Origin of the sequence: Stutzerimonas chloritidismutans (genome assembly GCF_020783375.1) — a bacterium.
Taxonomy (GTDB): domain Bacteria; phylum Pseudomonadota; class Gammaproteobacteria; order Pseudomonadales; family Pseudomonadaceae; genus Stutzerimonas; species Stutzerimonas kunmingensis.
This window is the reverse complement of record NZ_CP086067.1, coordinates 4234077-4288883: the sequence shown is the minus strand read 5'-3', so window position 1 is coordinate 4288883 and position 54807 is coordinate 4234077. Positions and strand designations below refer to the sequence as shown.

Genomic DNA, 54807 nt, shown 5'->3' with positions numbered 1-54807 from the left:
CTGCGCCGCAGGTCAGGCGGCAGCGATGCCCAGAGCAGCACGAAATCACCGTGGCTGCTGTGGTTGGCGAAATAGATGCGTTGCCGGTTGAGCGGCGCGCAGCCGATCCAGAGGCTGCGCGTACCGGTTAGCAGGCGTGCAACGGAAGTGATCGCGAAGGCGAGCAGGGCGCCGAGCATGGGAGGTTCCTCGGTATCGGGCGGAAAGTCGGTGGTGCGGGCGGGTGGCGGTTCAGTCCGCTTCGGCTGGCGCCGCTGCGGTTTCCGCCAGGCCTTGTCTGACCCGGTTGCTCAGCGTGAGGATCGACAGCCCGGCGATCAGCAGCAACAAGCCGTTGATCCAGGCGGCTGGCAACAGGCCCAAGGCGACGCCGGTGGCCAGCACGCCGAAGGCGAAGGCCCTGTCGCTCTTGCCCATCGGGCCGTCGTAACGGCGTGAGGCGCCCACCATCGGACCGAGCACACCGGCGTACTCGGTCAGCGCTGCGAGCACCACCACCAGCACCACGGCAGCTGGCCAGACGCCGGTCACCAGCGCGAGCGGCAGGTAGAGCGCCGCATCGGCGGCCACATCGCAGAGTTCGTTGAGGTAGGCGCCGAGCTTCGATTGCTGGCCGAATTCTCGCGCCAGCATGCCGTCGATGGCGTTCAGTGCCATGCGCAGCAGCATCCACAGTGGGATCAGCAGGAAGATCCAGAGGTGCTCGATCAGCAGCGCGACCGCCGCTGCGACTGCCAGCGACACGACCAGCGCTGCCAGCGTGACCTGATTGGCCGTGATGCCGCTGTCATGGAGGCGCTGGACCAGTGGGCGTAGTAGTGCCTGAAAACGGGGCTTGAGCTGATAGATGGAAGGCATGCATCGATTCCTTTCGATGATCGGCGAGTCGCGCGTTTCGGCTAACGCCAGCGCGCATCCTGTGCGCCCGGCACTTTGGGGTAAAGCCCCGGCGGTCGCAAGCTGCGCTGGAAAATTTGCGAGGTGTTGAACGCTTTCGCGCGGGGTTTGTGTCTGGGATTCGATTTAGAAAGCGAAAGGCAGCGCGCTGGACGGATGCTGGCGCGCCTTCAGCAGCCGGTAAAACTCATCGGGATCTTTCACCTGCACGTCCGTCTTGCCTTCGTGACGCTGCGCCGCGATCAGTCGCGATAGCCAGAAACGCACGCAGGCCACGCGCAGCATCGGCTGCCAGAGCTCGGCTTCGGCCGGGGTGAAGCGGCGCAGTGCGGAGTAGGCCGCCAGCAAGGGTTCGCTGCGCTCGCCGTCGATCTCGCCGTTGGGGTGCGAGCACCAGTCATTCACCGCAATGGCCAGGTCGTAGAGCATCGGCCCGGAGCAGGCGTTGTAGAAGTCGATCACACCGGTCAGGTGGCTGCCTTCGAACAGCACGTTGTCGCGGAACAGATCGGCGTGCAGGTTTGCGCGCGGTAGGGCGAGGAGTTTCGGCCGCAGCTCGGCGATCTCTGCCAGGCCTTCGCGCAACAGCGGCAGCTGGTCCTCGGACAGGCTCAGCGCCAGGCTTGGCCCCTGTTCCTGCATCCAGTCCAGGCCGCGGTCGCTGGCGCGTTCGAGGATGTGCTCGCGGGTGGCCAGATGCAGCCGCGCCAGCAGTCGGCCGACCTCGGCGCAGTGGTGCGGGTTGGGCGCCATCACATGCTTGCCGGGCAGGCGCGGCTGCAGCAGCGCGGGCTTCTCCGCCAGTTCGCGCAGTGCGTCGCCCTCCTCGCTGCGCAGCGCGTAGGGCACCGGCAGGCCGGCGCGGTGCAGCACGTCGAGCAGCTCGATGAAGAACGGCAAATCCTGGGTCGGACCACGCTCGATCAGCGTCAGGACGTATTCGCCCTGTTCGAGGCTGACGAAGAAATTGCTGTTCTCGCTGCCTGCGACGATGCCCTGGAAGTCGCGCAACCGGCCGAGCCGGTACGGCGCCAGAAAGGCTTCCAGTTCATCGCGTTGCAGGGGCGTGAATACCGACATGCTGTCCTCCCGACGGTTGATGGGTTACCAGCTGAAGATCTTCCAGGAGGGGATCAGCATGTCCGGCTGATCGGAACGGACGAAGTTGCCGTCGTTGCCGTCTGCGCGCACCAGAAAGTACGGTTTGCCATGCTTGGGCGTGACTTTCACGGCATAGAGGAAGCCATTGACGCGGTATTCCTCGACGGTACGGTCGCCTTCCTGACGGATGGTTACGTCGGGCTCGCCGTCGACCGACTCCTGGGCAAAACCGGCCAGGGGAGCGCACGCCAGCAGGCTGGCCAGCATCAGGTGTTTGAGAGCGCGCATGGTAACCTTGTCCCTTTGTCGATAAGTGGTCCTTGGCATTCTAGCTCCGGGCCCGCCGAAAAGGTTGATTCCGCTCATGAGCCAAGCTCCCCTCATCCTGGTGGACGGTTCGTCCTACCTCTATCGCGCCTTCCATGCCCTGCCTCCTCTGACCACCTCAACCGGCAAGCCGACCGGCGCGGTCAAGGGCGTGCTGAACATGTTGCTCAGCCTGCGCCGGCAGTATCCGGACAGTCCGTTTGCGGTGGTTTTCGACGCCAAGGGGCCGACCTTTCGCGACGCGCTGTTCGAGAACTACAAGTCGCACCGCCCGCCGATGCCGGATGATCTGCGCTCGCAGGTCGAGCCGCTGCACGCCAGCGTTCGCGCCCTCGGCATGCCGCTGCTGTGCGTGGAAGGCGTGGAGGCCGACGACGTCATCGGCACCCTGGCGCGCCAGTGCGCGGCGCTCGGCCGCGACGTGATCATCTCCACCGGCGACAAGGACATGGCGCAGCTGGTCTGTCCGCACGTCACGCTGGTCAACACCATGACCGGCAGCGTTTATGACATCGAAGGCGTGAAGACCAAGTTCGGCGTCGGCCCGGAGCTGATCATCGACTTCCTTGCGCTGATGGGCGACAAGGTCGACAACATTCCGGGCGTGCCAGGCGTGGGTGAAAAGACTGCCTGTGGCCTGCTCAACGGTATTCCCGGCGGGCTCAAGGGGCTTTACGACAACCTCGACCAGGTCGCCGGCCTGCCGATCCGCGGCGCCAAGTCACTGGGCGCCAAGCTCGCCGAACACCGCGACGCCGCCTTCATGTCTTATGAGCTGGCGACCATCAAGCTCGACGTGCCGCTGGACGTCGAGGTCGCCGACCTGATGCCCGGCGAGCCGCACCGCGAGGCGCTGATTGCGCTGTACCGCGAGCTGGAATTCAAGAACTGGCTGGACGACCTGCTGCGCGAGGCCAAGGCCGCGGGCGAGAACTGCGAGGTGCAGCCCGAAGGCTGCTCGATCCAGGCCGAAGCCGAGTACACCACGATCCTCGATCCGGCCGAGTTCGATGCCTGGCTCGAGCGCCTGAAGAACGCCGAGTGCTTCGCCTTCGATACCGAAACCACCAGCATCGATGCTCAGCGCGCCGAGCTGGTCGGCGTGTCGTTCGCCGTCGAGCCGGGCCAGGCGGCCTATGTGCCGCTGCGTCATTCCTATATGGGTGTGCCGCAGCAGCTCGAGCTTGATGCCGTGCTTGGCGCGCTCAAGCCGCTGCTGGAGGATCCGGCGAAGACCAAGATCTGCCAGCACGGCAAGTACGACATGAACGTGCTGATGCACTACGGCATCGAGATGCGCGGCATGACCTTCGACACCATGCTCGAATCCTACGTGCTGGACGCCACCGCCACTCGCCACGACATGGATAGCCTGGCGCTGAAATATCTCGGCCGTGGCACCATCCGTTTCGAGGACATCGCCGGCAAGGGCGCCAAGCAGCTGACCTTCGACCAGATCGCCATCGAACAGGCCGGCCCCTACGCCGCCGAGGACGCCGATGTCACCCTGCGCCTGCACCAGACCTTGCTCGGCAAGCTGGAGCAGACGCCATCGCTGCTCAAGGTGCTGACCGAGATCGAGATGCCGCTGGTGCCGGTGCTGGCGCGCATCGAGCGCAACGGCGCGCTGGTCGATGCGCAGTTGCTCGGCCAGCAGAGCGTCGAGCTGGGCGACAAGCTGGTGCAGCTGGAACGCGAGGCCTTCGATATTGCCGGCGAGGAGTTCAACCTCGGCTCGCCCAAGCAGCTCTGCGCGATCCTCTATGACAAGCTCGGCTGCCCGGTAATCTCCAAGACCGCCGGCGGCCAGCCGTCCACCGCGGAAAGCGTGCTGGCTGAACTGGCCGAGCAGGATTACCCGCTGCCCAAGGTGATCATGCAGCACCGCTCCTTGAGCAAGCTCAAGGGCACCTACACCGACAAGCTGCCGCAGCAGATCAACCCCCGCACCGGGCGCATCCACACCAGCTACCACCAGGCGGTGACCGCCACCGGGCGGTTGTCTTCCAGCGATCCGAACCTGCAGAACATCCCGATCCGCACCGCCGAGGGCCGGCGTATTCGCCAGGCCTTCATCGCGGCGCCGGGCTACCAGCTGCTGGCGGCCGACTACTCGCAGATCGAGCTGCGCATCATGGCTCATCTGGCGCAGGATGCCGGTCTGCTGCACGCTTTCCAGAACGACCTCGACGTGCACCGCGCCACCGCTGCCGAGGTGTTCGGCGTGCCGCTGGAGCAGGTCAGCAATGACCAGCGCCGCAGCGCCAAGGCGATCAACTTCGGCCTGATCTACGGCATGAGCGCCTTCGGCCTGGCCAAGCAGATCGACGTCGGCCGCAAGGAGGCGCAGGAGTACATCGACCGCTATTTCGCCCGCTACCCCGGCGTGCTCGCCTATATGGAGCGCACCCGCACCCAGGCCGCCGAGCAGGGCTATGTCGAGACGCTGTTCGGCCGGCGCCTGTACCTGCCGGAGATCAATTCGAAGAATGGCGCTATGCGCAAGGGCGCCGAGCGCACCGCGATCAACGCGCCGATGCAGGGCACCGCAGCGGACATCATCAAGCGCGCCATGATCGCCGTGGACGGCTGGCTGCAGCAGAGCGGGCTGGATGCGCGGGTGATCCTGCAGGTACACGATGAATTGGTGCTGGAAGTGCGCGAAGACCTGGTCGAGCAGGTCCGCCAGCAGATCTGTCCGTTGATGAGCGAGGCGGCCCAGCTGGACGTACCGCTGCTGGTCGAAGCGGGCGTTGGCAACAACTGGGACGAGGCGCACTGACCGGGCTGCCGAAAAATGTCGGTAGTCGACGAAATTTTTTTAGTCCGCGTTGAACTTCCGCTGCAACCATCCGGTCAGAGCATGCGAAGGGTGTAAAAGCCCTTCGATGCTCCTTGTTGTGTTAAGTGTTGGCAGATCTCTGGACCCCGCCCTAGCGGTCCGGATTTGGACCTCGAACTTCCCCCTCCCCCAATGAAGTTCGAGGTTTTTTTTGCCTGCAGAAAAGTGGATGAGGCCTCACCAGGGGCAATGGCCTGCGCAATTTCTTGCGCAGCATTCTGTGGATAAGTTTGTGGGTAAGCTGTTCGCAGTGCGATGAGTCACGAGCTTGGTGGGCGTTGCGCAACTTGTTGCCATGTCTGCGCAGGAACTTGCGCAGCTTTCTGTGTCGGGCATCACTTCTGCTATTCGGGCTGTGTGATTTAAATTAGATATCTTTTTGATAAATAAGCAGTTTTTTATTTCTGGCATGGCGCTTGTTGTTACGAAATGGCCATTTGGCACTCATTTCAGACAAGGAGAGCACCCATGCCAACACCCGCGTATCTGTCCCTCGAAGGCACCAAGCAAGGCCTGATCACCGCCGGCACCTTCACCGAGGACTCGGTTGGCAACATCTTCCAGGAAGGCCATGAGGACCAGATCCTGGTGCAGGCCTTCCAGCATCAGGTCATCATCCCGCGTGACCCGCAGTCCGGCCAGCCGACAGGCCAGCGCGTACACAAGCCGCTGATGATCACCAAGGTATTCGATAAGTCGTCGCCGCTGATCTTCAACGCTCTGACTTCCGGCGAGCGCCTGAACAAGTGCCGTCTGGAGTGGTACCGCACCTCGTCCACCGGCACCCAGGAACACTACTTCACCATCGAACTGGAAGATGCGGTGATCGTCGACGTGCAGTCGCGCATGCCCAACTGCCAGGACCCGAACATGTCCCATTTCACTCATCTGGAAGACGTGTACTTCACCTATCGCAAGATCGTCTGGACCCACGAGGTGTCCGGCACCTCCGGCTCCGACGACTGGCGCACCCCGATCGCTGGCTGATTCGCCGCGGTCCCGCTTCGGCCAGGCTCGCCTGGCCGAACGCTTTTTGCGAAGCACTGAACAGATTCAGCCATTGTCGTTCTGGAATGCGCGAACCATGCATTCTAGAGCGGCCGGCCTGTGTTACACGGGGCTCCGCAAGCGCCCATGCGCTGATACATGGACTGAACAGGAGGAACATGGATGTTCGCCCCAGCCAACCAGGCCCACTTCACGCTTTCCCTCGAAGGCATCGAGCACGACTTCAAGGTGCTCCAATTCCAGGGCCGCGAGGCCATCAGCCAGCCCTATCGCTTCGACCTGGAACTGGTCAGCGAGCACCCCGATCTGGATCTGGAAAGCCTGCTGCATCGCCCGGCCTTCCTCGCCTTCGCGCCGGATGGCAGCGGTATTCATGGGCTGGTGCATCAGGCCGCCCAGGGTGAATCCGGCAAGCGCCTGACCCGCTATCGACTGACGCTCGTGCCGCAGCTGGCCTACCTCGCCCATCGCACCAACCAGCGCATCTTCCAGCACCTGAGCGTGCCGCAGATCGTCGGCCAGGTGCTCGAGGAGCATGGCATCCAGGCCGATGCCTACCGCTTCCAGCTCGGCCCGGTGATTTACCCGCCGCGCGAATATTGCGTGCAGTACGACGAAACCGACCTGCACTTCATCCAGCGCCTGTGCGAGGAAGAGGGCATTCACTATCACTTCCAGCACAGCGCGGCCGGTCATGCCCTGGTCTTCGGCGATGACCAGACCGTCTTCCCCAGGCTCGCTGCCACCGCCTATCAGCAGGACAGCGGCCTGGTCGCCGACCAGCCGGTGATCAAGCGCTTCGGCCTTCGTCTGGAAACCCGCACCAGCCGCGTCACGCGCCGCGATTACGATTTCGAGAAGCCACGTCTGACTATGGAAGCCGCGTTCCACAGCGACTTCCAGCCCGACCTTGAAGACTACGATTACCCCGGCCGCTTCACCGAGCGCGCCCGCGGCAAGCACCTGTCGCAACGCGCCCTGGAACGCCATCGCCACGACTACGAGCTGGCCGAAGGCGAAAGCGACCAGCCGCAACTGGCGAGCGGGCACTTCCTCCCGCTCGGCGAACACCCCCGCAGCGACTGGAACCAGCTCTGGCTGCTGACCGAAGTGCTGCATGAAGGTAAGCAGCCACAGGTGCTGGAGGAATCAATTACCAATGTCCCAGCTCACGACGGACTGGCCCCCTCTCCCCTATGGGGAGAGGCCAGGGGTGAGGGGGCTCTTACCAGCTCCGGCTTCCATCAGGGCTACCGCAACCACTTCACCGCCACCCCCTGGGACATCCCCTTTCGCCCGGCTCTGAGGCATCCGAAGCCGAAGGTGCTCGGCAGCCAGACCGCCGTAGTTACCGGGCCGGCAGGCGAAGAAATCCACTGCGATGAATACGGCCGCGTGCGCGTCCAGTTCCACTGGGACCGCGAAGGCCAGGCCGACGACAAGACCAGCTGCTGGCTGCGCGTGTCGTCCAGCTGGGCCGGCGACCGCTACGGCGGCATCGCCATCCCCCGCGTTGGCATGGAAGTGCTGGTGACCTTCCTCGAAGGCGACCCCGACCAGCCGCTGGTGACCGGTTGCCTCTACCACAAGGAACACCAGGTCCCCTACGACCTGCCGGCGAACAAGACCCGCACGGTGTTCAAGACCCTCAGCTCACCAGGCGGTGGCGGCTACAACGAACTGCGCATCGAAGACCGCAAGGGCGCCGAACAGATCTACCTCCACGCCCAGCGCGACTGGGACGAGAACATCGAGCACGACCAGAAGATCCGCGTTGGCCACGAGCGCCACGACACCGTGGAGGCCAACAGCTACAGCGAATTCCGCGCCGAAGAACACCGCACCACCCACGCCGACCGCAAGACCGAAATCCGCGCCAACGACCACCTCACCGTGGGCAATACCCAGCACGTGAAGATTGGTACCGGCCAGTTCATTGAAGCCGGCCAGGAAATCCACCTGTCCAGCGGCCTGAAAGTCGTCCTTGAAGCTGGCAGCGAACTGACCTTCAAAGCCGCCGGTAGCTTTATGAAGCTCGATGCGAGCGGCATCACGATGGTGGGGCCGGTGATTCGAATGAACTCCGGGGGAAGTCCGGGTAAGGGCTCGGGCGCGGCGCCAGTGTTGCCGGGCAAGGTGAGGGCGGCGGATGCCGACAAGGCCGGTGAGTTACTGATTCAGGCGCAGAAACATGCGTTGCAACAGGCCGCGCGTACCGCCCTGCCGATCTGTGAAATCTGTCAGCAGACCGAGGCCAAAGTATGACGGCCCAATCGCTGCTGCATAGCTACCTATTACTCGATGGCGCGCAGATCGAAGGACTGGCTGTCCGAATTTACGGCCTGGAAGAATCCCCCTCGCTGCATCTGCTTTATCAACACAGCACCTATGAACCGTTGGCAGAAGTCGGCCCGCTGCTGGTAGCGGTACGGCCGCACAGCGAACTTGCGCAGGTATTCCAGCAGGAGTGGCAAGCAACGGCTGGTATCTGGCTCGAGTCCGATGCGAGCGAAGACGATCTGGTCGAGCACCTGCGCAGCTTGATTCATGTGCGCCTGGAAGGTGAACAAACGACTCTGTTCCGCTACCACGACCCACGCATCATGGCTTTATGGCTGGGCCCGCTGAATGCGGACGAGCGCGATCCATTGATGGGGCCGGTGCAGCGTATTCGCCTACCGGCAGATTCTGGCGCGAAACTGGCGCTGCTACGCGAGAACAAGCCGCAGACCTTTGCGCGCTATGACGACACGCCTTGGCTGCGGCTCTCCCAAGAACAACTGGAACAGTTAAACCAGGCCAAGCACGCCTGCTTCGATCAGCGTCTGCTGGCCCATCTGCAGCGTTTCTTCCCTGAATCGCTACAGGGCATGGATGCTGCCGCCCAGCAGCAATTCGTCACCCTGTGTCGTCAAAGCGCGGCACGATATGGCTATAGCGCGGCCGATGAAGTCGCCCGTTGGGCGAGCTTGTTGGCCGAGTTGGGCAGTGATTTTCCGCAGGCTCCCGAACACGACACTTATTGCCAACTGCTCGAACAGCGTGACTTGTTGCCGGCACAGCGCCTGGACAACCTCATCGCCGAGCTGCAATGCCAGTTGCTGCGCACCGACAAGGAGTCAGTCGCATGACCGCCCGAGCTCAGGATCGAACGTTACGCCTGGCCCACGCCGACCAAGCCGCGCAACAGGACTTCGAAAAGGACGACCTGTCCAGCCCCATGGCCAGCTGTCCGGCGCGCCAGGCCGAGGTTTTTATCGTTCCCGTACGCTATGCCCTGGCCGAACAGCCAGCCGCGCATAAACGCTGTAGACCAGCGAGCGGAACCCAGAGCCATCCCATGGTCCTGCGCCGCTTGCGCCCCGGTTACCTTTATCTCTGGCACGACCAAGGACCGCTGCGCCGCTTTGCCGTGGCCGCCGACGGCCAGTTGCTGGAGCAGGGACTGGATGACGCCGCAAGCGCCGTAGCCAACGGCAGCAGCGCTGGCATCGCACTAAACAAACAATACGACGCCCTGTTGCTTTATACCGAAATCCCTTTGACCGCTGCCGTCCACCAGCGCCTTGCGGGCGAGCCGGACGAGCGTCGCGCCCGCATGCGCCGCATCAGCCTGACTCAAATCGCGCGCACCTTGGAGGCCGACCATTGCCCGACCTTGGATAGCGCCGAACAGGTCATGGCCGAACTGATGCCCGAGATTCGCGAGCGGGCCCTGTCCCACGACTACGCGCAGAACGGCGACGACTATCGCGGGGGTGTGGATACCCTCGGCAAGCAGATGATGGACGAACCTACCCCCGAGCGCATTCAGGCGTACGTCCATGCCCGTACCTGGCTGCACGAGCGCGAACGGGCAGCCGCCCGTCAGCCAGAAGCTGCCGAACACGCGCCCGGCGAATGGAGCGCGGAACCATGGGACGTGCCGGCAACGGTTACCTGGCTGAGCAGCGCGCGCAGCCAGGCTGGCGAGCTTCACGGGGTGTTCGCCAGCCTGGACGACGATCTGGGTGTATTGCGTGATCTGAATCATGAGCAAGGCATGGTCAATCAGCGCGAAGAAGACTGGGATCAGGAGCACGCCCACAAAGGGATGATCGCCGGCTTTATCAACAGCCTGATCAGTGAAGACGGCGCAGAGCTGAGCAACCTGATCAACTACCGTTACCGCGATCGCGATATCCAGCTCACCCCGGAGCAGGGCGATATTCTGCTCAAGGCCCGGCGCGAACTCACCCCTTTGCTCGACGAAGAGACCGCAGTCAATCAGCGTCAGCGCCACAGAATTGGTCATGCTGCCGCTGATGCTCGCATTGCCGATATTCATCGCCGTGAAGAAGTGGTTCTGGCTCCTACCCGGGAATTTATTCCACTGGATCTGCACGGACAGTTGCAAGGTGTGGTCATGGCCTACCAGGCCAATAAGGTCCACAACATGACTGACGCCAAAAGCAGCGCTCAGGTTGCTGACCGTGTGCAATTGGCAGCTATGCAGAAATGGATGGCCGAGATCGCCGAGCCGCACCGCCAATGGCTGTTTGCCCGCCGCGAGGTGCTTTATAAAGACATGTCCACCTACCTGGCGCGCCACGGGAGCGCGCTCTGGTATGCCGATTACGACAACGGCGCACACTGCTCCTGGCTCAGTGAACTCAGCCTCAACAGCCTGAGTGCCTTGTGCAGCAGCGGTCCTGGCACTCAGCTGGCCGTAAATCTGCTGCGCTCGCCTTCGGTTGAACAACCTTTCAGCTTGCTGGCCAGTGGTTTCAGCCCCTCGTTGATGGACCTGGCAGACCGTGGCGCCGAGGTAGAAGCAGCCCTCACCAGTGCCAATCAGGCGGCTATTGGCCAACTGATCGGCAGCCTGGTGGCCAGTGGTAAATATGCCTGGCTCAGTGAGCTCGGCGGCCCAAGCGGCGCAGACTGGGGGCAGTCTGTATCGCGGTTGTCTGCGGCCTTTGCTGCGTTGGAGGCCGAGCACCTGGCCAGTAGCGCAGCCCCGAGCAATTTGATCCAGCGCTTCCCCGATCCGCTACGTGCGCTGTTGGTGATTGTAAGGCTGTGCTCGGACAGCGCCATCAAGGCCGGCAGCATGGGCTTTAGCCTCAGCGGTACGGTGGGGCAACGTCTGTGGGACTGGGGTCGGCTTGCCGGGCAAAATCTGCAGAAAGGTCTGACCCCGGCTGTCACCGGTATCAAGAGTTTGAACACCCTGGGTGGCGTGCTGCCACTGGCGGCTCTGCTGCTGCATATGAACAACGTGCAGGTACTTAATCAGCGCGACCAGGGGCGCGAGCATGATGAGGTGCGTAGTCGTGAACATCTGGCCGAAAACCTCAAGGTAGGGGCGGCGCTATCGGCAGTGATCGGTGCGGCGTGGGAGGCGACTGGGCGGGTTGAAATCAGCAAGTTCGGTGCTAAGGCTCCCATCGTAACGCTGTTTGGTTTTACTACTGGTGTATTGGCCACTCTTGGAGCCGTTTTCGATTTACTCAAACTTTCCGCTGAAATGCATAAAGACGGTGCCTATTGGACGGCTGATCATTGGGCACGTTTGGGGCATGATGGTGCAGTCTTCGGTGTAATGAGCGCTCAAACCGGCCTGGGTGGTTATGCTACCTATATGGCGCTGACTGGGAAATGGACCACCGAACAGGCGATCAAGTGGTTCACCTTGCGCATCGTGCCAGTGAACTGGCTACTGCTGATTATCGAAGGACTGTACCTGGCCTGGAACTATTTCAAGGACAGCGAGCTGCAAGCCTTCCTTGAGCAATGTTACTGGGGGCAAAAGCGGCGCTGGGGCGACAGCCCGGCGCAGCGCAGCGAGGAGCTGCAAACCCTGATTGACCTGCTGTTTAAGCCCAAGCTATTGGCCTCCGCGAGCCTGCATAGCCGCCAGATTGGGCAGAGTGATCACAGCATCGTGATCGAGAGTCGAACCGACAGCCTGCAACTGTTTCTACCGGGGGCCAATCCCGAACGTACTCAGCTGTATGTAAAGCTTGCGGCATTCGACAACCGCAACACCCCCACCGACTGTACCCGGCAGTGGTTAGGCAATCTGGAAAGCCAATGGTTACCTATTCATCAGGGTATGGGCTTGCGCTTGAGCGGTGCACTGCCCAAGCGCGCCGACAGCCATTACTGGCAGCTTCAGGTTTTGTACCATAGCCCGTTGGCTATGCAGGCCGGCACACTCGGCCCGCAGCAAATGGTGGTCGGCGGCGGCATGGGTCTGCGCTATATCATCCGAGGCACTGCAGTCGTTGAGCATGCCTCCAATGACGGCCCTTTGCTTATCGATAGCTGTAGCACCGTACCAGTGAGCGCTGAGCAGCTCCAACCCAAGGAAAGTCAATGACCGAACACGCCCAGGGGCTTCTCCGGAAGCAGGAGCATCTGGCCCCATTACCCATTCCAACCGGCCAACCCGCCAGCGACCTGATGAATATCATCTGGCGTAAAAATCAGGTGTTTTTGGATATCGGCAGCTTTTCCATGGGAGCGGGTTGGCTGACGTTGCATATGGGGACATTCTTATTTGTCGCTGTTGCTATTTGGGCCGCTTTAGGTGGGGATATTGTGGCCAGCCTGGTGGTTTTAGGGGTTATGGGGGGGCTTATGGGCACCCTTTGGTACTTGTTTATCAAGCAGTACCGCAAGCCACTGATCCCGCCGATTCGCTTTAATCGCCAGCGCCGCGAGGTCTGTATCACCGAACCTGATGGTAGCTACTGGTTTGTTCCCTGGGAGCGAGTACATGCCATTGCCCCCAGTGCGCTCAGCCTCAATACCGGCGGCGCCAGCAAGCACGGCAGCCTGCTGCTGTGGTTCCCGCTCAAGGGGGAAGAGCACGAAGACTACGCCCCCGACAAACAAGGCTGGGTGCTGATGGTCAATACCGGCGGTGGAATTTCCTCCATGGCGCAGTGGGAGTGTATTCGCAGCTTTATGGAGGTAGGCCCGGAGGCAATACCCGAACCGCTAGAGAATATTTGTGGCTTGAGCTTAAAACAGATTTTTTGGCGCGAGTTCGACAAGTCCTGCCAGGAAAGAGGGCTTTTCCTCACTGTGGTTTGGGAAATTGGCATCATGTTCCCCATATTCAACCCGATGGGGGCCCATTGGATAACGCGTAAAAAACTCGCTCATATCCCCGAGTTAACAGCGCCTGAAGTGATTGAGTGGTCCAAACCGCTACCCCGCGAGCAATGGGCCAAGCGCTCGCCTGAGTTGGAGCAAGCCATCGCAGAGCGAGAGGCGGCGCTGGCCACTGCATGACCACGCCCTCGCCAGTAACAGCGATAGGGGCTGCTCACGAGACCTCTTGATAACGCCAACATCGAGCCCGCCGCCCAGGGTCTTTCAATACCAGCTGCGCAAGAACGATGTCTCTATCGATATCGGGAGAAATGCATAACTCAGGGCGTCGCTCACAGCGATGGGCCCTGTCAAGGCAACTCCAACCCACCCCCAGCCTTGTGTAACCCACGCAGATGCTCGCCGATCTGGGCCAGGTTCACTTCGATCGCTTCGAGTTCCTCCCGCGGCTCATCCCCCAGCAGCACCCGGACTTCCTGGTCCAGCTCTTCGCTCAGCTGATTCAGGCGCAGTTGGCGTTGTTCGCTTTCGCGTTCGAGGCGGGCCCATTCGCTGGGTTGTGGCAGGCCGTAGCCTTGGCCGTCGAGCAGTTCGGCGGGGCGGCTGAGGTAGCCGCTGTTGGCTAGGATTTCCTGCAGGGCGCCGTCGGCTTTGTTCAGGCTGGCGTCGCGCCCGCGGCCGCCGAGGTAGCGGTTCTTCAGCTCGTCCTGGGCGAGCAGTAGCTGACGGCGCAGCGCGGCCTGTTCGACCAGCAGCAGGGCGGCGGAGGCGCGTAGATCGGCGCGGTCGATCCATGGCTGGCGGTCGGCGGCACTGAGTTCCAGCCACTGTTCGACGCTGTCCTGCGGCAGGCCCAGGCGTTCTTTGAGTACGGCGAACATCGCCTGATAGCGGTCGCGGTAGGAGTCGAATCGATAGCCCAGGCGCAGCGCCTCACGCGGATCGTCGAGCACGCTGGCGTCGGCCAGGTCGCGGTGGATCAGCACCTCCAGCAGCCCGTTGGGCATGATGCTGTCCAGGGCGACGAGTTCGTCGCGTGTGGTTCCACTGCGTAGCAGCTTGAGGGTTTCCACCGCGCAGTTGTTGGACAGGAAGTAGTAGTCGCCGTCGTAGCTCCAGTGCAGCTCGGCGCTACGCTCGACCAGTGCGCGAATCTCTTCGTGCTGCAGCTTCAGCGGCACCGAGGCCAGCCCGCGCAGCTCCACCTTGGTGTATTCGTCGATCACCTGGCCCAGGGGCAGGATGAACAGCCGCGAGGGGTAGACGCCGGTGAGGCCGTCCCAGCTGGACAGCTGCACATCGTCGACGAAGGCGCGGAAGGACAACACCAGGTGGTGATCCAGATCCAGTCGGCAATCGGGACCGGGCTCGCGGCCGGGCGCGCAGATCACCAGGCGCAGCATGCTGTGGCCCCAGCGGCTGACCCAGGCCTCGTTGGCTTCGGCGAACAGGTAGTCGACCTCGTAGACGCGTGACGGATCGAGGCTCAGCAGTGGCGTGCGGCCGAACTCGCGGCCCGCGTTCAGAAATGGGTAGTCATCGGTGCAACCGGCAGCGTTTGCTGGCGCCCAACCGAAGTGTTCACGCAGGTAACGGTGCAGCGAAGGGCGACGGCAGGCGTAGCTGGGGTCGAGCAGGAAGTATTCGAGGTTCACCGCGACGAATTCCAGCGGGCTGGTCAGCTCGTACGGATCGGGGCTGCGCGCCAGCTGCGCGTTTTCCCGTTCGCGCAGGCCGCGCTTGCCGACCCGTTGTGGCCAGCCGGCCAGATCGAGCAGGCGCGGCTCATCGCTGAGGGTGAAGCGGCGGTCGATCTGTCCCCGGCAGTGATCCGGCAGGCCGACCTGCCCGAGGTGGCTGGCGCGCTGACGGCACTGGCCCTGCAACAGGTGCTCACTGGGCGACCACAGGCGCGCGCGGTCATAGAGATGCGCCACTTCGTGAATGACGGTGGCGAGCAGCTCGCGGCGCACCGTCCCGTGGGGGCGATTGGTCTTCTCGCTGGCAGCGCTGCCATCGGTCAGTGTCGGCAGTAGACGGCGATTGAGCTGAAGACGGTTACCGCCGGCGCGGCCATAGGCCTGTTCCGGCAGATCATCGCGCCATTGCACCCGCACCTCGCGATCGAGGCTCTGCACCAGGCGGGGTGGCAGTGCGGCCATGGCTTCGTCCAGCAGCGCCTGGCTGGCAGCGCGTTGCTCGGCGTCCAGTGTGCGTGAGTCGAGAACCAGGCGCAGGTCGGCCTGGGCTACACCTGTAGCAAGGCTCAGGCAGCCTGCCAGCAGCCAGGCGCCGAGGCGTATCACAGGGCGAGGATGGCTTCGGCCAGTTGCAGGTCGCTGGCATTGCGCGCTGCAGGGAGTTCGTTGCGCAGGGTGCCTATCGCGGCTTCCAGATGCGCACCGCGGATCTCGCCGGCGCTGGCGACGAAGCTGGCGGCGTCTTCACGCGCTTCGACGACGACCTTCATGTCACTGATGCGGCTGGTCACATCGGAGGTGAAATTGATGCTGCGGTCCAGGGCACGCACGACGATGTTGCTGGTGGCGACGAGGGTCTGCGCCTGGGCTGTGCCCGCGGCGACGGCCAGCGCCAGCGGGGCGGCGAGCAATAGCTTGTTCATCGGTTGGAATCTCTCACGGTCGGGGCACCGGCAGGCCGGTGCGATTATTGGACGAGGATCGCTTCGGCCAGTTCCAGGTCGCTGGCGGCAAGCTCCGGGTGTTCCTGGCGCAGCCGCGCCATGGCCGCTTGCAGGCGAGCCGCGGCGAGCTGGCCGTCGCTGGCGACGAAGCCGGCCGCGTCTTCGCGGGCCTCGGCGATCAGCTTGTTGTCGAAGGGAGCGCTGGTCAGCTGGCTGCTGACATAGCTGGTCTGCACGACACCTGCGGTGGTGACATCGAACGCCTGGGCGGTGCCAGCGGTGAGGCCGAGAAATAAGAGAACGATTGAATACGAACGCATGCGGAACCTGTTGCCGGGAAAAACGGCGCCAAGGCTAGCGAAACGCCGGCTGTAGAGCCAGCGCCCGGTTGCTTCCGCAGGTTGCAGCAGCGCTCATGCGCTGCTGCACGCATCAGAGCGCCAGGATCGCCTGAGCCAGTTGCAGATCGCTGGCGCCCAGTTCTGGCTGCTGGCTACGAATGTGGCGCAGCGCCGCTTCGAGGTGGGCGCCGCGCAGATCGCCCTGGCTGGCAACGAAACGCGCCGCATCGTCGCGAGCATCGAGCACCAGTTTGTCGTCGCGCAGCGACGAGGTCAGGTCCGAGGTTGCGTCCACGGTATTGATCAGGCCGCCGACCACCATGTCGGTGGTAGCGGTGAAGCTGGCAGCGGACGCGCCGCCGCTCAGCAGCAAGCCGGCAGCGAAGAAGGGGAGCAGGATTCGGGACATGGCAGATCTCCAGTGGTGAGGCTCTAGACCGCACCATGGGTGCGACGTTCCCGTTGCTGCGGCCTTGTAGCACGCAGCATAGGCTCGAATCGGTGGGCGCGGAATGCTTCAGCGCCAGAACGGCTTGTCCAGCTCTGCCGAGCGGTCGCTATGGCTGATGCCGACATCGGCCAGCTGGCGGTCGTCAAGCTGCGCCAGTTGCTGGCGGGTACGGTAGTTGCGTTGCCAGCGCTGCAATACTTGCACCAGCTGTAGCCAGTTGCGGCGGGCGCGGGTGGCGACATACGGACGAGACAGCGTGCGATCCATGCTGCGCTCCTTCCCGGTGTGACCGGGTACGGGTTATGGGAGAACAGGATCGCGCGCGTCAGCCAAGTGCAACAGCCACAGGGATTCTCGATTGTGCCGGTGCAGTTCCAGAAATGGATGCAACTGTATTGGTCGCGAACGCGCCAACTGTTTTCGCTGCGCTGCTTATCGGTCCGGTGTGCGTGCCAGAGCCCCTGGTGTGGTGCCGAACTGTTGGCCGAACGCGGCGATAAACGCCGAGGTGGATTCGTAGCCGCAGGCCAGCGCGACATCGGTAACCGGCTGGCCCTGCTCCAGCAGAGGGAGCGCGCTGAGCAGGCGCAGACGCTGGCGCCAGGCGCGGAAGCTGAGGCCGGTGTCACGCTGGAACTGGCGGGTCAGGGTTTTCTCCGAGACCTGCAGGCGCTCGCTCCATTGCTTCAGGCTGAGTGAAAGATCGGGCTGCTCATAGAGCGCTTCGCACAGCTGACGAAGCCGGGCATCCCCGGGCCAGGGCAGGGAATAGCCGATTGCCGGCGCCGCCCGCAGCTGGTCCAGCAGCACCGCTGCCAGGCGGCCTTCGGCACCTTGCTCGTCGTACTGCGCCGGCAGCGCGCCAAAGGCGCGGATCAGCTCGCGCAGCAGTGGGCTGACCGCGAGCACCTGGCAATGCTCGGGCGCCCAGGCCACGGCGCGCTGGTCGATGTACAGGCTGCGCATCTCGGTATGCGGCGAGCTGATCACCTCGTGCAGCAGGCCCGGCGGGATCAGGATGGCGCGCTGTGGCGGAGCGAGAAAGCGCCCGCGCTCGGTATGCACGCGCAGCACGCCGCTGATGGCGTAGGATAGCTGTGCCCAGGGATGGCTGTGGAGTGGCGTGGTGGTGCGTTCAGCCAGGGATTCACTGCGGGCGAAGAGCGGGCGCGGCAGTGCATCCATGGCTGGGATGCTGCGTTGCACGAGGCTGCTTTGTCCTTTTCTCGACATTTGTCTGACTTATGGCGTTAGTCGGATATGCAGCGCGACAGTAGACTCGCTGGCAACCTGCCGCAAGCCACACAATCAGGAGCGCCCATGGCCAGACCTCGCCTGTTACCGGACAACTTCACTCTGGCCCTGCTCGGTGCGGTGGCCATCGCCACGCTGCTGCCAGCGCGGGGGCAGGGCGTGGCGGTATTCGAGTGGATCACCAACCTGGCCATCGGCCTGCTGTTCTTCATGCACGGCGCCAAGCTCTCGGGCAGTGCGATCCTCGCCGGCATGGGCCATTGGCGCCTGCATCTCCTGGTGTTCAGCTGCACCTTCGTGCTGTTCCCGCTGCTCGGCCTGGCGCTGCGCCCGCTGCTGACGCCGATGATCGGCGCCGAGCTGTACCTGGGCATGCTCTACCTCTGTGCCTTGCCGGCCACGGTGCAGTCGGCCATCGCCTTCACCTCGCTGGCGCGCGGCAACATCCCTGCGGCGGTATGCAGCGCGGCGGCTTCCAGCCTGATCGGCATCTTCCTCACGCCGCTGCTGGTACTGCTGCTGATGGGCGCGCAGGGCGAAGGCGGCTCGACGCTGGATGCCATCGGCAAGATCGTCGTGCAGCTGCTGCTGCCGTTCATCGCCGGGCAGATCGCGCGGCGCTGGATTGGCGACTGGGTGGCGCGCAACAAGGGCTGGCTAAAGAACGTCGACCAGAGCTCTATCCTGCTGGTGGTCTACACCGCGTTCAGCCATGCGGTGGTCGAGGGCATCTGGCAGCAGGTGCCGCTGCCGCAGCTGCTGGGGCTGGTGCTGGCCTGCTGTCTGCTACTCGCGTTGGCCCTGCTGATTACCTGGCTGGCGGCGCGCTGGCTGGGCTTCGATCTGGAGGACCGCATCACCATTCTCTTCGCCGGCTCGAAGAAGAGCCTGGCCACCGGCATCCCCATGGCGCAGGTGCTGTTCGCCGGCGGTGCGCTGGGCACGCTGATCCTGCCATTGATGCTGTTTCACCAGATTCAGCTGATGGTCTGCGCGGTACTGGCGCAGCGCTATGCGTCGCGACCAGAAACAGCAGCGGTCGCAAAAGCGGGCTGACTCGAAGCCAATCGGTGGCGGATTCGTGACTGCAGCGCAAAGATCATTTGCCCGTTACGGTCTGGGAGCGGTGCGCAGGGGTGGCTAAGCTGCGCGCCATTCTGTTGCTGAGGCATTCCCATGAAGAAGATTCTGCTACTCAACGGCGGCAAGGCCTTCGCCCACTCGGCCGGCCAGTACAACGCCACGCTGCATCAGGCAGCCATCGAAACCCTGACTGCGGCCGGCTTCGAGGTCCGCACCACCGAGATCGACGCCGGCTACGACGTGCAGCAGGAAGTCGAGAAGATTCTCTGGGCGGATGCGCTGATCTATCAGATGCCCGGCTGGTGGATGGGCGCACCCTGGACGGTGAAGAAATACCTGGACGAGGTGTTCACCGCCGGCCACGGCAGCCTCTACGCCAACGACGGCCGCACCCGCTCGGACGCGTCGCAGAAGTACGGTAGCGGTGGTCTGCTGCAGGGCAAACGCTACATGATTTCCGCCACCTGGAACGCGCCGCAGCAGGCCTTCGACGACCCCAGCGATTTCTTCGCCGGCAAGGGCGTGGATGCCGTCTACCTGCCGTTTCACAAGGCCAACGAGTTTCTCGGCATGCAGGGCTTGCCGACTTTCCTCAGCGTCGATGTGATGAAACGGCCGCAGATCGATGCGGATGTCGAACGCTATCGGCGGCACCTGGGCGAGGTGTTCGGCTTCAGTGTCTGACCTTCGCGTCAGGCAAAGAAAAACCCCTCGCGGCGTGGGCCGGGAGGGGTTTTTCGTTTCAGCGCGAGGCGATCATTCTACGGCCTTGACCATATCCTCGACCACCTTCTTGGCGTCGCCGAAGACCATCATGGTCTTGTCCATGTAGAACAGCTCGTTGTCCAGGCCCGCATAGCCGCTGGCCATGGAGCGCTTGTTGACGATGACCGTCTTGGCCTTGTACGCCTCGAGGATCGGCATGCCGGCGATCGGCGACTTCGGATCGTTCTTCGCCGCCGGGTTGACCACGTCGTTGGCGCCGAGCACCAGCACCACGTCGGCCTGGCCGAACTCGGAGTTGATGTCCTCCATCTCGAAGACCTGCTCGTAGGGCACCTCGGCTTCGGCCAGCAGCACGTTCATGTGCCCCGGCATGCGGCCGGCGACCGGGTGGATCGCGTACTTCACGGTCACGCCCATGTGCGTCAGCTTCTCGGCCAGCTCCATCAGCGCGTGCTGCGCGCGGGCCACCGCCAGGCCGTAGCCGGGAACGATGATCACGGTGTCGGCGTTGGTCAGCAGGAAGGCGGCGTCGTCGGCCGAACCGGACTTCACGTTGCGCTCCAACTGCGCGCCCGCCGGGCCGCCGGCATCGGCGTCGGCACCGAAGCCGCCGAGGATCACGTTGAAGAACGAGCGGTTCATCGCCTTGCACATGATGTACGAGAGGATCGCGCCGCTCGAGCCCACCAGCGAGCCGGCGATGATCAGCATCGAGTTGTTCAGGGAGAAGCCGATACCGGCGGCCGCCCAGCCCGAATACGAATTGAGCATCGACACCACCACCGGCATGTCCGCGCCGCCGATGGGGATGATGATCAGCACTCCAATGACGAAGGCCAGCGCCACCAGGATGGCGAAGGCGGTCAGGTTGCCGGTGAAGGTGTAGACCAGACCCAGGCCGACGATCGCCAGGCCCACGGCCAGGTTGACCATGTGCTGGCCCTTGAATACCACCGGGGCGCCCTGGAACAGGCGGAACTTGTACTTGCCGGACAGCTTGCCGAAGGCGATCACCGAACCGGAGAAGGTGATGGCACCGATGGCCGCGCCGAGGAACAGCTCCAGGCGGTTACCCACCGGAATCGCGTAGCCGATCTGCTCGACGATGCCCAGCGACTGCGGCTCGACGACGGCTGCGATGGCGATGAACACCGCGGCCAGGCCGATCATGCTGTGCATGAAGGCGACCAGCTCGGGCATCTTGGTCATCTCGACGCGCTTGGCCATGACGGTACCGACGCTGCCGCCGATCAGCAGGCCGACGATCACGTAGCCGATGCCGGCGGTGGCCAGCTCGCTGCCGAGCTTGAAGATCAGGCCGACCGTGGTGAGCACGGCGAGGCCCATGCCTATCATGCCGAACAGGTTGCCGCGTCTCGAGGTGGTGGGGTGGGAAAGGCCCTTCAGTGCCTGGATGAAGCACACCGAGGCGACCAGATAGAGCAGGGTGATCAGGTTCATGCTCATGGCTTACTTGCCCTCCGCCTTGGCCGCGCTGCGGTCCTTCTTCTTGAACATTTCCAGCATGCGACGGGTGACCAGGAAGCCCCCGAACACGTTGACCGCGGCCAGCGCCACGGCGAGCGTGCCCATGGCCTTGCCCAGCGGGGTGACGGTGAGCGCTGCGGCCAGCATGGCGCCGACGATGACGATCGCCGAAATCGCGTTGGTGACTGCCATCAGCGGGGTGTGCAGGGCCGGGGTGACGTTCCAGACCACGTGGTAGCCGACGTAGATCGCCAGCACGAAGATGATCAGGTTGTAGATGCCGTCCGAAATCAGATCCATGTTCGCGTCTCCCTTAACCGTTGGTCCGCACGACCTGGCCGTCGCGGCACATCAGGCACGCGGCGACGATGTCGTCTTCGAGGTTGAGCTGGAACTGGCCGTCCTTGTCGATGACCAGCTTGAGGAAATCCAGCAGGTTGCGGGCGTACAGCGCCGAGGCGTCGGCCGGCACCAGCGTCGCCAGGTTGGCGTGGCCGACGATGGTCACGCCGTGGCGCACCACCACCTGATCGATCTCGGTCAGCGGGCAGTTGCCGCCGTGGCCGGCCGCCAGGTCGACGATCACCGAGCCGGGCTTCATCTGCTCGACGGTGGCTTCCTGCAGCAGCGTCGGCGCCTTGCGGCCCGGGATCAGCGCGGTGGTGATGACGATGTCCGACTGCAGCGCGCGCTCGTGCACCGCCTGCGCCTGACGCGCCATCCACGAGGCCGGCATCGGCCGCGCATAGCCGCCGACGCCTTCGGCGCATTCGCGCTCCTCGTCGGTCTCCAGCGGCACGTCGACGAACTTGGCGCCGAGCGATTCGATCTGCTCCTTCACCGCCGGGCGCACGTCCGAAGCCTCGACCACCGCACCCAGGCGCTTGGCCGTGGCGATGGCCTGCAGCCCGGCGACGCCGGCACCGAGGATCAGCACGCGTGCGGCCTTCACCGTACCGGCGGCGGTCATCAGCATCGGCATGAAGCGCGGGTAGTGATGGGCACCGACCAGCACCGCCTTGTAGCCGGCGATGTTGGCCTGCGACGAGAGCACGTCCAGGCTCTGTGCACGGGACGTACGCGGCGCCGCCTCCAGGGCGAAGGCGGTGACGCCGCGGGCAGCCATGCGCGCGATGCAGTCATTGTCGAACGGGTTGAGCATGCCCAGCAGCACGCTGCCGGACTGCATCTGCGCCAGTTCGGCATCGTCCGGCGCATTGACCTTCAGCACCAGCTCGGCGGCGAACGCCGCGGCGGCATCGCCGATGGTTGCGCCGACCGCTTCATAGGCGCTGTCCGGCACGCTGGAAAGCAACCCGGCGCCGCTTTGCAGCGTCACCCGGTGCCCTTGGCCGATCAGTTTCTTGACGGTTTCCGGGGTTGCGGCGACGCGCGTTTCCCCGGAGTGGGTTTCGAGAGGAACACCGATGTGCATTGTTGTTGTTCTCCTGCGTGATCATGACCGGTGCTGCGGCGAACCGCGCACCGACGTGCTTTTCACCCGCCCGCTGCTCTGGCGAACGGGGTATGGAACAGGTGAAGCCAGCCGGGCGATGCGCAAAAAAACGGATCGCCCGGCGCGGCATTCTGCAAGCCTTGAAAAAATCAAACAACTGTTTCAATCAAACGATTGTATTTGACGCGCCGGTCGCAGGATGACTGCCTGTTTTCCGTGCTTCGCTGCAGATTGCGTCCTGTTTGGCTCTGCGTACGACCAGTTCGTCCGCGCCAGGCACACGACACGGCCGCATCATGAATGACGCGCCATTGACAGGGTATTCGTCAGCGGTGCCATGCATCTCCGACCTTGGTGTCGGGTTAAGTCGGGTATGCAGGAAAAACGCGCGCACGTTGAAATGTCATTCAATCCTTGTAGTCCAACTAGGCTGGTTGGACCCGATTGGAGTGTTTCGAACGCAGTGACGTCGGGTCGCTGCGTATCGCTGGTGGAGCTGGACGATGCCCGAACTCGATGTAAACGAAGTCACCACGCTGCTCGAGCAGCCGGCCCAGCGCCGCTTGCCGTTCGCCTTTGCGCGTCGGCACGGCGTGATCCTGCTGGAGCGTGGCGGCGAGCTGCGCCTCGGCCTGCGCGAGGGCGCCGCGCTGACGGCGGTGCAGGAGGCGCAGCGGGTCGTTGGTATGCGTCTGCCGATGCAATGGCTAGCGCAGGCTGATTTCGATCAGGCGCTCGGTGCCGCCTACCAGCACGATTCCTCGGCGGCGATGTTGATGGTCGAGGGGCTGGGCAACGATCTGGACCTGGCCAGCCTTGCTGACCAGATCCAGGAAACCGAGGACCTGTTGGAGCAGGAGGACGACGCGCCGATCATTCGCCTGATCAACGCCATCCTCGGCGAGGCGATCAACGAGAACGCCTCGGATATCCATATCGAAACCTTCGAGAAGCGCCTGGTGATCCGCTTTCGCGTCGATGGCATCCTCCGTGAAGTGGTGCAGCCCAAGCGCGAACTGGCGGCGCTGCTGGTGTCGCGGATCAAGGTCATGGCCAAGCTGGACATCGCCGAGAAGCGCATCCCGCAGGACGGGCGCATCTCGCTGCGCGTAGGCGGCCGCGAGGTCGACATCCGTGTTTCCACGCTGCCCTCGGCCAATGGCGAGCGGGTGGTGTTGCGTCTCCTGGACAAGCAGGCCGGTCGCCTGACCCTGCGCCATCTGGGCATGAACGAGCAGGATCGCGACCACCTGGAGCGGGCGGTGAAGAAACCGCACGGCATCATTCTGGTCACCGGCCCCACCGGGTCGGGCAAGACCACCACACTCTACGCCGCGCTGACCACGTTGAATGACCGCACGCGCAACATCCTCACCGTCGAGGACCCCATCGAGTACCACCTCGAAGGCATCGGCCAGACCCAGGTCAACACCAAGGTCGACATGACCTTCGCCCGCGGCCTGCGCGCCATCCTGCGCCAGGACCCGGACGTGGTGATGGTCGGCGAGATCCGCGACCAGGAAACCGCCGACATGGCCGTGCAGGCCTCGCTCACCGGCCACCTGGTGCTCTCCACGCTGCACACCAACAGCGCCATCGGCGCCGTCACACGGCTGGTGGACATGGGCGTCGAGCCGTTCCTGATCTCCTCCTCGCTGCTCGGCGTACTGGCCCAGCGCCTCGTGCGGGTGTTGTGCAATGACTGCAAGCGCGCCTACGTCGCCGATGCCGCCGAGTGCGAGCTGCTCGGGGCCAGCCTGGCCGAGGCGCCGACGCTGTATCACGCCGAAGGCTGCGAGCAGTGCCGGGGCCTCGGTTACCGCGGGCGTACCGGCATCTATGAGCTGGTGCTGTTCGACGACGCCCTGCGCACCATGGTGCACACCCGCGCCAGCGAGCAGGACATGCTGCGTCACGCTCGGGTACTGGGGCCGAGCATCCGCGACGACGGCCTGCGCAAGGTGCGCGAGGGCGTGACCACCATCGAGGAAGTGCTGCGGGTGACGCGTGAGGAGTGAGGGGATGGGGTTGTTTCCGGCTCGCCTGGAGAGGCATCTGCAGCCTGACCGACGCTGCACGGTGACGCCATTCGCGGCCAAGGCCGCTCCCACGTGTGTGTGCTGCCTGTGTGGAAGTGGTCTTGACCGCCAATCGCCCCTGTTGGAGACCGCCTGATGGCCGCCTTCGAATACCTTGCCCTCGACCCGCGTGGCCGTGAGCAGAAGGGCCTGATCGAAGCCGACAGCCCGCGTCAGGCGCGCCAGTTGCTGCGCGAGAAGCAGTGGGCACCGCTGGAGGTGAAGCAGGCCAAGTCCAAGGAAGACGTCAGCCGTGGCGGTTTCAGCTTCGGTCGCGGCCTGTCGGCGCGCGATCTGGCATTGGTCACCCGGCAGCTGGCGACGCTGGTGCAGGCCGCGCTGCCGATCGAGGAAGCCCTGCGCGCGGCAGCGGCACAGTCCACCTCGGCGAAGATCAAATCGATGCTGCTGGCGGTGCGCGCGCGGGTGATGGAAGGCCACAGCCTGGCTGCGGCCTTGCGCGAATATCCATCGGCATTTCCCGAGCTCTATCGCGCCACCGTGGCGGCCGGGGAGCACGCCGGCCATCTCGGGCTGGTGCTCGACCAGCTGGCCGACTACACCGACCAGCGTCAGCAATCGCGGCAGAAGATCCAGCTGGCGCTGCTCTATCCGGTGATCCTGATGGTCGCCTCGCTGGCCATCGTCGTGCTGCTGCTCGGCTACGTGGTGCCGGACGTGGTCAAGGTATTCGTCAACACCGGGCAGGAACTGCCGGCGCTGACCCGCGGGCTGATCGCCACCAGCGACGTGGTGAAGAACTGGGGCTGGCTGATCGTGCTCGGTCTCATCGCCGCGTTCCTCGCCATGCGCGCGGCATTGCGCGACCCGGCGCTGCGCCTGCGCTGGCATGCGTTCATTCTGCGGATACCGCTGATCGGTCGACTGAGCCGGGCGACCAATACCGCGCGCTTCGCCTCGACCCTGGCGATCCTCACCAAGAGCGGCGTGCCGCTGGTGGAGGCGTTGTCCATCGCTGCCGCGGTGATCGCCAACCTGCGCATTCGCGAACGGGTGGTCGAGGCGGCGCAGAAGGTGCGCGAGGGCAGCAGCCTGACCCGCGCCCTGGATGCCACCGGCGAATTCCCTCCGATGATGCTGCACATGATCGCCAGCGGCGAGAAATCCGGTGAACTGGATCAGATGCTGGCGCGAACCGCGCGCAACCAAGAGAACGACCTCGCCGCTCAGGTGTCTCTGCTGGTCGGCCTGTTCGAACCGTTCATGCTGGTGTTCATGGGGGCTGTGGTGCTGGTCATCGTGCTGGCGATCCTGATGCCAATCCTCTCTCTCAACCAACTGGTGGGGTAACGACAATGAAGTTGCAACGACGCACGCAAGGGGGCTTCACTCTCATCGAAATCATGGTGGTGGTGGTCATCCTTGGCATCCTCGCCGCGCTGGTGGTGCCGCAGGTGATGAGCCGCCCGGACCAGGCCAAGGTCACCGTGGCCAAGGGCGACATCAAGGCCGTCGCCGCCGCGCTGGACATGTACAAGCTGGACAATTTCGCCTACCCGAGCACCCAGCAGGGGCTGGAGGCGCTGGTGAAGAAGCCTTCCGGCAACCCGCAGCCGAAGAACTGGAACCGCGACGGTTACCTCAAGCGCCTGCCCAAGGACCCGTGGGGCAACGACTACCAGTACCTCTCGCCAGGTACCCAGGGCCAGTTCGACCTCTACTCCTTCGGCGCCGACGGCAAACCCGGCGGCAGCGACCTTAACGCCGACATCGGTAACTGGGACCTCTAATCGATGCGGCAGCGCGCCCGCGCCTTCACGCTGATCGAACTGCTGGTGGTGATCGTCCTGCTGGGCATTCTGGTCAGCGTGGCGGTGCTCAGCGTCGGCGGTTCGAGCACCTCGCGCGAGCTGCGTGACGAGGCGCGGCGACTGGCTGCGCTGATCGGCGTGCTCAGCGACGAGGCGGTACTCGACAGTCGCGAATACGGTCTGCTGGTCAACAGCGAGGGCTATCGCGTACTGCGTTACGACGAAGCTGCCACGCGCTGGCTGGAAGTCGAACGGCGCAAGGTGCACAAGGTCCCGGAGTGGATGCGCCTGGATCTGGAACTGGACGGCACGCCGCTGGAACTGGTGGCCCCAACCCAGCGCGAGGACGACCGTGCCGGGCTGTCGAGCGAAGGTGAGCGAACCGAACGTCGTGCGCCGCGGCTGGAGCCGCAGTTGCTGATTCTTTCCAGCGGCGAGCTGTCGCCGTTCAGCCTGCGCCTGTCCGAACGCAAGCCGCGCGGCGGCGGCTGGCTGGTCACCAGCGACGGCTTCCGTCTGCCTGAGGCGCAAGTCATCGAGGACAGGCGATGAGCAGGCGCCTGGCCAGGGCCGGCCGCGGTTTCACCCTGCTGGAAGTGCTGGTGGCACTGGCGATCTTCGCCAGCGTGTCGGCCGTGGTGCTCACTGCGGCCGGGCGTAGCCTGACCAACGCCGGGCGGCTGGAGGAACTGACCCTGGCCGGCTGGATCGCCGACAACCGCATCAGCGAACTGCAGTTGCAGCAGATCCCGCCTGCCATCGGCCGCGAAACCCAGGCGCTGGAATACGGCGGCCGCCAGTGGCAGACCCTCAGCGAAATCGAGGCCAGCGCCGATCCAGGCCTGCTGCGGGTGACCGTCTGGGTTGCGCTGCAGACATCGCGTGGCCGCAGCGATCCGGTACCCGAGCGCGCGGTCACCAGCCTCACCGGATTCATCGGTGTCGGCCCGGGAGCCGCGCGCCAATGAACGGTCATGCGCGCACCAGCGCCGGTTTCACCCTGCTCGAACTGTTGATTGCCATCGCCCTGTTCGCGCTGCTTGGCCTCGGCACCTATCGCATGCTCGAAGCGGTGCTGCAAAGCGATGAGGCGGTGCGAGCCCAGGAGCTGCAGCTGCGCGAGCTGAGCCGTGCGGTGTGGGCCTTCGAACGTGACCTGCAGCAGGTGGTCGGGCGGCCGATCCGTGATGAGTTCGGCGACGAGCGCAATGCCTTCATCGGTCAGCTCGATGGCGAAGACGGCGCGCCGGTGCTGGAGCTGACCCGTGCCGGCTGGCGCAATCCCACCGGGCTGCGTCGCGCCAATCTGCAGCGGGTGCGCTGGCGCCTGGCTGGCGACAACCTCGAGCGCGTCTACTGGGTGGTGCTGGACCGTGACCTCGACAGCGAGCCGCGCGTACAGCGGGTACTGGAAGACGTGCAGGGCCTGCAATTGCGCTACCAGGACGAGGAGGCGGTGTGGCACGAGGAGTGGCCGCCGTTCGATTTCGGTCGCGGCAGCCCGGAGAACGCCGCCGAGCGCCTGCCGATCGCCCTGGAATTGAATATCGAGCACGCCCGCTACGGCCGTATAACCCGTCTGCTGCGCCTGCCCGACGCCGTCGAGCAGGCGACGCAGCAGGCGCTGCCCGGCGCCGAGGGCGTGCCCGAGCCGTTCGAAGGGGAGCTGCCGCAATGAAGTACCAGCGCGGCGTGGCGCTGATCACCGTGCTGCTGGTGGTGGCCATCGTCACCGTGGTCAGCGCAGCAATGGTGGCGCGTCAGCAGCTCAGCATTCGTGCCAGCAGCAACCAGCTGCAGGCACGCCAGGCCTGGCACTACGCGCTGGGCGGCGAAGCGCTGGCCCAGGCCATGCTCGCTCGCGATCTGCGGGCTGGCGCGACGGGCGAGACAGGCGCCAATGGTGAGGCCGCGGCCGTCGATCATCTGCTCGAGCCCTGGGCGCAGCCGCTACCGGCGTTCGAGATCGATCAGGGCGAGATCCTCGTGCGTATCGAGGATCTCGCCGGCCGCTTCAACCTCAACGACCTGCTGCGCGACCAGCAGCCCAACCCCGCCGCGGTCGAGCAGTTCCGCCGGCTGCTGCTGCGTCTGCAGATCAGCGCGCCCTATGCCGAGCGCCTGCTCGACTGGATCGATCCCGACCAGCAGGCGAGCGGCGAATTCGGTGCCGAAGACAACGCCTATCTCGCGCTCGACCCGCCGTACCGCAATGCCGGGCGCCGGTTGCATGACCTGTCCGAGCTGCGCCTGCTGCTGGATATGCGCGAGGAGGATTTCCAGCGTCTGGCGCCCCATGTCGCCGCGCTGCCGCCCAACGTGCCGCTGAACGTGAACACGGCGAGCGCGATGGTGCTTTCCAGCCTCAGCGACAACCTCAGCCTCGGCGCGGCCGAGTCGCTGGTCGAGCTGCGCCGCGCCGCGCCGTTTCGCAACAGCGCGGCGTTCCTCGCGCAGCCGGCGCTGGCCGGAACTACGCTGCAGGGCACTGCGCTGGCGGTTGGCAGTCAATTCTTCCAGGCCACCAGTGAAGTTCGCCTGGGCGACCGCCGGCTGGCGCTGGTCAGCCTGTTGCAACGTGAGCAGGACGGCAGCGTCCGCGTGCTCGCGCGAAATCTCGGTCAGCCTGCCCGGCAGACCCTCCCATCCGACGGAGAACGCTAGACCATGGATTGCCTGTTTCTGCCCGCCGACAGTCCGGCCCGGCTCGATGCCGAGACCCGCGTCTACTGGCTGCCAAAGGACGAACCCGGCCGCTGGCAGCCACTGGGCGAATGCGCCGCAGGCAATGGCGCGATCAGCCTGATCCTGCCGGCGGAAGTCTGCAGCTTTTTCGCCGTCACCCTGCCGACGCGCAAGGCGCGCTGGATGCAGCAGGCGCTGGCCTACGCCGCCGAGGAACTGCTGGCGGAAAACGTCGACGATCTGCATCTGGCCCTCGGCGAAGCACTGCCGGACGGCCGCCTGCGGGTCGTAGCGATCCGCCGCCAGCTGCTGGATGACTGGCTTGGCCAGTTGCGCGAGCTGGGCCTGCTGATCGTGGCGATTCATGTCGACGCCGATCTGCTGCCGCGGGAGGGCACGCAGCTGTTGTTCATGGGTGAGCGTGGCCTGCTCGGCGGCGTCGGCGAAACGCGCTTGGCCTTCGCCACCGAGGATTGGCCGCAGCTGTCCGGCCTCTGCCCGGCGCCATGGCATGCCCAGGGCAGTGAAAGCGAGCCGCCGCTGGCGCTCGACGACTACCGGCAGGTGGACGATCCCTATGCGTTTCTCGGTTCGCAGCGCGCGGCAGCGATCAACCTCGCCCAGGGTGACTTCGCCGTGGAGGTCGGCAACACCGGCCTCGGTTACTGGAAACCGCTATTCGCCGTCGCCGGCCTGATCCTGCTGGTGCAGCTGGGCTTCAACCTGAGCCAGGCCTGGTATTTCCAGCGCCAGGGTGATGCCTACGCCGAGGCCAGTCTCGCGCTGTATCGCGAGCTGTTTCCCGAAGACATCCGCATCGTCAACATGCGCGCGCAGTTCGATGATCATCTGGCCCGCGGCAGCGGTGGCCAGGCGGGCTTTCTGCGCCTGCTCGACCACGCCGCCGCGGCACTGGAGGACGGCATTCCGGTGACCATCGGCCAGCTCGACTACAACCAGGATCGCGGCGATCTGGCGCTGCAGGTGCAGGCCATGGACTTTCCCACGCTGGAAACATTGCGCCAACGCCTGGGTGACACCGGTCAGAGCGTGCAGCTGGGCTCGGCCAGTCGAGAAGGCGATGGCGTCAGCGCGCGCGTGGTGATCGGAGGCTGATGATGAATCTCAAGCAACAACTGGCCGTGCGCCTCGCCGATTCGCCGCTGTGGCAGCGCTGGCAGCGCCTGGCGCCCCGCGAGCGCACCTCGCTGAGCCTGCTCGGCGCCTTTCTGCTCGCCGTGCTGTTCTATCTCTGGCTGTGGCTGCCGGCGCAACGCCAGGCCGCCGACGCTCGCGCGTATTACCAGACGCAGCGCGAACTGCATGCCTACATGGAGCAGAACACCGAACTGGCGCGGCAGATGGAGCGCAGCAACCAGGTCGAGCTGGCGCCGGAGCAGCTGCAGGGGGTGATCACCGAAAGCGCGCAGCAGGGCAACCTGCGAATCGAGAGCTTCGACAATGGCAGCGACGGCAGCGTGCAGGTGAGCCTGCCGGGGGCATCGTACGCATTGCTGTTGCGCTGGTTCGACACCCTGCAGGGGCAGGGCGTGAGCATTGCTGACGTCAGCCTGGAGCGCGCCGGTGAAGGGCTGGTGAATGCGCGGGTGAGCTTTCGCGCGGGGAGTTGATGGCGCCCTGACCCATCGCCGGGCCTGCGCGAGGCACAGACCCGGCGGCGCGGGCTGTCAGTGTGGCGAGTTGAACTGCATCGCCAGGGCGCGCAAGGCGGCTTCAGCGGCGAGTACCTTGGCAATCGCGTCGTTGGCCTTCTCGCGGGTGATACCCAGGCGATCGAACAGCTGCTGCGGCACCTCGGCATCCGGCCCGCTGCCGATGCCGCGGTTGCGCAGCATGCGTACCGCCAGGCAGACCAGGTTCGGATAGGCCGCATCTTCGCCGTCATAGCCGGGGTCGTTCTGGAAACGCAAGGCGGCCGCCAGTTCCTCGGGCATGCCCCACAGACGCATCAGCCAGGCACCGATCTGTTCGCGGGTGATACCCAGCAGATGCTGCTCGACGTGACTGTGCGACAGGTGCGGGTTGGCTTCCAGGTGCCGGCAGATCAGCGAAAAATGCGGTGGAAAGACGTGCGCCAGTACCAGATAGCCGAAGTTGTGCAGCAGTCCGGCGAGGTAGCTCAGGCCGGGCTCCGGGCGCTGTTCGCGGGGAATCGCACGGGTCAGCCCCTCGATGACCGCGGCTGTATAGATCGCCTGTTGCCAGTAGGGCGTGGCGTCCTGCGGCTTGTCGTCCGGCAGGCTGATGGTCTTGCCCAGCGCTAGACCAAGGGCCAGGTTGATCACCAGGTCGAAGCCGAGCACGCGGACGATGGCGTCTTCCACCGAGCGGATGCGCCCGGGAGCGGCGTAGTAGGGCGAGGCCGCCCAGCTGATCACCTGCGCCGCCAATGCCGGGTCGGTTTCCACCACGCCGGTGATGTCGTCGACCGTGGCGTCGGGGTTGACCCGCAGCTTGATGATTTTCTGCGCCGTATGCGGCAGCGGCGGAATCTCGATGGTTTCTTCCAGACGCTTCTGGATGCGTCGCGCGGTGAAACTCTGCACCGCCTGACTGATCTCGGCGCGGTCGTCGTCCGGGCGGTCCAGGTTCGGCCGGATGCTGCTCAGCGGTACGGCGAAACTACCGGCCGTGGCCTTGCTCAGCAGACGCTTGAAGTCGCCACTGCTGACCTCCACCAGCAGGCCAGGCTGGCCGGATTCAACCAGTAGCCGTGGCTGTTGCATCAGGCACTCTTCGTACAGGCAGGGCGAGCTGGTCAGTGGCGGCAGGCCGGGCAGGCGGCTCAGCTCGTGCTTGGCGAGCATGCGCGCCAGCCGCTCCGGCTTGACTGCGGCCAGCTCGCGGCCGGTGAGTTCGGCCAGGCGTGCAAGGTCGAGCAGATGATCCTGCGGGAAGAGCACCAGCATCGCGCCGATGCTGTCGTCCAGGAGCACCGCCTGCACCCGCTGCGCAGCGGGAATGTTGGGGCGATCGCGCTGGATCTGGTAACTCACACCGAGGTCTTTCAACAGCTTGGTGATCAGGAGGGGCAGTTCGGAGCAGCTTTCGGTGTCGACAGCAGAATTCATGAGCGGACCCGTTGTAGTGACCTGCCGGAGTATAGCGAAGCCGTCAGCCACGGATGATGTGGCGACGGATGGTTGTCATACCTGGCCGTATTCCTGGCCATGACGCAGCCAACGCTCGAGCAGCGGGCTGACGTGCTGCGGCCAGCGCGCCAGCAACTCCTGGGCGGCATCGCGCACCGCCGGGAGCAGCTCGGCATCGCGCATCAGATCGGCGACCTTGAACTGCAAGAGGCCGGTCTGGCGGGTACCGAGCATCTCGCCGGGGCCGCGCAGTTCCAGATCCTTTTCGGCAATCAGGAAGCCGTCGCAGGTTTCGCGCATGATCGCCAGCCGCTCGCGGCCCAGTTGCGACAGCGGCGGATGGTACAGCAGCACGCAATGACTTGCCGCACTGCCACGGCCGACCCGCCCGCGCAGCTGGTGCAGCTGGGCCAGGCCCAGGCGCTCCGGGTTTTCGATGATCATCAGGCTGGCGTTGGGCACGTCGACGCCCACTTCGATGACGGTGGTGGCGACCAGCAGTTGCAGCTCGCCACGCTTGAACTGCTCCATCACCGCGGCTTTCTCGGCCGGTTTCATGCGCCCGTGGATCAGCCCGACGCGCAGCCCGACCAGCGCCGCCGAAAGGTCTTCGAAGGTGGTTTCCGCCGCTTGGCAGGTCAGCTCTTCGGATTCCTCGATCAGGGTGCACACCCAGTACGCCTGGCGCCCCTCGTTGCAGGCGATGCGCACCCGCTCGATCACCTCCAGGCGCCGGCTATCGGCGATTACCAGGGTGTTCACCGGCGTACGCCCTGGCGGCAGTTCGTCGAGGATCGAGGTATCGAGATCGGCGTAGGCACTCATCGCCAGGGTGCGAGGGATTGGCGTGGCGGTCATGATCAGCTGGTGCGGGCAGAGTCGACCGTCGATGCCTTTCTGGCGCAGGGCCAGGCGCTGCTGCACGCCGAAGCGGTGCTGCTCGTCGATGATCACCAGCGCCAGGCGCTTGAACACCACCTCGTCCTGAAACAGCGCGTGGGTGCCGACCACCATCGGGCAGCCGCCGGCGATCTGTTCCAGCGATGCGGCGCGGGCCTTGCCCTTGAGCTTGCCGGCGAGCCAGGCGACCTCGATGCCGAGCGGTTCGAGCCACTTGCTGAAGTTGAGAAAATGCTGCTCGGCGAGGATTTCCGTCGGCGCCATCAGCGCCACCTGGTAACCGGCCTCCAGCGCCTGCAGCGCCGCGAGGGCGGCGACCACCGTCTTGCCGGCGCCAACATCACCCTGCACCAGGCGCAGCATGGGCTCGTCCTGGGCCAGGTCATAGGCGATCTCGGCACCGACGCGCTGCTGCGCGCCGGTTGGGGCGAAGCCGAGGTTGGCGAGAAAGCGCTGTGGCAAGGTTTTCGCTGCTGGCAGCGCCGGTGCCTGCTGGGCGCGAACCCGCTCGCGCAGGCGCTGCAGCGAAAGCTGATGGGTCAGCAGTTCCTCGAAAGCCAGGCGATGCTGGGCCCAGTGCCGGCCTTCGGCGAGTTCTTCCAGATTGGCGTCGGCCGGCGGCCGGTGCAGGTAGCGCAACGCCTGATCCAGTGGGCCGAGCCGGTACTCGCGGGCCAGCTCGGCGGGCAGCCAGTCCGGCAGGCTGTGCGGGCCGAGCCGCGCCAGCGCCTGCTCGCTGAGGTTGCGCAGGCGCTGCTGGGTCAGGCCTTCGGTGGTCGGGTAGATCGGCGTCAGGGTCTGTTCCACCGGTGCCGGCTCGCCGGTCAGTGCGCGGTATTCCGGGTGGTAGATCTCCAGCCCCGAGGCACCGGGACGCGCCTCGCCGTAGCAGCGCAGCTGGGTGCCGCGCTTCATGGCTTCCTTCTGCGCCTGGCTGAAATGGTAGAAGCGCAGGCTCAGGGTGCCGCTGCCGTCCTGCAGGCGCACCAGCAGGCTGCGGCGGCGACCCATGACGATATCGGCGCCGGACACCACGCCTTCGATCACCGCGTCCTGCCCCGGGCGCAACGCGCCAATGGGCACCACGCGGGTGCGGTCCTGGTAGCGCAGCGGCAGGTGGAAGAGCACGTCCTGCAGGGTTTCCAGGCCGACCCTGGCGAGCTTCTCGGCCAGCGCGGCGCCGACGCCCTTGAGTGCGGTGACCGGAACGGTCGCCAGTTCGCTCATGGCCTCAGGCTTTCGCCGATGGCGGCTTGCCTACCGAACACAGGCGGATCGAGTCAGCGAGGATCTCGATGGCCTTGGGCCGCGGAAAGCTGGCGCGCCAGGCGATCGCCACGGTGCGGAACGGCACCGGCGGCGTCAGCGGGCGGGTCTCCAGCACACCGGGGGAGTAGTGGTGGCTCTCCACCGCCGACAGCGGCAGGATCGACACGCCGAGGCCCGAGGCGACCATGTGGCGGATGGTTTCCAGCGAGCTGGATTCCACCGTGGTGTGGCTCGGCGCCTCGCCCTTGCGGGTGGTCGGACAGGCTTCGAGCACCTGATCGCGGAAGCAGTGGCCTTCACCGAGCAGCAGCAGGCTCTTGTCGTTGAGCATCTCGGCGTCGATGGTTTCCTTTGCCGTCCACGGATGGTCGGCCGGCATCAGTACGTAGAACGGCTCGTCGTAGAGAGGCTTGGTCAGCACGTCGGCTTCCTGGAACGGCAGCGCGACGATGATCGCGTCCAGTTCGCCGGTGCGCAGCTTGTCGCGCAGGATGTGGGTGAAGTTCTCTTCGATGTACAGCGGCATGTCCGGCGCCACACGATGCAGCTGCGGAATCAGGTGCGGGAACATGTAAGGGCCGACGGTGTAGATGGCGCCGACCTTCAGCGGTGCGGCCAGCTGATTCTTGCCGACCTGGGCCAGCTCGCGAATGCTCTGTGCCTGCTCCAGCACCTTCTGCGCCTGGGTGACGATGCCTTCGCCGACGGGGGTCAGGCGCACTGCGCTCTTGGTCCGCTCGAAGATCAGCACACCGAGCTCGTCCTCGAGCTTCTTCACACCGACCGAAAGGGTCGGCTGACTGACGTGGCAGCGTTCAGCGGCGCGGCCGAAGTGCTGTTCCTGGGCAAGGGTCACGATGTAGCGCAATTCGGTCAGAGTCATAGTCAGCATCCATCAATGTGCCGGCAAGCATAGCCTTTTGCGCAGCGCAGAACCAACCGGTCGGCCAGGCTTCGAAAGTCGGTACACTGCGGTTTCGTGCGGCCCGCGCGGCGGGTTACAACTGAGGGAGCAGAACATGGGCAAGCGCCTAAGCGTATTGATCGCAGGCTGTGGCGACCTTGGCAGTCGTCTCGGTCTGCAACTGAGTCGGGACGGCTGGACGGTGTATGGCTTGCGGCGCAACGCCGCCCAGCTGGCAGTGCCGATCCTGCCGGTCAACGGCGACCTTTCCGAACCGACCTGTCCGCGCTGCTGGCCCAACGGCTCGCTGGACTATCTGGTCTATGCGGCATCCGCCACCGAACATGACGAAGCCGGCTATCGCCAGGCCTATGTCGAAGGCCTGCGCAATGTGCTCGGTTGGTTACAGCAGCGCGGCCAGCGCCCTCGGCGGCTGCTGTTCGTTTCCAGCACCGGTGTGTATGCCCAGCGCGACGGCGAGTGGATCGACGAGGACTCGGCCACCGAGCCCGGCGGCTTCACCGGTCGGGTGATGCTCGAGGCCGAACAGCTGGCGCTCGACAGCGCCCTGCCGGTAACGCGGGTGCGTCTGGGTGGGCTGTACGACCCGAAGCGCCCCTGGCTGCAGAATCAGGTGCGCGCCGGTTTGCGTGTCGAGCGCGATCCGCCGCAGTACAGCAACCGCATCCATCGCGACGACGCCGCCGGGCTGCTGGCGTTTCTGCTGCAGAGCGACGCCAGTGGTGCTGCGCTGGAGGATTGCTATCTGGGCGTCGACGATGACCCGGCACCGTTGCACGAGGTGGTCGACTGGCTGCGCGAACGCCTGGGCGTCACCCACTGGGCCGAGCAGAGCATGACCCGCCGCGCCGGCAGCAAGCGCTGCAGCAATGCCCGCGCCCGTGCGCTGGGCTGGAAACCCAGGTACCCCAGCTATCGCGACGGTTACGCTTCGCTGGATCGCAATCGGCATTAGTGCAGCCCGTCGGTAATCGGGCAACTCTGGTGCGGCGCTGCTTACTAAAACCCTGACAGCACGCCGCACCGTGACAGAGGAGCAACAGCGAGGCAGCAAAGGAGAATCACCGAGACGGCGTTTCCGAAACCCGACAGGAGATTGTCCATGAGAGCCCTCCGCTGGCACGGCAAGCACGACATCCGCTGCGACAACCACGTCCCCGATCCCTCCATCGAAGACCCTCGCGACGCCATCATCAAGGTGTCGTCCTGCGCCATCTGCGGCTCCGACCTGCACCTGTACGACGGCTTCATGCCCGGCATGCAGCACGGCGACATCATGGGCCACGAGTTCATGGGCGAGGTGATGGAGGTCGGCTCGGCGAACAAGAAGCTCAAGGTTGGCGACCGCGTGGTGGTGCCCTTCACCATTGTCTGCGGCGAGTGCGACCAGTGCCGGCGCGGCAATTTCTCGGTGTGCGAGCGAACCAACCGCAACAAGGACGTGGCTGACAAAGTCTTCGGCCACACCACCGCCGGGCTCTATGGCTACACCCACCTCACCGGCGGTTATGCCGGTGGTCAGGCTGAATACGTCCGCGTGCCCTACGCCGATGTCGGTCCCGTGGTGATCCCCAATGGTCTGACTGACGAGCAGGTATTGTTCCTCGGCGACATTCTCCCCACCGGCTGGCAGGCCGCGGCGCAATGCGACATCCAGCCCACCGACACCGTGGCAGTCTGGGGGGCCGGGCCGGTCGGCCAGTTCGCCGTCCGCAGCGCGGTGATGATGGGCGCCGAGCAGGTCATCTGTATCGACAACGTGCCCGAGCGCCTGTCCATGGCCCGCGCCGGCGGCGCCATCACCATCAACTTCGATGAGGAAAGCGTGCTCGAACGCCTCAAGGAGCTGACCCGCGGCAAAGGCCCGGAGAAGTGCATCGACTCGGTGGGCATGGAGGCGCACGCGGCGCGTTCGATCGATTCGATGTACGACCGCGCCAAGCAGGCGCTGATGCTCGAGAGCGACCGCCCGCACGTGCTGCGCGAGATGATCTACGTCTGCCGCCCGGCCGGCATCATTTCGATTCCTGGCGTCTACGGCGGGCTGATCGACAAGATCCCGTTCGGCGCGGCGATGAACAAGGGCCTGACCTTCCGCATGGGCCAGACCCACGTCAATCGCTGGACCGACGACCTGCTGCGGCGCATTCAGGAAGGCGAGATCGATCCGAGCTTCGTCATCACCCACAGCGTCAGCCTCGAGCAGGGGCCTGAGATGTACAAGACCTTCCGCGACAAGCATGACGGCTGCATCAAGGTCGTTCTGAAACCCTGAATCCTGCAGATCGCCGATCCCTAAAGTAGGGATCGGCCGAGCCACGTTATCGAGCGAGGAGTCTTTATGAGCATTCCACGTCAAGTCACCCGGCCCAACCATTCCGCGCGCACGCTGGCGCGGGGGCTGGGCTGGTTCAGTATCGGTCTGGGCGTCGTCCAGTTGGTGGCGCCGCGGCAGGTCGCACGCTTTATCGGCATGTCCGGCAGCGAAGGGGTGGTCCGTGCCTGCGGGCTGCGCGAGATCGCCACCGGTGTCGGCATCCTGCTGGCGGATGATCCGAAACCCTGGATCTGCGGCCGTATCGGCGGCGATGCGCTGGATCTGGCTGGTCTCGGCTGGAGCATCGAGCACGGCAACGAGCCGGCCAATGCCGCCATCGCCGCCGGCGCGGTGGCCGGTATCACCGCGCTGGACCTGAGCTGCGCCAAGGGTCTGGATGCCGAGCAGGTGCCGGTGGTCGAATGGGACTACAGCGACCGCAGCGGTTTTCCCGGCGGCACTGCGCAAATGCGTGGCAGCGTCGAGGCCGAGTTCGCCGCCGCGCGGGCCGAGCCCAACGGCTATTCGCAGGCGCTTCATTGAGCTGAAACCCAGGGTCGGCTGGGTATTGCCTGGTCGACTCTGAGCGCGACGATCCGCCGCATTTGCTATGGTGGCCGGCCGTTTCGGTCGCGGCCTGCGCCGCGCCGCCAGCTTGCAGATGAGAGTCCATGTCTTCGGTCGTCAATGTCGTCCTGCCCGTCTTTGCGCTGATCCTGCTCGGTTACCTGTGCCGCCGTAGCGGCAGGATGGGGCCAACCGGCGCTTCCGAACTCAATCGGTTCGTGGTCTGGCTGGGCCTGCCGGCGCTGCTGTTCAGCGTGGTTGCCACCTCGACCTGGGAGCAGCTCTGGCAACCCGGCTTTATCGCCGCCTTCGCCATCGGCTGCCTCGGCGTGTTCGCCTTCACTCTTGCGTATCGCATGTTGCAGAAGCAGCCGCTGGTCGACGCCAGCCTGGATGCGCTGGGTGCGTCCTACGCCAACACCGGCTATGTCGGGATTCCGCTGTGCATGCTGGTGCTGGGCGACGAGGCGCTGCAGCCGGCGATGGTCGCCTCGATCGTGGTGGTCTGTGTGCTGTTCGCCATCGCCCTGGCCTGCGTCGAGACCGGCCTGCATGCCGGGCAGGGCGTGTTGCGCACGCTGGGCAAAGTCAGTAGTGCGCTGGTACGCAATCCACTGGTGATCGCGCCGCTGCTCGGTGCGCTGTGGGCGGCGACTAGCCTGCAATTGCCGGTGCCGCTGGCGACATTGCTCAAGCTGCTGGGCGCGGCGGCGGCGCCCTGCGCACTGGTGTCGCTGGGGCTTTTCCTCGCCCAGCCACAGCCCGGAGGACGGGTGCAGGGCGTGTGGCCGCTGGTGGGACTGAAGCTGGTGGTGCAGCCGCTGATTACCTGGTATCTGGCTTTTCAGGTATTCGAGCTGCCGACGCTGTGGGCCTATTCGGCGTTGCTGCTCGCCGCGCTGCCGACCGGGACTGGCCCGTACATGCTTGCCGAATTCTATGGGCGCGAGGGCTCGCGGGTGTCGCGGGTGGTGCTGCTGTCGACGCTGGGCTCGCTGATCAGCCTGTCGCTGATTCTGGTGTTGTTGCCGGTCTGATATGCGCGCTCACTTGCGCGTGGATAAGCCTGCGGCGTTATCCACCCTACGCCTGGCCGGTCGTAGGGTGGATGGCCACCCCGTGGAAAACCGCGAAGCGTTTTCCACACGGGAGCGTTCAGCTCGCCGCCCGCGTCACTTCCAGCACCACGGCAGCGATGCGATCGCACTGGGTGTAGGCCCCGCCAAGCAGCTCCTCGCCGAACACGTCCGGGTCGATCTCACGGTAGCCCCACTGCAGGTCGGTACGCTCCAGGCGCTGGCGCACCTCGGCCAGGAAGGGGTCCTGGTTGTCGATCATGGCGACCCCGGTATACAGCAGTAGCGTGCCGCCCGGCGCCAGCCGGCCGAGCGCGGCATCCAGAATCGCCAGCGACAGGCCGGCGCCGAGCGGGCCACCGCCGTGGCGATAGGCGCGCTGGTCGGCATCGACCAGATAGGGCGGATTGGCCAAGACCAGATCGAACTCGCCCTGCGCGTTGCTCAGCAGATCGCTGCGTTCGGCGCGCAGGTTGTCCGCTCCAGCCAGCGCCGCGTTGATGCGGGTCAGGCGCAGCGCTTGCGGATTGATATCCACCGCCAGCACTTCGGCTTGCGGTCGCGCCAGGGCAGTGAGAATCGCGCCGGCACCCGAGCCGCAGCCGATGTCCACCACGCGGCGGATTTCGCCGGCATGCTGATTCAAGTGGCTGCAGATGGCGCTGGCGAAGCGGTAGGTGTCCGGCCCGAAGAACACCGCATCGCTGGCTTCGGTGGGAAAGGCTGAGTGCAGGAACAGCTGGCCATCGAGGCTGGACAGGCGCACCTTGGAGCGCCAGCGCGAGCCATAGGGCTCCAGCACGTCAGCCTGATCCATCAGGCTGAACAGCGGTGGTGGCAGCAGTTCGTGCTGGAACGGGCGGCTCCAGCCGAAAACCCCGGGCAGGTCGTCGGCGAGCGCATTTTCCGGGCGCTGATTGACCCGTTCATGGGTCAGCGGCGTGGGGGTGATGAAGTGATAGCCGCGATCCCGCAGGGCCTGGCCCAGGTGCAGCAGCGCGCGGTCCTGCGCATTGTCCATGATCATCGTCGCGTTCCTTGGTGTGCCTTCAGTTGAACAGTCCGTTGAACAGCCGCGTGGCCAGCAGGCCGGCGGCAGTGTGGTGGCGTTGTGGGGCGAGAAGCGGCAGCAGCAGGCGCATGCGCGCGGCGCGATCGGGCAGGCGTGCAATCTGTTGCTCGAGCAGCTGCAGTTCCTCGTCGAAATCGTTGCCGCTGACGCTTTCCGCCGGTTGCAGCGCACCCGGCTCCTGCGGCACACGCCGGGCGTTGAACAGCGCTTGGCGCTGCAGCAACGCACCGCGCGGGCTGCGCTTGCTGTCGGCCTGCCAGTCGCCAGCGATCCAGTCATGGATCATCTGCTGCTCGTAAGCGCTGAAGACGCCGAACATCGGCGCCTGTTCGCCGGCGATCAGCTGCCAGAAGCGGCTTTCCTGCGGGTCATGGCCGCGCTTGATCCAGCCGCGCTTGTCCAGCACTGCGAGAAACTGTTCGACGTCTTCGGCCAGCCACTGATTGACCGTGCGGCCTTCGAAACGGCAGTAGTCGGAGTGCACGAACTGGCCGACCGCCGCCTTCTTCTCGAGGATGCGCTGCACCTCCCGGGACAGATCGAAGTCGCCGATCACCGAGACGGTGCTGGCGCCGAGGTCGTTGAGCCGGTAGCCGTTGCGCACCCGTCGATAGAACTCCGCGCTGTCGCCGACCTGCGGCAAGGCATCCAGCACGCCCTGCACGGCTTTCTTGGCGTGGCCGTTGTCGGCGTTGTCGACGGTGACATGCAGGGTGAAGTAATAGGGATCGATGCCCAGCTCGGTCAGCTCGTAGGAGGTGATCAGCAGGTGCAGCGGTAACTGTTCGTAGCCCAGGTTGAAGCCGATCACTTCCGGCAGGAACTGCTCGGCATGCTCGGCCAGTGCCAGCTGGATGGCGCCCTGGACGAAGTGCTCGTCGTCCAGCTCCTGCCAGTCATCGCAGCCCTGGCTGGCCAGCAGCTTGCGGTAGAGCACCACATGGTTCTTCTCCGGCAGGCCTTCGCCGAGCTCTTCCAGATAGGTCTGGATCAGCGCGGTGAAGCGCGCATCATCCCAGCGCTGCAGCAGGCCATAGAGCCAGGCGCCATCGACCAGCTTGGTCGGCGCCACCCCGCGCAGGAAATGCAGTGCATGGGCCTTGCTGGCGAAATAGCGGCGCGGACCGCCGGCACGGCGCTGGTCCAGGTAAGCCTGATACTGGCGTCCGACCGCTTCGGTGCGCCGCATGACCCAGGCTTCCAGGCTGGCCGGGTCCTCCGGCAGGTCGGACGGCAGCGCAGCGGCGGCCTCGAGCTGCACACGCAGGTACTCCGCAGCGTTGTCGCGTGATTGCGCGTCGACCTCGCGGGCAAGGGCGAAGTACAGCGCCCGTGAGGGCTGATCCTGCGCTGGGTGAAGGGCAGGAGTGATCGGCAGGCTGCGAGAAGTCAGTTGCATGATTCTGTTCTATGGCAGTTCTAGTCCAGTTTTGGCTGCCGGGCCTGTGGTTTAGTTCAGCTGCACCGCCGAGCGGCCATCGGTCCAGAAAAGCACCGCTGCGCTGCAACTTCCGCGGCTACGTCTCCTCCCAACCGATAGAGCCACCCGGACGCGCCGGGCATGGCCACAGGTACGCGAGGAGCAGCTGATGAGTCAGAACGACCAGGGTCGCGAGAGCATCGAGTCCATCGACCAGAGCGGCGATGCCCACGAGCAGAATCCGGAAACCACGTCCACCCAGGGCGAGGTCGCCGGTGGTGACGAAGCCGACGTACCCGGCGGCGCCTACAACGTGCCGCCGGGCCTGGCCGAGGAGGTGAGCGAAGAGGACGCCTCGCGCGAGTCGCAACGCAAGCCTTGATCAACGAAGGGGCTGATCTGGATCGCAGGGTTTGGCTGATCAGGGCGAGTGCGCTTAAGTTTTGTCGGCAATGGGTCGCCTGCTGGCTCTATCACTGCCATCTGCCGAGCAACGGACATGCGCCAACACAGTCGCTTCAGCTTCCGCCATATCAGCCGCATCCAGGTCAGCAACCGTTTGAATGGCGAACCCATGGGCTACGTCGCCGACCTCTCGCTGGGAGGACTTCGCCTGGTCGCCAGCCAGCCACTCGCGGTGGGCGGCTGCTATGAGATGGTGCTGCATGTGCCGGGTCACGGCGAGCGTGTCCGGCAGGTCGAGGCTGTGGTGATCTGCCAGTGGTCGCGCAAGGATTCACGCCGCGACAGCTTCGAAATGGGCTTCGCCCTGGACCGGCCCTCCGCCGAGTTCACCGCGCTGGTTGCCGAACAGGCACCGCAACGACGCAAGCTCTACTGAGGACCGTGCTCCGTTAGCCGAGGGTGCCGAGAATGTTGACGCCGACGCGGTCAGGAATCTCGTTCTGCGAGAGCACGTGCAGGCCCGGGCTGAACACGCGGGCGTAACGCGCGAGTAACGGACGCAGCTGCGGCATCACGGTGAGGATCGGCGGATGGCCGTCCTTGCGCAGTTTTTCCTTCACTACCGGCATGCTGTTCTGCAGCTGGTTGAGCAGGCTCGGTTCCACCGGAATGTTGTCCAGGCTTACCGGCCCCGCTTGCTGGGCAATGGCCAGGGCGTTGAGCAGGGTATTTTCCAGCGCATTTTCCAGCACGAACACGCCGAGTTCTCGACGATCGCCGGCGACCATCGAAACGATGCTGCGGCGCAGTGCATAGCGCACGTCGGCGGCGAGCAGCACCGGGTCCTTGGTGGTCTCGCTGCATTCGAGCAGGGTGCTGGCGATGGTTTCGATGTCGCGCAGCGGCACTTCTTCCAGCAACAGCTGACGGTACACGCGCATCTGTTGGGTGTAGCTCAGGGCGGCTTTCAGGCTTTCGGCGAGCTTCGGAGCCTGTACGGTCAGGCGCTGCATCAGATGCTCGACGTCGTCGTGCTTGAACAGGTCCGGCAGATGCTCGCGGATCACCTTGTTCAGGTGCGTGGCGATGACGCTGGCGCAGTCGATCACCTGATAGCCGAGGTTCAGCGCACGGGACTTGTCCGTCGGCTGGATCCATACCACCTGCATGCGATAGGCCGGGTCGGTGCCGAGGATGCCGTCGATCTCGCCATACAGCTCCGGCGACGGGATCGCCATCAGGCGGTCGGCATGCAGCTCGGCGCCGTCGATTTTCTCGCCGTTGATGTAGATGTCGTACTGCGAGGCCTTGAGCCTGAGGCTGTCGCGGATCTGCACTTCCGGAAGGAGGAAGCCGAGGTGCTCGGACAGCGTCTGGCGCACGCCGCGTACCCGCGCCGGCAGCGGTGCACCGGAGGCTTCGTTGACCAGCCCGACCAGCTTGTAGCCGAGCGATACCGACAGCCGTTCGACCAGCGGAATGTCTTCCCAGGCCAGCGATTGCGCCTTTTCCTTGTCCATCGCCTGGCCGATGGCCTGGATGTCTTTGAGATCGGCACCGGCCGCTGGCGGCTCGTGCAGCGAGACGCGCCAGGCAATGAAGCCGATCAGCGCGGCAAAGCCGATGAATGCCAGATGCGGCATGCCCGGCACCATGCCAAGCACGAAGAGTATTCCGGCCACGGTGTACAGCGAGGCTGGGTTGGCCAGGAGCTGGCGTTGCACCTGGCTGGTGATGTCGCTGGATTCGTTGATGCGGGTAACGATGATCGCCGCTGCAGTCGACAGGAGCAGCGCCGGAATCTGCGCCACCAGGCCGTCACCGATGGTCAGCAGGGCGTACTGTTTGAACGCCTCGCCGGCAGCCAGATCGTGGACGAATACACCGATGGCGAAACCGCCGAAGAGGTTGATCAGCAGGATCAGGATGCCGGCGATGGCATCGCCGCGGACGAACTTCGACGCGCCGTCCATTGCACCGTAGAAGTCGGCTTCCTTGGCCACTTCCTGGCGCCGCGCCTTGGCATCTTCCTGGGTCAGTAGGCCGGCATTGAGATCGGCGTCGATGGCCATCTGCTTGCCGGGCAGGGCGTCCAGAGTGAAGCGCGCGGTGACTTCGGATATCCGCTCGCCGCCCTTGGTGATGACGATGAAGTTGATGATCATCAGGATCACGAACACCACCAGGCCGACGATGAAGTTGCCGCCGATCACCACTTCGCCGAAGGCTTCGATCACCTTGCCCGCCGCGCCAGTGCCGGTATGACCCTCAAGCAACACCACCCGCGTCGAGGCGACGTTAAGCGTCAGGCGCATCAGCGTGGTGACCAGGATCACCGTGGGGAACAGCGAAAAATCCAGCGGGCTCTTGGACGACACGCTGACCAGCAGCACCAGCACCGCCATGGCGATGTTGAAGGTGAACAGGATGTCCAGCAGCTGCGGCGGCAGCGGCAGGATGATCATCGCCAGGATCGACAGGATGATCAGCGGAATGCCGATCCGGCCACTGCGGAAGGTCGGCGTCAGTTTCTGCATCAGGCTCATGAGCGCGCTCGGTTGAACAGTTCTTCGGGGATGTGGATGTTGCTGGCCAGTGCCGGTTTGCCCTGGCGTCTGCCCTGCCTCCAGGCCTTGAGCTGGAGGATGTAGGTCAGCACGTGGGCCACGGCGGTATAAAGCGGTGCCGGAATCTGCTGGTTGACCTGGGTGCTGTAGTAGATCGCGCGGGCCAGCGGTGGCAGCTCGATTACTTCCAGCGCGTTGGCCTGGGCCATCTTGCGGATGTACAGGGCCATCTCATCAACGCCGCGGGCGATGACGAACGGCGTTTCGGCCTTCTTCGGGTCGTATTTTAGCGCCACGGCATAGTGGGTCGGGTTGACGATCACCACGTCGGCATCCTTGATCACCTTGGTGATCTGCCGCTGCGCGAGCTGGCGCTGCAGCTGCTTGATGCGCGCCTTCACCTCTGGCCGACCTTCCTGGTTCTTGTGCTCTTCCTTGCGCTCCTGCTTGGTCATGCGCATTTTCTTAAGGAAGAAGAAGCGCTGCAGCGGGATGTCGATGAAAGAGAACAGCACGAACACCAGCAGCAGCGAAAACGCCAGATCGAAGGTCAGCGAGAAGGCGCCACCGATGGCGTTGAAGATGTCCGTGCGCTGCAGTGCGATCAGCCGTGGCGCGGCGTAGTACAGCTGCCAGCCGGCGATGCCGAGCAGCGCGGATATCTTCAGCAGCGACTTGGCCAGCTCGCTCCAGTTCTGCGCACCGACCATCCGTCCCAGTCCGGTGATGGGGTTGAGCTTGCCGAAGTTCGGCGCGAAATTCTTCGAGGCGAATACCCAGCCGCCCGGCACCAGGGCAAAGGCGATGACCAGGATCGGCGTCAGCAGCAGCGGCAGCAGCACGCTGATGAACACCAGCAGGTTGTGCAGCAGGATCACCTGCACATCGTCGATGCCGATCTCGCTCTGATGAAAGTCGATGTAGGAGTAGCTGAAGCTCTGCTGCATGCCGTCGAGGAACAGCCCGGCGCTGAGCTTGAGCAGCAACAGCGTGGCCAGCAGCGAAACGGTGGTGGCCACGTCCTTGGAGCGGGTGACCTGGCCGTCGTCGCGACTCTTCTTGAGTTTCTGCTCGGAGGCCTCTTCGGTCTTTTCCTGACTGCTGTTCTGCTCAGACATGGCCGCTGCTCCTGAGCAGTACGCCGATCTTGTCCAGCAGGTCGCGGGTCAGGTGCAGGTAGGCCTCGGCGAGGTTCGGCAAGGTCAGGTAAATCAGCGACAAACCGGCCAGGATCGCCATGGGAAAGCCCAGCGAGAACAGGTTCATCGCCGGCGAGATGCGATTGAGCAGGCCGAAGCAGAACTGCACCAGGGTCATGCAGAAGACGATCGGCAGGGCGATCAGCAGCGCCGCCGAGATCACCCAGGCCATCGACCAGGCGATGGTCTGCAGACCGTCGTAGAACAGCCCGCTGCCGATCGGCCAGTAGACGAAGCTCTGGTAGATGATGCTCACCGTGACCAGATGGCCGTCGATGGCGAAGAACAGCAGCGCCAGCAGGATGAAGTACAGCTGGTAGATGATCGACGCCGAGGACACGCCGTTCATGGGATCGTTGAACACCGCCATGGACAAGCCGAGCTGGGTCGAGACCACATCGCCGATCAGCGTGAACACGGTGAACACCAGCAGCAGCGCCAGGCCCAGCAGCAGGCCCATGGCGATCTGCTCGATGGCGGCCAGCATGCCTGCCAGCGACAGCGGGTCGAGATTGGGTGGCGTCGGCAACGCCGCGCCCAGCACCAGGGTCAGTGCCAGTGCCAGGAGGATGCGCACGCGCACGCTGATCGCCTTGTGACTGAACATCGGCGCCAGGCTGAACACGGCCATGATCCGGCAGAACGGCCACCAGTAGGCGAGCAGCGATTGCAGGTATTGGCCGGCGTGCATCAGGGGATCGTTGGACATGATTCAGCCGACCAGGCGACCCGCCTGCTGGAAGGTTTCGATGAACAGATCGCTCAGCGTGCGCAGGATCCAGTGCCCGGCGAACACCAGCATGCCGAGGGTGATGAGCAGACGTGGGAGGAAGCTCAGCATCTGTTCGTTGATCTGGGTGGCGGCCTGGAAAATGCTGATCAGGAGGCCGCCGAGCAGGCTCGGGACGATCAGTACGCAGACCACCAGGACGATCACGTGGATGGCGTTGGAGACGATATGGACGGCGGTGTCGGGGGTTAGCATTGGGGCACCTTTGAGGTGACGGTGAATGCACCGCTCGGCCAGGCGGCGAACTGTAGCTTTGGCTTTGCTTGTTGTGGGAGCGGCCTTGGCCACGAAGCGTTTGGGCTTGGGCTTCTGGGGTTAATGCCTATTGGCCGGGTTGGCAGGCGCATTGGTTTCGCCCTGCTGGGCGAGTCCCTTTTGGCAGTCGCCCCAAAAGGAACCAAAAGGTCTTGCCCCTGCATCCGGGTCTCGCTGCGCTCGACTTCCCTCACTCCATCGCTGCTCCGAGGGTCGCCGCGCAAGGGCCATCCATGGCCCTTCACGGCTCTCGCGGCATCCATGCCGCTCGCCCCTCTGCGCAGCGATTCCATTCGGCCTTCTGAAAGGGGCGTTTGGTGTCGCCTGTCAGGCCGTGCGCGTAGGAACAAGCGAAGCGATTTTTTGCTTTCGTTGCTTGGACACTTCCAGGCACCTCGGTCTTTAATCCCCTTCAGGAGGCCGAGCTTAGGCGTTGCGTAGGGGGTCGCGAGGCATGGATGCCGAGCGAGGAGCGATGGGCCAGGGATGGCCCTTCGCGACGACCCCCGGAGCAGCGCCGAAGCGAGGGAAGTTTTGCGCAGCAAAACCCGGATGTAGGGGTGGCCTTCTTTTTGGTTACTTTTTCTTGGCCAGACAAGAAAAAGTGACGCGCCGTGCAAGGCGCAACCTGTAGTTCCAGCCGAGGAAAGCGTGGCGCCGAATACCGATGTCAGAGCCGGCAAAGGCAAAGCTTCGCGGCCAAAGCCCACTGCCTCCCCACTCTCCAAACCCCACCGCCCGGCCAACGCCTTCATCCCCGTCACCTAAAACGGCTGAATACTGGTGGTCAACGTCCCCATCAACAGCGCCCAGCCGTCGACCAGCACGAACACCATCAGCTTGAACGGCAACGAAATCATCATCGGCGAGAGCATCATCATGCCCATCGCCATCAGCACGCTGGCCACCACCAGGTCGATCACCAGAAACGGCACGAAGATCATGAAGCCCAGTTGGAACGCGGTCTTCAGCTCGCTCAGCACGAACGCCGGCAGCAGCAGCGAGAAATCCAGGTCGTCGAGGTTTTCCGGCAGTTCCTCGCCGGCCAGGGCCACCATGGTTTCCAGGGAGTTCTTGTTGGTCTGCGCGAGCATGAAACCGGCCAGGCTGCCCTTGGCCGAGTCCAGCGCCTGTTCGAGGGTGATCTCGTCGTTCTGGAACGGCTCGTAGGCCTGGCTGTGTATGTCCTGCCAGACCGGGCGCATCACCAGCAGGGTGACGATCAGCGCGATGCCGATCAGCACCTGGTTCGGCGGGCTCTGCTGCAGGCCGATGGCCTGGCGCAGGATGGCCAGTACGATGATGAAGCGGGTGAAGCAGGTCATCATCATCAGCATCGCCGGCAGGAAGCCGAGCAGCGTCATGATGATGAGGATCTGCAGCTTCACCGAGAATTCCTGGCCGTTCTCGGTATCGTTCAGGTTGAACAGGGTGATCTCGCCGCCAGCGGCCTGGGCTGCCAGGGGCATCAGCCCGATCAGCAGCAGGGCGAGCAGGCTCAGGCCGCGACGCAGGTTCATGGCGTGAAGGCGTCCAGGCTGGTGCCGGACAGTTCGACGATGCGCAGGCCGTAGTTGCCGTTCATCACCACCACCTCGGCCTTGGCGAAGAGAGTGCCGTTGACCTTCACGTCCAGCGGTTCGCCGGCCAGCTTGTCGAGCACGATGACGCTGCTGGTATCGCACTCCATCAGTTCCTTGAGCGAGATCTCCGCCGAGGCGACCTCAAGGGTCACGTTCACCGGAATCTTGCCGAAAAAGCTCAGGTCCTGGCGCTGTGCAGGTGCCGCGGCAGGCGCTTCGAGCGCGGTGGCGTCGACGGCATCCAGGCTGAGGTCGCCTTCGTTGATGAGGTTTTCGAATTCGTTGTCGGAAAGATGGCCGTTCATTGGGGGTTCACGCTTTCAAGTGAAGTAAGGAACAGGGCCCCGTCCTCTTCGAAGATGGTGCCGCGATAGAGCTTCTGCTGGTTGATGCGCACCTCGTAGCGGTCCAGCGGGCGCAGCATCAGGATGTCGTCGAGCTGCAGCGCGAGAACCTGCGCCAGCGGCATCTGCGCCGACGCGACCACGCAATCGAGGCGCACCGGCAGGTGCTTGATGTGATCGATGGGATTGCCCGGCAAGCGTGCCGGGGCCGGGCCGGCCAGGCGACTGGTCAGCTCGTCGACCAGGTCGGTATCCAGATAGATGTAGATCGAGGAGCGACTACCGGTGATATGGCTGATGTACTCGTACTCGGCCACATACTCCCAGCTGGTCTCTTCATAATCGTTGCGGTAACTGTCGAGTTTGCCGAACGTCTCACCGGACAATATCGAGCGGGCGAAGATATCGGTGATATCCATGCCCAGACGATTACGCATGCGCTGTTCGGATGTGCTTATCGGCGGCGTGTCCTGACTGGCAATTACGGTGCCGCCGTAATAACACTCCAGTGCTTCAGTCAGTAATGCACGGTCAATGGAAAATCCAACTTTGCCCATGGCCGAGCGATAGATGCAGTCCGGCTCTTCGCTGCGCTCTTCCTGAACATCGATGCGGTTCAGTTCGAGATTGATCCGATAATTGCGCAGAAAATAATCGCCGATCAGTCGCGGATTCTTGTTGGTACTTTCCTTTATGTATTGCGGGATCTTGTGGTGATGCCGTCCCAGCTTCTGCGATTTCAATACAGTCAGGCTTTGGGCGGGCACGCCATGGTGGACTTTTGAATTGCCAGTCATGTTGTGAACTGTATTTCCTGGGGTCGGTGAACACGGCGGCAATACCGCTGGCCATTTATGCAGACGATTGCTGGCTGGCACGGGTGTTTTCCGGGCACGGCTCTAGCGTGCCGCCATCCTAGGCCTGGGCGCGTGAGAGCGTTAAATCAAGAGATATCAAATGAGCTTTTTTGAGGTCATCTGGCATCCATTGATTTCAATTAAGCAGAACTGATTGGGGGATTGATCTGGCGTCCTGATAGCGTGCGCGCACTTGTTCGGGAAAGCCGGCGAACAGCGCGCTGGATCATGCGGGTCAGAAGTCGAAGACGACGTTTAGTTCCGAAAAATTAAATAGATTTTATTTCGCGTATCCGTTTAACCACTCGGGTGGTGGTAGGTGGAGCGCAAGGTGGTCACATTGAAAAGTGTCAGTCAGGCAATGAAATACGCATGCGACGAGCTATTCGATGAATTGCCCAGAAAGAAGGTTGCGATTATTGGCGCCGCCCGCGATGTGGTATGCGACTTTCTTCAGGCAGGTTTGCGCCGGCAGGGTTGCGAGGTTACCCGCCATGACGATTTCGATGGATTCGGCAGAGGCAATAACACTGCCGTTTCCCTGGTTTTTGTAGTTGCTGGAAGTCTGCTGCCGCGCTCGTTATATGCGCAGGTGGAACTGCTCGCACGGCGGGTGCCCAATACAAGTGTGATTCCGGTTGTCGAATATGCCGACCAGGAAAAGGCCGCCACTCTGCTGGAACTGGGATGCGTCGATTACCTGCTGTCGCCGTTCAGTGAAACCCAGCTGCACGCGTTGCTGCGTCGACAGGCCTGCGCCGAAACGGCCCAGGAGAGCTTCGTTTCCTGCTCCCAGTCCGGTCGCCGACTGCTGGCCATGGCTCAGCGCGTTTCCCTGACCCGTGCGCCGATCCTTATCACCGGCGAGACCGGCACCGGCAAGGAACTGATGGCGCGCTACATTCATCGCTTCTCTGCCAGCCCGGACGCCCCGTTCATCGCGGTCAACTGCGCGGCGATCCCCGAGCAGATGCTCGAGTCAATTCTATTCGGCCACGAGAAGGGCGCTTTCACCGGCGCGGTGAGCGCCCAGCCCGGCAAGTTCGAGCAGGCCAACGGCGGCACCCTGCTGCTCGACGAGATCGGCGAACTGCCGCTGGGGCTGCAGGCCAAGTTGCTGCGGGTGCTGCAGGAGCAGCGTGTGGAGCGTCTGGGTGGGCGCCGCGAGATCGAGCTGAACGTGCGCATCATCGCCGCGACCAACCGCGATCTGCAGCAGGAAGTGGCCGAGGGTCGTTTCCGTGCCGACCTCATGTTCCGTCTCGACGTACTGCCGCTGCATATCAGCCCGCTGCGCGAGCGCAAGGAAGACGTGTTGCCGCTGGCCCGTCGTTTCATCAGTAAATACGCGCCGCAGGAAGCTCATGACGAACTGCTCACCGATGACGCCTGCCGCGCATTGTTGCAGCACGACTGGCCGGGCAACGCTCGCGAGCTGGAAAACACCGTGCAGCGCGCGCTGGTGCTGCGCAACGGGTTGTTCATCCAGCCACAGGACCTCGGTCTGGCCGCACCTGCTGCTGCACCGGCACGCGTCGAGAAGCCGCTGATGCTTGCGGCGGAAAACGGCAAGGCGGCACTGCGCGCCAGTGGCAAGTGGGCCGAGTACCAGCATGTGATCGACACCATCCGCCGCTTCGATGGCCACAAGTCCAAGGCCGCGGCGAGCCTGGGCATGACCTCACGCGCGCTGCGCTACCGCCTCAATGCCATGCGCGAGCAGGGTATCGAGCTGAATTTCTGATCCAGACACCTTTAATTGCTGAAACAGGGGAGAGCCAGCGATGAGTTCAATCACCCAGGTCCAGCAGCAAATGCTGGGTCGCATGCAGCAGCTCGCGGATGTCGCGGGGAGTCCGGCGATCAAGCCGGCTAACCAGGCGTCTGCCGATGCTGGCGGCCTGTTCATGGCCGCGATGCGCTCGGTGGATGCCCAGCAGCATCAGGCTGGCGCGGCGATGGCGGCGGTCGACAGCGGCAAGAGCGATGATCTGGTTGGCGCGATGATCGACAGCCAGAAAGCCAGCGTTTCGTTCTCCGCCCTGCTGCAGGTGCGCAACAAACTGACCACGGCGTTCGATGACGTCATGCGAATGCCGCTTTGATCGGTCGAGAGAGCTAAGACGTGCTGCAGAAAATCAAATCCAGGTTGCCCGCAGGCGGGCTGCAACTCGATCCGCGCGTGACGCTGGCCGGCATGGCGGTGATCGCCGCGGCGCTGGCAGTGGCCGTGGCGTTCTATCTGTGGCGCGACAACGGCTCGTTCCGCCCGCTGCATGGTGCTGGCGAATCGTTTCCGGCTGCCGAAGTGATGCAGGTGCTCGACGGCGAGGCGCTGCAGTATCGCATCCATCCGCAAAGTGGCCAGATCCTGGTGCGTGAGGATCAGCTGGCACAGGCGCGGCTGCTGCTCAACGCCAAGGGCGTGAAGGTCGCGCAGCCGGCCGGCTACGAGCTGTTCGACAAGGAGGAGCCGCTGGGCACCAGCCAGTTCGTCCAGGACGTGCGCCTCAAGCGCAGCCTGGAAGGTGAGCTGGCGCGCACGGTGATGGCGCTCAAGGGCGTGCAGCATGCGCGGGTTCATCTGGCTCAGGAGGAGAACAGCTCCTTCGTGGTCAGCAAGCGTGCGCCAAGCAAGGCCTCGGTGATGTTGCAGCTGGAGCCGGGCTACACGCTCACCCACGAGCAGGTTGGCGCGATCATCAACCTGGTCGCCAACAGCGTGCCGAACCTCAAGCCCGAGGATGTCGGCGTGGTCGATCAGTACGGCGCGCTGCTTTCGCGCGGTCTCAACGTCGGCGGCGGGCCGGCGCAGAACTGGCAGGCGGTCGAGGACTATCAGCAGAAGGCGGTGGCCAACATCGAACAGGTGCTGGCTCCGGTGCTCGGGCTGGGCAACTATCGCATCAGCGTCGCGGCCGATATCGACTTCAGCCAGAAGGAGGAGACTTTCCAGTCCTACGGCGATACGCCACGGCTGCGCAACGAGGTATTGCTCAACGAGAGCGCGCTGGATCAGCTTGCCCTGGGCATACCCGGTTCGCTGGCCAACCGCCCCGTGGCGCCGCCGAAGGAAGGCGAAGAACCTGCGCCGGCCAAGACGGAAACCAAGGGTGCCACTTCGCTGCGCGAGGAATCGACTCGCCAGCTGGATTACGACCAGAGCGTGGTGCACGTCAAACACGCCGGCTTCGCCCTGCGCCAGCAGAGCGTGGCAGTGGTGCTCAATGCCGCGGCCGCGCCTGAAGGTGGCTGGACCGACGAGGCTCGCGCCGAAATGGAGGCGATGGTGCGCAGCGCCGTCGGCTTCAAGCAGGAGCGTGGCGATCTGCTCAGCCTCAGTGTGCTGCCGTTCGCCGCCGTCGAGCCGATCGAGGAGGTCGTGCCCTGGTGGGAAAACACCCAGATTCATGCGCTGGCCAAGGTCGGCGTCGCCGGGCTGATCGCCCTGCTGTTGCTGCTGATCGTGGTCCGCCCGGCGGTACGCAATCTGACCCAGCGCAACGTCGCGGCATTACCCCTGAGCGAGGGGCTGGAAGGCAGCCTGATCGAACCGGGTGCGCCCGCGGCACTGGAAGGCGACAGCCGGCCGGCGCTGGCCAGCCCGCGCGAGCCCGGCGGACCGCACATCTTCGGTGAGCTAAATCCGCTCTCGGAGATTCGCCTGCCAGCCCCGGGTTCGGGGCTGGAGCTGCAGATCGAGCACCTGCAGATGCTCGCCAAGAACGATCCCGAGCGTGTCTCGGAAGTCATCAAGCACTGGATAGGGCGCAATGAAAGAGACCTCAACCCAGCCGGCTGAAGGCAGCCAGGCGTCCGCCCGCGAGATCAAGCCGCGGCCGGTGCAACTGCGCTCGGTCAGCTCGCTGGATCAGGCGGCAATCCTCATGCTGAGCATGGGCGATGAGATTTCCGCAGGCATCCTGCGCAACTTCTCCCGCGAAGAGATCATCAGCATCAGTCAGGCGATGGCACGGCTGTCCAACGTCAAGCAGCCTATGGTTTCCGACGTCATCAGCCGCTTCTTCGACGATTACAAGGAGCAGAGCAGCATCAAGGGCGCCTCGCGCACCTACCTGTCGGGCATGCTCGGCAAGGCGCTGGGCGGCGACATCACCCGTTCGCTGCTGGACTCCATCTATGGCGAGGAGATCCGCGCCAAGATGGCCAAGATGGAATGGCTCGATCCCAAGCAGTTCGCCGCGCTGATCGCCAAGGAACACGCGCAGATGCAGGCGGTGTTCCTCGCCTTTCTGCCGCCGGGCATGGCCACCGAGGTGCTCGAGTGCATGCCGGCCGAGCGCCAGGACGAGCTGCTGTATCGCATCGCCAACCTGTCCGAGGTCAACAGCGATGTGATTGCCGAGCTGGAGCAGCTGATCGATCGCAGCCTCAAGGTGCTCAGCACCCAGGGTTCGCAGGTACGCGGCGTGAAGCAGGCGGCGGACATCATGAACCGCTTCAAGGGCAACCGCGACCAGATGTTCGAGCTGCTGCGCGCGCATAACGAGGAGCTGGTCGGCAAGATCGAGGATGAGATGTATGACTTCTTCATCCTTTCGCGGCAGAACCAGGACGTGCTGCAGACCCTGCTGGAAGTGATCCCGCTGGACGAGTGGGTGGTCGCGCTGAAGGGCGCCGAGCCGGAGCTGGTCAAGGCCATCCAGGGCGCCATGCCCAAGCGCCAGGCGCAGCAGATGGAGTCGATCAACCGGCGCCAGGGCCCGGTGCCGCTGAGCCGTGTCGAGCAGGTGCGCAAGGACATCATGGGTGTGGTGCGCGAGATGTCCGCCGATGGCGAGCTGCAGGTGCAGCTGTTCCGCGAACAGACGGTGGAATGACATGACGGTCAAGGTGATCAAGGGTGCCGACCGCAGCTGGCGGCCGTTCC

54 protein-coding genes (2 of these 54 running past the window's edge) are annotated in these 54807 nt (G+C 64.3%); 29 read left to right on the top strand and 25 right to left on the bottom strand.

The window, feature by feature from the left end:
• The 4 genes from LLJ08_RS20180 to LLJ08_RS20165 form a co-directional block, all read right to left on the bottom strand.
• Nucleotides 1–179: the 5' end (the start) of a lysophospholipid acyltransferase family protein gene (locus LLJ08_RS20180; RefSeq protein WP_023444201.1), read on the bottom strand. It extends 442 nt beyond the left edge of the window; the window shows 179 of its 621 coding nt (coding positions 1–179); the start codon lies at nucleotides 177–179; its stop codon lies beyond the left edge, outside the window.
• A 52-nt stretch (nucleotides 180–231) separates the two neighbouring features.
• Entirely contained in the window at nucleotides 232–858 is a 627-nt protein-coding gene (locus tag LLJ08_RS20175) for a CDP-alcohol phosphatidyltransferase family protein (protein WP_228207810.1), read from the bottom strand.
• Between the two features lie 165 nt (nucleotides 859–1023).
• A complete protein-coding gene (locus tag LLJ08_RS20170) occupies nucleotides 1024–1977 on the bottom strand; it encodes a homoserine kinase (RefSeq protein ID WP_228207809.1) in 954 nt (317 codons plus the stop codon).
• Between the two features lie 24 nt (nucleotides 1978–2001).
• A complete protein-coding gene (locus LLJ08_RS20165; protein ID WP_003291686.1) occupies nucleotides 2002–2286 on the bottom strand; it encodes a DUF2782 domain-containing protein in 285 nt (94 codons plus the stop codon).
• Nucleotides 2287–2362: 76 nt separating this feature from the next.
• Here LLJ08_RS20165 and polA point away from each other — a divergent pair, with 76 nt between their 5' ends.
• From polA to LLJ08_RS20135, 6 genes are all read left to right on the top strand, one after another.
• Entirely contained in the window at nucleotides 2363–5107 is a 2745-nt protein-coding gene (gene polA / locus LLJ08_RS20160; protein WP_228207808.1) for a DNA polymerase I, read from the top strand.
• A 528-nt stretch (nucleotides 5108–5635) separates the two neighbouring features.
• A complete protein-coding gene (locus LLJ08_RS20155) occupies nucleotides 5636–6154 on the top strand; it encodes an Hcp family type VI secretion system effector (protein ID WP_003286458.1) in 519 nt (172 codons plus the stop codon).
• 183 nt (nucleotides 6155–6337) lie between these two features.
• A complete protein-coding gene (locus LLJ08_RS20150) occupies nucleotides 6338–8440 on the top strand; it encodes a type VI secretion system Vgr family protein (RefSeq protein WP_228207807.1) in 2103 nt (700 codons plus the stop codon).
• Nucleotides 8437–9306, top strand: a complete 870-nt coding sequence (locus LLJ08_RS20145; RefSeq protein ID WP_228207806.1) for a DUF4123 domain-containing protein — start codon at nucleotides 8437–8439, stop codon at nucleotides 9304–9306. The genes LLJ08_RS20150 and LLJ08_RS20145 overlap by 4 nt, the downstream gene beginning before the upstream one ends.
• Nucleotides 9303–12539, top strand: coding sequence for a toxin VasX (locus LLJ08_RS20140; RefSeq protein ID WP_228207805.1), 3237 nt, complete (start codon nucleotides 9303–9305; stop codon nucleotides 12537–12539). Before LLJ08_RS20145 ends, LLJ08_RS20140 begins: the two co-directional genes overlap by 4 nt.
• Nucleotides 12536–13459 carry a hypothetical protein gene (locus LLJ08_RS20135; RefSeq protein ID WP_104098356.1) on the top strand — a complete coding sequence of 308 codons (924 nt, stop codon included), beginning with the start codon at nucleotides 12536–12538 and terminating at the stop codon, nucleotides 13457–13459. The genes LLJ08_RS20140 and LLJ08_RS20135 overlap by 4 nt, the downstream gene beginning before the upstream one ends.
• A gap of 170 nt (nucleotides 13460–13629) precedes the next feature.
• Here the strand turns inward: LLJ08_RS20135 and LLJ08_RS20130 are convergent, their stop codons facing one another.
• The 6 genes from LLJ08_RS20130 to LLJ08_RS20105 form a co-directional block, all read right to left on the bottom strand.
• On the bottom strand, nucleotides 13630–15585 hold the full coding sequence (locus tag LLJ08_RS20130; protein ID WP_228207804.1) for a DUF7844 domain-containing protein: 1956 nt from the start codon (nucleotides 15583–15585) through the stop codon (nucleotides 13630–13632).
• Nucleotides 15582–15902: a DUF2388 domain-containing protein gene (locus LLJ08_RS20125; RefSeq protein ID WP_228207803.1), complete on the bottom strand. Its 321-nt coding sequence runs from the start codon at nucleotides 15900–15902 to the stop codon at nucleotides 15582–15584. Before LLJ08_RS20125 ends, LLJ08_RS20130 begins: the two co-directional genes overlap by 4 nt.
• A gap of 44 nt (nucleotides 15903–15946) precedes the next feature.
• On the bottom strand, nucleotides 15947–16243 hold the full coding sequence (locus LLJ08_RS20120; RefSeq protein WP_014822099.1) for a DUF2388 domain-containing protein: 297 nt from the start codon (nucleotides 16241–16243) through the stop codon (nucleotides 15947–15949).
• A gap of 112 nt (nucleotides 16244–16355) precedes the next feature.
• Nucleotides 16356–16673 (bottom strand): DUF2388 domain-containing protein, encoded by a 318-nt coding sequence (locus tag LLJ08_RS20115; protein WP_023445583.1) that lies wholly within the window; start codon nucleotides 16671–16673, stop codon nucleotides 16356–16358.
• Nucleotides 16674–16781: 108 nt separating this feature from the next.
• Nucleotides 16782–16982, bottom strand: coding sequence for a DUF1127 domain-containing protein (locus tag LLJ08_RS20110; protein WP_228207802.1), 201 nt, complete (start codon nucleotides 16980–16982; stop codon nucleotides 16782–16784).
• 165 nt (nucleotides 16983–17147) lie between these two features.
• Nucleotides 17148–17948, bottom strand: coding sequence for an AraC family transcriptional regulator (locus tag LLJ08_RS20105; protein ID WP_228207801.1), 801 nt, complete (start codon nucleotides 17946–17948; stop codon nucleotides 17148–17150).
• Between the two features lie 87 nt (nucleotides 17949–18035).
• On the opposite strand from LLJ08_RS20105, the gene LLJ08_RS20100 reads away from it, so the two are divergent.
• Together LLJ08_RS20100 and mdaB are read left to right on the top strand one after the other, a co-directional pair.
• On the top strand, nucleotides 18036–19025 hold the full coding sequence (locus tag LLJ08_RS20100; protein ID WP_003301922.1) for a bile acid:sodium symporter family protein: 990 nt from the start codon (nucleotides 18036–18038) through the stop codon (nucleotides 19023–19025).
• A gap of 120 nt (nucleotides 19026–19145) precedes the next feature.
• Entirely contained in the window at nucleotides 19146–19736 is a 591-nt protein-coding gene (mdaB, locus tag LLJ08_RS20095) for an NADPH:quinone oxidoreductase MdaB (protein ID WP_228207800.1), read from the top strand.
• A gap of 72 nt (nucleotides 19737–19808) precedes the next feature.
• Here the strand turns inward: mdaB and LLJ08_RS20090 are convergent, their stop codons facing one another.
• From LLJ08_RS20090 to LLJ08_RS20080, 3 genes are read right to left on the bottom strand one after another with little or no spacing between them, the layout of a single operon-like run.
• Nucleotides 19809–21245, bottom strand: a complete 1437-nt coding sequence (locus LLJ08_RS20090) for an NAD(P)(+) transhydrogenase (Re/Si-specific) subunit beta (RefSeq protein WP_003301919.1) — start codon at nucleotides 21243–21245, stop codon at nucleotides 19809–19811.
• 3 nt (nucleotides 21246–21248) lie between these two features.
• The gene (locus LLJ08_RS20085; protein ID WP_003284152.1) at nucleotides 21249–21566 is read right to left on the bottom strand and encodes an NAD(P) transhydrogenase subunit alpha part 2; all 318 of its coding nucleotides are present in this window, start codon (nucleotides 21564–21566) and stop codon (nucleotides 21249–21251) included.
• Between the two features lie 13 nt (nucleotides 21567–21579).
• The gene (locus tag LLJ08_RS20080; protein ID WP_228207799.1) at nucleotides 21580–22701 is read right to left on the bottom strand and encodes a Re/Si-specific NAD(P)(+) transhydrogenase subunit alpha; all 1122 of its coding nucleotides are present in this window, start codon (nucleotides 22699–22701) and stop codon (nucleotides 21580–21582) included.
• Here LLJ08_RS20080 and LLJ08_RS20075 point away from each other — a divergent pair.
• The 10 genes from LLJ08_RS20075 (at nucleotide 22694) to LLJ08_RS20030 (ending at nucleotide 30888) form a co-directional block, all read left to right on the top strand.
• Nucleotides 22694–22906, top strand: coding sequence for a hypothetical protein (locus LLJ08_RS20075; RefSeq protein ID WP_221104281.1), 213 nt, complete (start codon nucleotides 22694–22696; stop codon nucleotides 22904–22906). The genes LLJ08_RS20080 and LLJ08_RS20075 overlap by 8 nt on opposite strands.
• Before the next feature lie 319 nt (nucleotides 22907–23225).
• The gene (gene gspE, locus LLJ08_RS20070; RefSeq protein WP_014822092.1) at nucleotides 23226–24740 is read left to right on the top strand and encodes a type II secretion system ATPase GspE; all 1515 of its coding nucleotides are present in this window, start codon (nucleotides 23226–23228) and stop codon (nucleotides 24738–24740) included.
• Nucleotides 24741–24896: 156 nt separating this feature from the next.
• The gene (gene xcpS / locus LLJ08_RS20065) at nucleotides 24897–26111 is read left to right on the top strand and encodes a GspF family T2SS innner membrane protein variant XcpS (RefSeq protein WP_228207798.1); all 1215 of its coding nucleotides are present in this window, start codon (nucleotides 24897–24899) and stop codon (nucleotides 26109–26111) included.
• Nucleotides 26112–26116: 5 nt separating this feature from the next.
• Nucleotides 26117–26551 carry a type II secretion system major pseudopilin GspG gene (gene gspG / locus LLJ08_RS20060; RefSeq protein WP_003301913.1) on the top strand — a complete coding sequence of 145 codons (435 nt, stop codon included), beginning with the start codon at nucleotides 26117–26119 and terminating at the stop codon, nucleotides 26549–26551.
• 3 nt (nucleotides 26552–26554) lie between these two features.
• A complete protein-coding gene (gspH, locus tag LLJ08_RS20055) occupies nucleotides 26555–27124 on the top strand; it encodes a type II secretion system minor pseudopilin GspH (RefSeq protein ID WP_228207797.1) in 570 nt (189 codons plus the stop codon).
• Nucleotides 27121–27540, top strand: a complete 420-nt coding sequence (gene gspI / locus LLJ08_RS20050) for a type II secretion system minor pseudopilin GspI (protein ID WP_228207796.1) — start codon at nucleotides 27121–27123, stop codon at nucleotides 27538–27540. Before gspH ends, gspI begins: the two co-directional genes overlap by 4 nt.
• Nucleotides 27537–28250 (top strand): type II secretion system minor pseudopilin GspJ, encoded by a 714-nt coding sequence (gene gspJ, locus LLJ08_RS20045; protein WP_228207795.1) that lies wholly within the window; start codon nucleotides 27537–27539, stop codon nucleotides 28248–28250. The genes gspI and gspJ overlap by 4 nt, the downstream gene beginning before the upstream one ends.
• Entirely contained in the window at nucleotides 28247–29236 is a 990-nt protein-coding gene (gene gspK / locus LLJ08_RS20040) for a type II secretion system minor pseudopilin GspK (protein WP_228207794.1), read from the top strand. Before gspJ ends, gspK begins: the two co-directional genes overlap by 4 nt.
• A gap of 3 nt (nucleotides 29237–29239) precedes the next feature.
• Nucleotides 29240–30373: a type II secretion system protein GspL gene (gspL, locus tag LLJ08_RS20035; RefSeq protein ID WP_102833379.1), complete on the top strand. Its 1134-nt coding sequence runs from the start codon at nucleotides 29240–29242 to the stop codon at nucleotides 30371–30373.
• A complete protein-coding gene (locus LLJ08_RS20030; RefSeq protein ID WP_228207793.1) occupies nucleotides 30373–30888 on the top strand; it encodes a type II secretion system protein M in 516 nt (171 codons plus the stop codon). The genes gspL and LLJ08_RS20030 overlap by 1 nt, the downstream gene beginning before the upstream one ends.
• Nucleotides 30889–30945: 57 nt before the next feature.
• Here the strand turns inward: LLJ08_RS20030 and LLJ08_RS20025 are convergent, their stop codons facing one another.
• The 3 genes from LLJ08_RS20025 to LLJ08_RS20015 form a co-directional block, all read right to left on the bottom strand.
• The gene (locus LLJ08_RS20025) at nucleotides 30946–32349 is read right to left on the bottom strand and encodes an aminoacyl-tRNA deacylase and HDOD domain-containing protein (RefSeq protein WP_041015428.1); all 1404 of its coding nucleotides are present in this window, start codon (nucleotides 32347–32349) and stop codon (nucleotides 30946–30948) included.
• 75 nt (nucleotides 32350–32424) lie between these two features.
• Nucleotides 32425–34497, bottom strand: a complete 2073-nt coding sequence (gene recG, locus LLJ08_RS20020) for an ATP-dependent DNA helicase RecG (protein ID WP_102833380.1) — start codon at nucleotides 34495–34497, stop codon at nucleotides 32425–32427.
• A 4-nt stretch (nucleotides 34498–34501) separates the two neighbouring features.
• The gene (locus LLJ08_RS20015; RefSeq protein WP_014822082.1) at nucleotides 34502–35422 is read right to left on the bottom strand and encodes a hydrogen peroxide-inducible genes activator; all 921 of its coding nucleotides are present in this window, start codon (nucleotides 35420–35422) and stop codon (nucleotides 34502–34504) included.
• Nucleotides 35423–35558: 136 nt separating this feature from the next.
• Here LLJ08_RS20015 and LLJ08_RS20010 point away from each other — a divergent pair, with 136 nt between their 5' ends.
• The 4 genes from LLJ08_RS20010 (at nucleotide 35559) to LLJ08_RS19995 (ending at nucleotide 39385) form a co-directional block, all read left to right on the top strand.
• Nucleotides 35559–36419: an SDR family oxidoreductase gene (locus tag LLJ08_RS20010; protein ID WP_090522598.1), complete on the top strand. Its 861-nt coding sequence runs from the start codon at nucleotides 35559–35561 to the stop codon at nucleotides 36417–36419.
• Between the two features lie 147 nt (nucleotides 36420–36566).
• Nucleotides 36567–37739: a zinc-dependent alcohol dehydrogenase gene (locus LLJ08_RS20005; protein ID WP_023445566.1), complete on the top strand. Its 1173-nt coding sequence runs from the start codon at nucleotides 36567–36569 to the stop codon at nucleotides 37737–37739.
• Between the two features lie 66 nt (nucleotides 37740–37805).
• Nucleotides 37806–38324 (top strand): transcriptional regulator, encoded by a 519-nt coding sequence (locus tag LLJ08_RS20000; protein ID WP_228207792.1) that lies wholly within the window; start codon nucleotides 37806–37808, stop codon nucleotides 38322–38324.
• Nucleotides 38325–38452: 128 nt separating this feature from the next.
• Nucleotides 38453–39385, top strand: coding sequence for an AEC family transporter (locus LLJ08_RS19995; protein ID WP_046618119.1), 933 nt, complete (start codon nucleotides 38453–38455; stop codon nucleotides 39383–39385).
• Between the two features lie 118 nt (nucleotides 39386–39503).
• Here LLJ08_RS19995 and LLJ08_RS19990 read toward each other — a convergent pair whose 3' ends face one another.
• Both LLJ08_RS19990 and LLJ08_RS19985 read right to left on the bottom strand, forming a co-directional pair.
• The gene (locus LLJ08_RS19990; protein WP_191121833.1) at nucleotides 39504–40451 is read right to left on the bottom strand and encodes a methyltransferase; all 948 of its coding nucleotides are present in this window, start codon (nucleotides 40449–40451) and stop codon (nucleotides 39504–39506) included.
• 22 nt (nucleotides 40452–40473) lie between these two features.
• Entirely contained in the window at nucleotides 40474–41895 is a 1422-nt protein-coding gene (locus LLJ08_RS19985) for an iron-containing redox enzyme family protein (protein ID WP_228207791.1), read from the bottom strand.
• 190 nt (nucleotides 41896–42085) lie between these two features.
• Between LLJ08_RS19985 and LLJ08_RS19980 the strand changes: the two genes are divergently transcribed.
• Together LLJ08_RS19980 and LLJ08_RS19975 are read left to right on the top strand one after the other, a co-directional pair.
• The gene (locus LLJ08_RS19980; RefSeq protein ID WP_014822075.1) at nucleotides 42086–42298 is read left to right on the top strand and encodes a hypothetical protein; all 213 of its coding nucleotides are present in this window, start codon (nucleotides 42086–42088) and stop codon (nucleotides 42296–42298) included.
• Nucleotides 42299–42415: 117 nt separating this feature from the next.
• Entirely contained in the window at nucleotides 42416–42757 is a 342-nt protein-coding gene (locus LLJ08_RS19975; protein ID WP_042922270.1) for a PilZ domain-containing protein, read from the top strand.
• Nucleotides 42758–42770: 13 nt separating this feature from the next.
• Here the strand turns inward: LLJ08_RS19975 and LLJ08_RS19970 are convergent, their stop codons facing one another.
• From LLJ08_RS19970 to LLJ08_RS19940, 7 genes are all read right to left on the bottom strand, one after another.
• Nucleotides 42771–44867 (bottom strand): flagellar biosynthesis protein FlhA, encoded by a 2097-nt coding sequence (locus LLJ08_RS19970; protein ID WP_228207790.1) that lies wholly within the window; start codon nucleotides 44865–44867, stop codon nucleotides 42771–42773.
• The gene (gene flhB / locus LLJ08_RS19965) at nucleotides 44864–46006 is read right to left on the bottom strand and encodes a flagellar type III secretion system protein FlhB (RefSeq protein WP_228207789.1); all 1143 of its coding nucleotides are present in this window, start codon (nucleotides 46004–46006) and stop codon (nucleotides 44864–44866) included. The genes LLJ08_RS19970 and flhB overlap by 4 nt, the downstream gene beginning before the upstream one ends.
• The gene (gene fliR, locus LLJ08_RS19960; RefSeq protein ID WP_038664790.1) at nucleotides 45999–46778 is read right to left on the bottom strand and encodes a flagellar biosynthetic protein FliR; all 780 of its coding nucleotides are present in this window, start codon (nucleotides 46776–46778) and stop codon (nucleotides 45999–46001) included. Before fliR ends, flhB begins: the two co-directional genes overlap by 8 nt.
• Nucleotides 46779–46799: 21 nt before the next feature.
• On the bottom strand, nucleotides 46800–47072 hold the full coding sequence (locus LLJ08_RS19955; RefSeq protein ID WP_014595416.1) for a flagellar biosynthetic protein FliQ: 273 nt from the start codon (nucleotides 47070–47072) through the stop codon (nucleotides 46800–46802).
• Between the two features lie 824 nt (nucleotides 47073–47896).
• Nucleotides 47897–48652, bottom strand: a complete 756-nt coding sequence (gene fliP, locus LLJ08_RS19950; protein ID WP_042922261.1) for a flagellar type III secretion system pore protein FliP — start codon at nucleotides 48650–48652, stop codon at nucleotides 47897–47899.
• Nucleotides 48649–49020: a flagellar motor switch protein FliN gene (fliN, locus tag LLJ08_RS19945; RefSeq protein ID WP_042922259.1), complete on the bottom strand. Its 372-nt coding sequence runs from the start codon at nucleotides 49018–49020 to the stop codon at nucleotides 48649–48651. Before fliN ends, fliP begins: the two co-directional genes overlap by 4 nt.
• Nucleotides 49017–49856, bottom strand: a complete 840-nt coding sequence (locus tag LLJ08_RS19940; protein ID WP_179485201.1) for a FliM/FliN family flagellar motor switch protein — start codon at nucleotides 49854–49856, stop codon at nucleotides 49017–49019. The genes fliN and LLJ08_RS19940 overlap by 4 nt, the downstream gene beginning before the upstream one ends.
• A 421-nt stretch (nucleotides 49857–50277) precedes the next feature.
• On the opposite strand from LLJ08_RS19940, the gene LLJ08_RS19935 reads away from it, so the two are divergent.
• The 5 genes in view from LLJ08_RS19935 to fliH are tightly spaced (at most 40 nt apart) and all read left to right on the top strand, a layout consistent with a single transcriptional unit that may run on beyond the window.
• Nucleotides 50278–51660 (top strand): sigma-54 dependent transcriptional regulator, encoded by a 1383-nt coding sequence (locus tag LLJ08_RS19935; RefSeq protein ID WP_228207788.1) that lies wholly within the window; start codon nucleotides 50278–50280, stop codon nucleotides 51658–51660.
• A 40-nt stretch (nucleotides 51661–51700) separates the two neighbouring features.
• Entirely contained in the window at nucleotides 51701–52021 is a 321-nt protein-coding gene (fliE, locus tag LLJ08_RS19930) for a flagellar hook-basal body complex protein FliE (protein ID WP_042922251.1), read from the top strand.
• A gap of 20 nt (nucleotides 52022–52041) precedes the next feature.
• Nucleotides 52042–53718, top strand: coding sequence for a flagellar basal-body MS-ring/collar protein FliF (fliF, locus tag LLJ08_RS19925; protein WP_042922249.1), 1677 nt, complete (start codon nucleotides 52042–52044; stop codon nucleotides 53716–53718).
• On the top strand, nucleotides 53690–54757 hold the full coding sequence (locus LLJ08_RS19920) for a FliG C-terminal domain-containing protein (protein ID WP_228207787.1): 1068 nt from the start codon (nucleotides 53690–53692) through the stop codon (nucleotides 54755–54757). The genes fliF and LLJ08_RS19920 overlap by 29 nt, the downstream gene beginning before the upstream one ends.
• A gap of 1 nt (nucleotide 54758) precedes the next feature.
• Nucleotides 54759–54807, top strand: the 5' end (the start) of a protein-coding gene (gene fliH / locus LLJ08_RS19915) for a flagellar assembly protein FliH (RefSeq protein ID WP_101276898.1). Its footprint extends 650 nt past the window's final position; 49 of the gene's 699 nt are visible here — the first part of the coding sequence; its start codon is at nucleotides 54759–54761; its stop codon lies beyond the right edge, outside the window.

Excerpts from the sequence above, each read along its gene's own strand:
- LLJ08_RS20115 (WP_023445583.1), bottom strand. The coding sequence starts at position 16,673 with ATGTCCCGAATCCTGCTCCCCTTCTTCGCTGCCGGCTTGCTGCTGAGC.
- gspH (WP_228207797.1), top strand. The coding sequence starts at position 26,555 with ATGCGGCAGCGCGCCCGCGCCTTCACGCTGATCGAACTGCTGGTGGTG.
- LLJ08_RS20125 (WP_228207803.1), bottom strand. The coding sequence starts at position 15,902 with ATGAACAAGCTATTGCTCGCCGCCCCGCTGGCGCTGGCCGTCGCCGCG.
- LLJ08_RS20150 (WP_228207807.1), top strand. The coding sequence starts at position 6,338 with ATGTTCGCCCCAGCCAACCAGGCCCACTTCACGCTTTCCCTCGAAGGC.
- LLJ08_RS20075 (WP_221104281.1), top strand. The coding sequence starts at position 22,694 with ATGTGCATTGTTGTTGTTCTCCTGCGTGATCATGACCGGTGCTGCGGC.
- flhB (WP_228207789.1), bottom strand. The coding sequence starts at position 46,006 with ATGTCTGAGCAGAACAGCAGTCAGGAAAAGACCGAAGAGGCCTCCGAG.
- LLJ08_RS19970 (WP_228207790.1), bottom strand. The coding sequence starts at position 44,867 with ATGAGCCTGATGCAGAAACTGACGCCGACCTTCCGCAGTGGCCGGATC.
- LLJ08_RS20155 (WP_003286458.1), top strand. The coding sequence starts at position 5,636 with ATGCCAACACCCGCGTATCTGTCCCTCGAAGGCACCAAGCAAGGCCTG.
- fliE (WP_042922251.1), top strand. The coding sequence starts at position 51,701 with ATGAGTTCAATCACCCAGGTCCAGCAGCAAATGCTGGGTCGCATGCAG.
- LLJ08_RS20010 (WP_090522598.1), top strand. The coding sequence starts at position 35,559 with ATGGGCAAGCGCCTAAGCGTATTGATCGCAGGCTGTGGCGACCTTGGC.
- gspG (WP_003301913.1), top strand. The coding sequence starts at position 26,117 with ATGAAGTTGCAACGACGCACGCAAGGGGGCTTCACTCTCATCGAAATC.
- LLJ08_RS20135 (WP_104098356.1), top strand. The coding sequence starts at position 12,536 with ATGACCGAACACGCCCAGGGGCTTCTCCGGAAGCAGGAGCATCTGGCC.
- LLJ08_RS20080 (WP_228207799.1), bottom strand. The coding sequence starts at position 22,701 with ATGCACATCGGTGTTCCTCTCGAAACCCACTCCGGGGAAACGCGCGTC.
- LLJ08_RS19920 (WP_228207787.1), top strand. The coding sequence starts at position 53,690 with ATGAAAGAGACCTCAACCCAGCCGGCTGAAGGCAGCCAGGCGTCCGCC.
- recG (WP_102833380.1), bottom strand. The coding sequence starts at position 34,497 with ATGAGCGAACTGGCGACCGTTCCGGTCACCGCACTCAAGGGCGTCGGC.
- gspK (WP_228207794.1), top strand. The coding sequence starts at position 28,247 with ATGAAGTACCAGCGCGGCGTGGCGCTGATCACCGTGCTGCTGGTGGTG.
- LLJ08_RS19975 (WP_042922270.1), top strand. The coding sequence starts at position 42,416 with ATGCGCCAACACAGTCGCTTCAGCTTCCGCCATATCAGCCGCATCCAG.
- fliN (WP_042922259.1), bottom strand. The coding sequence starts at position 49,020 with ATGAACGGCCATCTTTCCGACAACGAATTCGAAAACCTCATCAACGAA.
- polA (WP_228207808.1), top strand. The coding sequence starts at position 2,363 with ATGAGCCAAGCTCCCCTCATCCTGGTGGACGGTTCGTCCTACCTCTAT.
- LLJ08_RS20175 (WP_228207810.1), bottom strand. The coding sequence starts at position 858 with ATGCCTTCCATCTATCAGCTCAAGCCCCGTTTTCAGGCACTACTACGC.
- LLJ08_RS19955 (WP_014595416.1), bottom strand. The coding sequence starts at position 47,072 with ATGCTAACCCCCGACACCGCCGTCCATATCGTCTCCAACGCCATCCAC.
- LLJ08_RS20025 (WP_041015428.1), bottom strand. The coding sequence starts at position 32,349 with ATGAATTCTGCTGTCGACACCGAAAGCTGCTCCGAACTGCCCCTCCTG.
- LLJ08_RS19985 (WP_228207791.1), bottom strand. The coding sequence starts at position 41,895 with ATGCAACTGACTTCTCGCAGCCTGCCGATCACTCCTGCCCTTCACCCA.
- LLJ08_RS20100 (WP_003301922.1), top strand. The coding sequence starts at position 18,036 with ATGGCCAGACCTCGCCTGTTACCGGACAACTTCACTCTGGCCCTGCTC.
- fliP (WP_042922261.1), bottom strand. The coding sequence starts at position 48,652 with ATGAACCTGCGTCGCGGCCTGAGCCTGCTCGCCCTGCTGCTGATCGGG.
- mdaB (WP_228207800.1), top strand. The coding sequence starts at position 19,146 with ATGAAGAAGATTCTGCTACTCAACGGCGGCAAGGCCTTCGCCCACTCG.
- gspI (WP_228207796.1), top strand. The coding sequence starts at position 27,121 with ATGAGCAGGCGCCTGGCCAGGGCCGGCCGCGGTTTCACCCTGCTGGAA.
- LLJ08_RS20170 (WP_228207809.1), bottom strand. The coding sequence starts at position 1,977 with ATGTCGGTATTCACGCCCCTGCAACGCGATGAACTGGAAGCCTTTCTG.
- LLJ08_RS19980 (WP_014822075.1), top strand. The coding sequence starts at position 42,086 with ATGAGTCAGAACGACCAGGGTCGCGAGAGCATCGAGTCCATCGACCAG.
- LLJ08_RS19940 (WP_179485201.1), bottom strand. The coding sequence starts at position 49,856 with ATGACTGGCAATTCAAAAGTCCACCATGGCGTGCCCGCCCAAAGCCTG.
- LLJ08_RS20005 (WP_023445566.1), top strand. The coding sequence starts at position 36,567 with ATGAGAGCCCTCCGCTGGCACGGCAAGCACGACATCCGCTGCGACAAC.
- fliR (WP_038664790.1), bottom strand. The coding sequence starts at position 46,778 with ATGCACGCCGGCCAATACCTGCAATCGCTGCTCGCCTACTGGTGGCCG.
- LLJ08_RS20110 (WP_228207802.1), bottom strand. The coding sequence starts at position 16,982 with ATGGATCGCACGCTGTCTCGTCCGTATGTCGCCACCCGCGCCCGCCGC.
- LLJ08_RS19990 (WP_191121833.1), bottom strand. The coding sequence starts at position 40,451 with ATGATCATGGACAATGCGCAGGACCGCGCGCTGCTGCACCTGGGCCAG.
- LLJ08_RS20105 (WP_228207801.1), bottom strand. The coding sequence starts at position 17,948 with ATGTCGAGAAAAGGACAAAGCAGCCTCGTGCAACGCAGCATCCCAGCC.
- LLJ08_RS20165 (WP_003291686.1), bottom strand. The coding sequence starts at position 2,286 with ATGCGCGCTCTCAAACACCTGATGCTGGCCAGCCTGCTGGCGTGCGCT.
- xcpS (WP_228207798.1), top strand. The coding sequence starts at position 24,897 with ATGGCCGCCTTCGAATACCTTGCCCTCGACCCGCGTGGCCGTGAGCAG.
- LLJ08_RS20140 (WP_228207805.1), top strand. The coding sequence starts at position 9,303 with ATGACCGCCCGAGCTCAGGATCGAACGTTACGCCTGGCCCACGCCGAC.
- LLJ08_RS20015 (WP_014822082.1), bottom strand. The coding sequence starts at position 35,422 with ATGACTCTGACCGAATTGCGCTACATCGTGACCCTTGCCCAGGAACAG.
- LLJ08_RS20090 (WP_003301919.1), bottom strand. The coding sequence starts at position 21,245 with ATGAGCATGAACCTGATCACCCTGCTCTATCTGGTCGCCTCGGTGTGC.
- LLJ08_RS19995 (WP_046618119.1), top strand. The coding sequence starts at position 38,453 with ATGTCTTCGGTCGTCAATGTCGTCCTGCCCGTCTTTGCGCTGATCCTG.
- LLJ08_RS20085 (WP_003284152.1), bottom strand. The coding sequence starts at position 21,566 with ATGGATCTGATTTCGGACGGCATCTACAACCTGATCATCTTCGTGCTG.
- LLJ08_RS20000 (WP_228207792.1), top strand. The coding sequence starts at position 37,806 with ATGAGCATTCCACGTCAAGTCACCCGGCCCAACCATTCCGCGCGCACG.
- gspL (WP_102833379.1), top strand. The coding sequence starts at position 29,240 with ATGGATTGCCTGTTTCTGCCCGCCGACAGTCCGGCCCGGCTCGATGCC.
- LLJ08_RS20030 (WP_228207793.1), top strand. The coding sequence starts at position 30,373 with ATGATGAATCTCAAGCAACAACTGGCCGTGCGCCTCGCCGATTCGCCG.
- gspE (WP_014822092.1), top strand. The coding sequence starts at position 23,226 with ATGCCCGAACTCGATGTAAACGAAGTCACCACGCTGCTCGAGCAGCCG.
- gspJ (WP_228207795.1), top strand. The coding sequence starts at position 27,537 with ATGAACGGTCATGCGCGCACCAGCGCCGGTTTCACCCTGCTCGAACTG.
- LLJ08_RS19935 (WP_228207788.1), top strand. The coding sequence starts at position 50,278 with ATGAAATACGCATGCGACGAGCTATTCGATGAATTGCCCAGAAAGAAG.
- LLJ08_RS20145 (WP_228207806.1), top strand. The coding sequence starts at position 8,437 with ATGACGGCCCAATCGCTGCTGCATAGCTACCTATTACTCGATGGCGCG.
- LLJ08_RS20120 (WP_014822099.1), bottom strand. The coding sequence starts at position 16,243 with ATGCGTTCGTATTCAATCGTTCTCTTATTTCTCGGCCTCACCGCTGGC.